Annotated in this window: 50 protein-coding genes, 1 tRNA gene and 1 pseudogene (1 of these 52 running past the window's edge); 36 read left to right on the plus strand and 16 right to left on the minus strand. The window is 69.2% G+C overall.

All coding sequences use genetic code 11. The annotated features are described in order from the left end of the window. Positions 1 to 377 precede the first annotated feature (377 nt). Positions 378 to 746: a hypothetical protein gene (locus KCH87_RS50610; protein WP_308299069.1), complete on the plus strand. Its 369-nt coding sequence runs from the start codon at positions 378 to 380 to the stop codon at positions 744 to 746. Positions 747 to 1,011: 265 nt separating this feature from the next. Here KCH87_RS50610 and KCH87_RS45115 read toward each other — a convergent pair whose 3' ends face one another. Continuing rightward, complete coding sequence (locus KCH87_RS45115; RefSeq protein WP_210593783.1) at positions 1,012 to 1,410, minus strand: hypothetical protein; 399 nt, start codon at positions 1,408 to 1,410, stop codon at positions 1,012 to 1,014. A 1,110-nt stretch (positions 1,411 to 2,520) separates the two neighbouring features. Next, positions 2,521 to 2,592 (minus strand) — tRNA-Arg (locus KCH87_RS45120). 151 nt (positions 2,593 to 2,743) lie between these two features. Here KCH87_RS45120 and KCH87_RS45125 point away from each other — a divergent pair. From KCH87_RS45125 to KCH87_RS45250, 26 genes are all read left to right on the plus strand, one after another. Continuing rightward, a complete protein-coding gene (locus KCH87_RS45125; RefSeq protein WP_308299070.1) occupies positions 2,744 to 3,211 on the plus strand; it encodes a response regulator in 468 nt (155 codons plus the stop codon). 215 nt (positions 3,212 to 3,426) lie between these two features. Continuing rightward, a complete protein-coding gene (gene nrtL, locus KCH87_RS45130) occupies positions 3,427 to 4,503 on the plus strand; it encodes an ArgS-related anticodon-binding protein NrtL (RefSeq protein ID WP_210593784.1) in 1,077 nt (358 codons plus the stop codon). Positions 4,504 to 4,516: 13 nt separating this feature from the next. Then, positions 4,517 to 5,908 carry a diaminopimelate decarboxylase gene (lysA, locus tag KCH87_RS45135; protein ID WP_210593785.1) on the plus strand — a complete coding sequence of 464 codons (1,392 nt, stop codon included), beginning with the start codon at positions 4,517 to 4,519 and terminating at the stop codon, positions 5,906 to 5,908. 167 nt (positions 5,909 to 6,075) lie between these two features. Further along, positions 6,076 to 7,377: a homoserine dehydrogenase gene (locus KCH87_RS45140; RefSeq protein ID WP_210593786.1), complete on the plus strand. Its 1,302-nt coding sequence runs from the start codon at positions 6,076 to 6,078 to the stop codon at positions 7,375 to 7,377. A 6-nt stretch (positions 7,378 to 7,383) separates the two neighbouring features. Next, positions 7,384 to 8,442 (plus strand): threonine synthase, encoded by a 1,059-nt coding sequence (gene thrC, locus KCH87_RS45145; RefSeq protein ID WP_210593787.1) that lies wholly within the window; start codon positions 7,384 to 7,386, stop codon positions 8,440 to 8,442. Positions 8,443 to 8,727: 285 nt separating this feature from the next. Then, positions 8,728 to 9,645 carry a homoserine kinase gene (thrB, locus tag KCH87_RS45150; RefSeq protein ID WP_210593788.1) on the plus strand — a complete coding sequence of 306 codons (918 nt, stop codon included), beginning with the start codon at positions 8,728 to 8,730 and terminating at the stop codon, positions 9,643 to 9,645. A 405-nt stretch (positions 9,646 to 10,050) separates the two neighbouring features. Next, positions 10,051 to 12,078 carry a transcription termination factor Rho gene (gene rho, locus KCH87_RS45155; protein ID WP_210593789.1) on the plus strand — a complete coding sequence of 676 codons (2,028 nt, stop codon included), beginning with the start codon at positions 10,051 to 10,053 and terminating at the stop codon, positions 12,076 to 12,078. A 243-nt stretch (positions 12,079 to 12,321) separates the two neighbouring features. Further along, positions 12,322 to 14,082, plus strand: coding sequence for a trypsin-like serine protease (locus tag KCH87_RS45160; RefSeq protein WP_210593790.1), 1,761 nt, complete (start codon positions 12,322 to 12,324; stop codon positions 14,080 to 14,082). Positions 14,083 to 14,287: 205 nt separating this feature from the next. Further along, the gene (locus tag KCH87_RS45165) at positions 14,288 to 15,427 is read left to right on the plus strand and encodes an LCP family protein (RefSeq protein WP_210593791.1); all 1,140 of its coding nucleotides are present in this window, start codon (positions 14,288 to 14,290) and stop codon (positions 15,425 to 15,427) included. A 172-nt stretch (positions 15,428 to 15,599) separates the two neighbouring features. Next, positions 15,600 to 15,821 (plus strand): 50S ribosomal protein L31, encoded by a 222-nt coding sequence (rpmE, locus tag KCH87_RS45170; RefSeq protein WP_016438250.1) that lies wholly within the window; start codon positions 15,600 to 15,602, stop codon positions 15,819 to 15,821. 106 nt (positions 15,822 to 15,927) lie between these two features. Next, complete coding sequence (gene prfA / locus KCH87_RS45175; RefSeq protein ID WP_210593792.1) at positions 15,928 to 17,004, plus strand: peptide chain release factor 1; 1,077 nt, start codon at positions 15,928 to 15,930, stop codon at positions 17,002 to 17,004. 78 nt (positions 17,005 to 17,082) lie between these two features. Beyond that, positions 17,083 to 17,922: a peptide chain release factor N(5)-glutamine methyltransferase gene (gene prmC / locus KCH87_RS45180; RefSeq protein ID WP_210593793.1), complete on the plus strand. Its 840-nt coding sequence runs from the start codon at positions 17,083 to 17,085 to the stop codon at positions 17,920 to 17,922. Positions 17,923 to 17,983: 61 nt separating this feature from the next. Continuing rightward, positions 17,984 to 18,631 (plus strand): L-threonylcarbamoyladenylate synthase, encoded by a 648-nt coding sequence (locus KCH87_RS45185; RefSeq protein WP_210593794.1) that lies wholly within the window; start codon positions 17,984 to 17,986, stop codon positions 18,629 to 18,631. After that, positions 18,628 to 19,296 carry a protein-tyrosine-phosphatase gene (locus tag KCH87_RS45190; protein WP_210593795.1) on the plus strand — a complete coding sequence of 223 codons (669 nt, stop codon included), beginning with the start codon at positions 18,628 to 18,630 and terminating at the stop codon, positions 19,294 to 19,296. Before KCH87_RS45185 ends, KCH87_RS45190 begins: the two co-directional genes overlap by 4 nt. A gap of 71 nt (positions 19,297 to 19,367) precedes the next feature. Continuing rightward, positions 19,368 to 20,606: a serine hydroxymethyltransferase gene (gene glyA / locus KCH87_RS45195; RefSeq protein WP_210593796.1), complete on the plus strand. Its 1,239-nt coding sequence runs from the start codon at positions 19,368 to 19,370 to the stop codon at positions 20,604 to 20,606. Between the two features lie 140 nt (positions 20,607 to 20,746). Then, positions 20,747 to 22,102, plus strand: a complete 1,356-nt coding sequence (locus KCH87_RS45200; RefSeq protein ID WP_210593797.1) for an MraY family glycosyltransferase — start codon at positions 20,747 to 20,749, stop codon at positions 22,100 to 22,102. Between the two features lie 299 nt (positions 22,103 to 22,401). Next, on the plus strand, positions 22,402 to 22,848 hold the full coding sequence (locus tag KCH87_RS45205) for a hypothetical protein (protein WP_210593836.1): 447 nt from the start codon (positions 22,402 to 22,404) through the stop codon (positions 22,846 to 22,848). Between the two features lie 225 nt (positions 22,849 to 23,073). Beyond that, a complete protein-coding gene (atpB, locus tag KCH87_RS45210; protein ID WP_210593798.1) occupies positions 23,074 to 23,898 on the plus strand; it encodes a F0F1 ATP synthase subunit A in 825 nt (274 codons plus the stop codon). Between the two features lie 75 nt (positions 23,899 to 23,973). After that, a complete protein-coding gene (gene atpE, locus KCH87_RS45215) occupies positions 23,974 to 24,195 on the plus strand; it encodes an ATP synthase F0 subunit C (RefSeq protein WP_004925497.1) in 222 nt (73 codons plus the stop codon). A gap of 42 nt (positions 24,196 to 24,237) precedes the next feature. Continuing rightward, positions 24,238 to 24,789, plus strand: a complete 552-nt coding sequence (locus KCH87_RS45220; protein ID WP_210593799.1) for a F0F1 ATP synthase subunit B — start codon at positions 24,238 to 24,240, stop codon at positions 24,787 to 24,789. Then, positions 24,786 to 25,601, plus strand: coding sequence for a F0F1 ATP synthase subunit delta (locus KCH87_RS45225; protein WP_210593800.1), 816 nt, complete (start codon positions 24,786 to 24,788; stop codon positions 25,599 to 25,601). The genes KCH87_RS45220 and KCH87_RS45225 overlap by 4 nt, the downstream gene beginning before the upstream one ends. A gap of 123 nt (positions 25,602 to 25,724) precedes the next feature. Continuing rightward, entirely contained in the window at positions 25,725 to 27,314 is a 1,590-nt protein-coding gene (atpA, locus tag KCH87_RS45230; protein ID WP_210593801.1) for a F0F1 ATP synthase subunit alpha, read from the plus strand. A gap of 21 nt (positions 27,315 to 27,335) precedes the next feature. Further along, positions 27,336 to 28,250, plus strand: a complete 915-nt coding sequence (locus KCH87_RS45235) for a F0F1 ATP synthase subunit gamma (RefSeq protein ID WP_210593802.1) — start codon at positions 27,336 to 27,338, stop codon at positions 28,248 to 28,250. Further along, a complete protein-coding gene (atpD, locus tag KCH87_RS45240; RefSeq protein WP_210593803.1) occupies positions 28,250 to 29,686 on the plus strand; it encodes a F0F1 ATP synthase subunit beta in 1,437 nt (478 codons plus the stop codon). The genes KCH87_RS45235 and atpD overlap by 1 nt, the downstream gene beginning before the upstream one ends. 110 nt (positions 29,687 to 29,796) lie before the next feature. Next, positions 29,797 to 30,171 (plus strand): F0F1 ATP synthase subunit epsilon, encoded by a 375-nt coding sequence (locus tag KCH87_RS45245; RefSeq protein ID WP_210593804.1) that lies wholly within the window; start codon positions 29,797 to 29,799, stop codon positions 30,169 to 30,171. A 129-nt stretch (positions 30,172 to 30,300) separates the two neighbouring features. Then, a complete protein-coding gene (locus tag KCH87_RS45250; protein ID WP_210593805.1) occupies positions 30,301 to 30,747 on the plus strand; it encodes a DUF2550 domain-containing protein in 447 nt (148 codons plus the stop codon). A 9-nt stretch (positions 30,748 to 30,756) separates the two neighbouring features. Here the strand turns inward: KCH87_RS45250 and KCH87_RS45255 are convergent, their stop codons facing one another. From KCH87_RS45255 to KCH87_RS45265, 3 genes are all read right to left on the minus strand, one after another. After that, positions 30,757 to 32,583, minus strand: coding sequence for a glycoside hydrolase family 18 chitinase (locus KCH87_RS45255; RefSeq protein WP_210593806.1), 1,827 nt, complete (start codon positions 32,581 to 32,583; stop codon positions 30,757 to 30,759). Between the two features lie 129 nt (positions 32,584 to 32,712). Next, entirely contained in the window at positions 32,713 to 33,354 is a 642-nt protein-coding gene (locus tag KCH87_RS45260) for a response regulator transcription factor (RefSeq protein ID WP_210593807.1), read from the minus strand. Beyond that, positions 33,351 to 34,556, minus strand: a complete 1,206-nt coding sequence (locus tag KCH87_RS45265) for a sensor histidine kinase (protein WP_210593837.1) — start codon at positions 34,554 to 34,556, stop codon at positions 33,351 to 33,353. The genes KCH87_RS45260 and KCH87_RS45265 overlap by 4 nt, the downstream gene beginning before the upstream one ends. 152 nt (positions 34,557 to 34,708) lie before the next feature. Here KCH87_RS45265 and KCH87_RS45270 point away from each other — a divergent pair. Then, positions 34,709 to 35,269 (plus strand): annotated as a pseudogene (locus tag KCH87_RS45270) (hypothetical protein); the annotation flags it as partial. Between the two features lie 99 nt (positions 35,270 to 35,368). Here the strand turns inward: KCH87_RS45270 and KCH87_RS45275 are convergent. Beyond that, positions 35,369 to 35,941, minus strand: a complete 573-nt coding sequence (locus KCH87_RS45275) for a cob(I)yrinic acid a,c-diamide adenosyltransferase (RefSeq protein ID WP_210593809.1) — start codon at positions 35,939 to 35,941, stop codon at positions 35,369 to 35,371. Between the two features lie 166 nt (positions 35,942 to 36,107). Between KCH87_RS45275 and KCH87_RS45280 the strand changes: the two genes are divergently transcribed. The 3 genes from KCH87_RS45280 to KCH87_RS45290 all read left to right on the plus strand — a co-directional run bounded on the left by KCH87_RS45280 (position 36,108) and on the right by KCH87_RS45290 (position 40,193). Continuing rightward, positions 36,108 to 36,956: a 3-hydroxyacyl-CoA dehydrogenase family protein gene (locus KCH87_RS45280; RefSeq protein ID WP_210593810.1), complete on the plus strand. Its 849-nt coding sequence runs from the start codon at positions 36,108 to 36,110 to the stop codon at positions 36,954 to 36,956. Between the two features lie 150 nt (positions 36,957 to 37,106). Then, positions 37,107 to 37,430 carry an STAS domain-containing protein gene (locus tag KCH87_RS45285; RefSeq protein ID WP_155060612.1) on the plus strand — a complete coding sequence of 108 codons (324 nt, stop codon included), beginning with the start codon at positions 37,107 to 37,109 and terminating at the stop codon, positions 37,428 to 37,430. 258 nt (positions 37,431 to 37,688) lie between these two features. After that, positions 37,689 to 40,193: an ATP-binding protein gene (locus tag KCH87_RS45290; RefSeq protein ID WP_210593811.1), complete on the plus strand. Its 2,505-nt coding sequence runs from the start codon at positions 37,689 to 37,691 to the stop codon at positions 40,191 to 40,193. Positions 40,194 to 40,271: 78 nt separating this feature from the next. On the opposite strand, the gene nucS is transcribed toward KCH87_RS45290, so the two are convergent. After that, positions 40,272 to 40,943, minus strand: a complete 672-nt coding sequence (nucS, locus tag KCH87_RS45295) for an endonuclease NucS (RefSeq protein ID WP_210593812.1) — start codon at positions 40,941 to 40,943, stop codon at positions 40,272 to 40,274. Positions 40,944 to 41,187: 244 nt separating this feature from the next. Between nucS and KCH87_RS45300 the strand changes: the two genes are divergently transcribed. Next, positions 41,188 to 41,580, plus strand: a complete 393-nt coding sequence (locus tag KCH87_RS45300; protein WP_210593813.1) for an SCO5389 family protein — start codon at positions 41,188 to 41,190, stop codon at positions 41,578 to 41,580. 81 nt (positions 41,581 to 41,661) lie between these two features. Here the strand turns inward: KCH87_RS45300 and KCH87_RS45305 are convergent, their stop codons facing one another. Further along, a complete protein-coding gene (locus KCH87_RS45305; protein WP_210593814.1) occupies positions 41,662 to 42,690 on the minus strand; it encodes an LLM class flavin-dependent oxidoreductase in 1,029 nt (342 codons plus the stop codon). 302 nt (positions 42,691 to 42,992) lie between these two features. Between KCH87_RS45305 and KCH87_RS45310 the strand changes: the two genes are divergently transcribed. Beyond that, a complete protein-coding gene (locus tag KCH87_RS45310; RefSeq protein WP_210593815.1) occupies positions 42,993 to 43,325 on the plus strand; it encodes an ATP/GTP-binding protein in 333 nt (110 codons plus the stop codon). Positions 43,326 to 43,331: 6 nt separating this feature from the next. On the opposite strand, the gene KCH87_RS45315 is transcribed toward KCH87_RS45310, so the two are convergent. From KCH87_RS45315 to KCH87_RS45335, 5 genes are all read right to left on the minus strand, one after another. Next, entirely contained in the window at positions 43,332 to 44,195 is an 864-nt protein-coding gene (locus KCH87_RS45315) for an ABC transporter permease (protein ID WP_210593816.1), read from the minus strand. Further along, positions 44,192 to 45,364, minus strand: coding sequence for an ABC transporter ATP-binding protein (locus KCH87_RS45320; RefSeq protein ID WP_210593817.1), 1,173 nt, complete (start codon positions 45,362 to 45,364; stop codon positions 44,192 to 44,194). The genes KCH87_RS45315 and KCH87_RS45320 overlap by 4 nt, the downstream gene beginning before the upstream one ends. Positions 45,365 to 45,474: 110 nt before the next feature. Next, entirely contained in the window at positions 45,475 to 46,245 is a 771-nt protein-coding gene (locus KCH87_RS45325; protein WP_210593818.1) for an ABC transporter permease, read from the minus strand. A gap of 2 nt (positions 46,246 to 46,247) precedes the next feature. Further along, positions 46,248 to 47,201 carry an ABC transporter ATP-binding protein gene (locus KCH87_RS45330; protein ID WP_210593819.1) on the minus strand — a complete coding sequence of 318 codons (954 nt, stop codon included), beginning with the start codon at positions 47,199 to 47,201 and terminating at the stop codon, positions 46,248 to 46,250. A gap of 9 nt (positions 47,202 to 47,210) precedes the next feature. Then, positions 47,211 to 48,554: an MDR family MFS transporter gene (locus tag KCH87_RS45335; protein WP_210593820.1), complete on the minus strand. Its 1,344-nt coding sequence runs from the start codon at positions 48,552 to 48,554 to the stop codon at positions 47,211 to 47,213. Positions 48,555 to 48,644: 90 nt separating this feature from the next. Here KCH87_RS45335 and KCH87_RS45340 point away from each other — a divergent pair, with 90 nt between their 5' ends. Further along, positions 48,645 to 49,202: a TetR/AcrR family transcriptional regulator gene (locus KCH87_RS45340; RefSeq protein ID WP_210593821.1), complete on the plus strand. Its 558-nt coding sequence runs from the start codon at positions 48,645 to 48,647 to the stop codon at positions 49,200 to 49,202. A gap of 363 nt (positions 49,203 to 49,565) precedes the next feature. Here KCH87_RS45340 and KCH87_RS45345 read toward each other — a convergent pair whose 3' ends face one another. The 3 genes from KCH87_RS45345 to mce all read right to left on the minus strand — a co-directional run bounded on the left by KCH87_RS45345 (position 49,566) and on the right by mce (position 55,356). Further along, complete coding sequence (locus tag KCH87_RS45345) at positions 49,566 to 50,501, minus strand: cellulose-binding protein (protein ID WP_210593822.1); 936 nt, start codon at positions 50,499 to 50,501, stop codon at positions 49,566 to 49,568. A gap of 183 nt (positions 50,502 to 50,684) precedes the next feature. Next, the gene (gene scy, locus KCH87_RS45350; protein ID WP_210593823.1) at positions 50,685 to 54,533 is read right to left on the minus strand and encodes a polarized growth protein Scy; all 3,849 of its coding nucleotides are present in this window, start codon (positions 54,531 to 54,533) and stop codon (positions 50,685 to 50,687) included. Positions 54,534 to 54,915: 382 nt separating this feature from the next. Beyond that, positions 54,916 to 55,356 carry a methylmalonyl-CoA epimerase gene (mce, locus tag KCH87_RS45355; protein ID WP_210593824.1) on the minus strand — a complete coding sequence of 147 codons (441 nt, stop codon included), beginning with the start codon at positions 55,354 to 55,356 and terminating at the stop codon, positions 54,916 to 54,918. A 147-nt stretch (positions 55,357 to 55,503) separates the two neighbouring features. Between mce and KCH87_RS45360 the strand changes: the two genes are divergently transcribed. After that, positions 55,504 to 56,706, plus strand: a complete 1,203-nt coding sequence (locus KCH87_RS45360) for an acetyl-CoA C-acetyltransferase (RefSeq protein WP_210593825.1) — start codon at positions 55,504 to 55,506, stop codon at positions 56,704 to 56,706. A gap of 39 nt (positions 56,707 to 56,745) precedes the next feature. Beyond that, on the plus strand, positions 56,746 to 57,671 hold the 5' portion of the coding sequence (gene meaB / locus KCH87_RS45365) for a methylmalonyl Co-A mutase-associated GTPase MeaB (RefSeq protein ID WP_210593826.1). It continues 31 nt past the right edge of the window; 926 of the gene's 957 nt are visible here — the first part of the coding sequence; the start codon lies at positions 56,746 to 56,748; its stop codon lies off the right edge, out of view.

The raw sequence follows: 57,671 nt of genomic DNA on the forward strand, positions 1-57,671 counted from the left end.
ACGAAAACCCGCTTACGGGATTGAAGCGGCCTACCTCTCAGAGAATCGACAGAGTAGACCGCAGGGTCCTGGTCAACGAGACACAGGGGAGGCGACTCCTCATAGCTGTCTCGTATGTCGGCTCAGTTCACCGCAATCGGGGGAGGCGCCTTGTCGCATTCTTCGGATGCATCCTGTACGCGGCGCTGCGTCCGGCGGAAGTGGTCGGGCTTAAGCTGGCTGACTGCCCTCTCCCCGAAAAGGGATGGGGGACTATGACTCTTCGCGAGACGCGTCCGATCTCGGGCAAGAGTTGGGTCGACGCAGGAGATCGTCACGATAGGCGGGGACTGAAATCACGGGAGCCTGGCACAGATCGGCCGGTACCGATTCCGCCCATGCTCGTGGCGATACTGCGGGCGCATCTGAAGGAATTCGGCACCGCCAAGGACGGGCGGCTCTTTTCGAATGAGCGAGGGGACTTGCTCGGCACATCCAGCTACTGGCGGGTGTGGCAGGAAGCCCGACCACTGGCACTCCCGCCGGACAAGGTGGACTCGCCCTTGGCTCGCAAGCCGTACCACCTGCGGGCCACGTGCATCACGAACTGGCTCCGCGCCGGGCTCCCGGTAGCCGAGGTGGCCCGCCGCGCGGGCAACTCCCCTGAGGTCATCCACCGTCGCTACGCGGGCGTCATCGACGACAGCGAGGAGGAGAACAACAAGAAGATTGAAAGAACGATGGGGTGGACCGTCGATCCTCATTAGTTCGGCCAGGGGCGCGGCAGTCACCGAGCATGTGAAGATCCGGAAAGTGCGCGGCACTCCCCACAGCAAAGGGAATCTCGTGCACGCGATCAATGTGCAGTTCAGCGGCTCCTCGAAATACTTGGCCGTGGCGCACCCGAACTGGGCACCATCACTGGCATCTGCGGTGTAAACGCGTGGACTCCCATGGGTTACAGGCAGAAGACCGGACGCACCGATTTCTGGCCATACCCCTTGATCTTCGGAAGAGTCTTTCGTCGGTGGATCAAGGGGGAGGCTGGCCGGTAGCATTTCCGAGAGAATCAAGCGCGGAACGAGAAAGTCGCAGGTCTGACTTCTCGGTCTTGCGTAGCACAAAGACTCGAATCATCACGAGGATGCTTGGGCCGGTAAGTACTGCAGTGCCCCAGAGCTGACCTCGCACGCCGAAATAGATCGCTCCACCTAGCGAACAGATAGCCAGAATAAAGCCAGAGATGAGCCCCATGATGTTCAGCACGTGCCTATTTTTGCGCTCCATTTTCGCAAGCTCGTGGTCCCTCTCCATCTGAGGCTCCAGTGCCCGCAAGGCTGCCCTGAGATGAGCGGGGGGAAGTTGCGCCCACTCCCTGGCAAATTGCAACGCCCTTGCATCCGCTGATTCATCCGGCCGCAGATCGGTCATGTCCGCCCCCCTGGCCGCGACCCAAGTCCCCCATCGTCGGGACCGCGATTGTCACGACGACCGTGTCCTGACATTTCGGGTGGACTGCCCAGACGCTCAAACAGAGAGCGAAGCCCGACAGAAACTTCAGCGGCCGCATTTATCAAAAGGGGATCCGGTCTCACTTCTGGTACTCCGCCAATACTTTCTTCGAGCTCCTCCATCGCCTCATCGATTATTTCCTCTTGAAGGTCGAGCTCTTCGGTCCGAATGCGTGGAGAATTGGAATCCGTGTGACTCTTCCTTGCGTGCTCTTCATGCTGCCTAATTGCGCGCCCTGCGGAAGTGAGTCCGGGAGCAACGAAAGTGAAAATGACGTAAAGAATAGCGTCGAACCCTATCCCCATTACGGCTGCATGCAGTGGGGGAATTGGGGGTGACCATTTTTCCAGAAGAGCCACAATGAGTCCAGCTAGGGTGATAAATGGCAGCGTTGCAAGCACATACAAAGATGTGTCCCGCAGCATGTCGCGCATCGAGGTGCGCTCCGAAGGGCCCGTCAGCCGAGTCCAAGCGAGAACTTGGGAGATGGTCATGATTAGCGCGGCACCGCTCGCCCATAGGCCTGAATATAGAACTGCCACGCCAGGCAGCTTAGCCGTCGAAACCTCTATCTGGGAAGCGATGCGAGTTTAATTACGACCATGTCAGGAGGGCGATGACCTATGTAAACAGGGGCGATCTTCGTTGTCTCTCAACTGGGTATTGCAAAAATCTACGACGTGTCGAGCGGCCGGAGGCTGGAGGGCTCGTGATCGGTATCGCCCCTGACTTTGACCTGTGGGGGAGGGGCGACAAGGTCTTCTGTGTGCAGGTTCTGAGCTGCCCAGACGTCAGACGCCATCAACTGCACCACGCTGCCAGGTGCTGATGGACTGCACGACGGTCGTGGGTGGTTCATCGCCACGCTTCGTCGATCATGCGGGAGTGCTGGGGCTTGGCCCACACGCTATTCACACACGATCAGTGCGCAGCAACGAGAAAGAGCGGGAGTCAGTGAGACTGACTCCCGCTCTTTCAAGTCGGCATCCGCACAGGTCAGAGCATGATTTCTGCTGTCTGACTGGCGAGTGCCCCCGGCAGGATTCGAACCTGCGCACACGGCTCCGGAGGCCGTTGCTCTATCCCCTGAGCTACGGGGGCGTGTCGGGCGCGTTGCGCGGCGACGGGTAGAACCCTACCAGCTCCTTCTGGGTGTTCATGAACGGTTTCCGTGGGGGTGGACGTCGCCCGGACGGGGGTGGAAGTGGGGAAAACCCGGACGCGGTGGCCGGTCCGGACCTACTCTCGAGTTGTGCCAGGCGCGTCGGGCCGGGTGCTTGTTGTCGACGACAACAAGGTCATCCGGCAGTTGATCAGGGTCAATCTCGAGCTGGAGGGTCTCGAGGTCGTGACCGCGGCCGACGGTGCCGAGTGTCTGGATGTCGTTCATCAGGTGCGGCCCGATGTGGTCACCCTGGATGTCGTCATGCCGCGGCTCGACGGGCTTCGGACCGCCGCCAGGCTGCGCGCCGATCCGCGGACCCGCGATCTGCCGCTCGCCATCGTCAGCGCCTGTACACAGTACGAGATCGACAGTGGCCTTGACGTCGGCGTCGACGCCTTCCTCGCCAAGCCCTTCGAGCCGGCCGAACTCGTGGCGCTCGTACGGCAGTTGATCGAGCGGAAACGGAGCGGGCGAGTGCAGGGGGAGGGCGGGCCCCTCTTCGGGCACGTCCTCGGCGTGGGGGAGACCGAGCGGGCCGGGCGGGCCGGCGGCTGATCCCGGAGGCGGCCGGCAACCAGCCGTACCCCCACCTCTGTGCCGTACCTCCCACCTCTGTGCTGTGCCTGCCACCTCTGTGCGTACCTCCTACGTCCGTACGCCCGTCCACGTCCCTACACCCCCCACCTCGGCCCCCCCCGCCCCCGTCCACATCCCGGCCCCCCGTCAAACCGACTCGCCTACCCACCCCCCTCCTCCCATACGCTTGTCCCGTGACCCCCGTCGAGCTCTCACGTACCGTGCTGCGCGCGGTGCGTCGTGCTGTTGATGAGGGGGAGCTGAGTGTGACCGTGCCGGAGCGGGCCGTTGTGACGGTGCCCGGTCCCGGTGGGAGTGGTGACTACGCCACCAACATCGCCCTTCAGCTCGCCCGGCCCGCCGGGCAGCCGCCCCTGCGGGTCGCCGAGATCCTCCGGCCGTACCTCATCGATACGGCCGCCGTCACCGATGTCGTCGTCACCGGGCCCGGATTCCTCAACATCAGCCTGCGGGGCACCGCGTCCGTGACCCTCGTGGAGGAGATCCTGCGGCGCGGTAAGCGGTATGGGTGTGGGCAAGTGGATGGGCATGTGGATGGGCCTCGGGATGCCGAGGGGGCCGGCGCGGGGGCACTTCTGCATCTGTACGCCCGGCACGAGGTCCGTGCCGTCGTCGTCATGGACGCCACCGCCCGCATTCTGCGCTCGCGGGGCGCCTTCGTCCGCACCGGTTGTGAGTCCCGCCCCGAGCCGGAGTGGACCGACGTCCTGGGCGTACGGGTCGACGCTCACGGCATCTCCGAAGCGCCGGCCTTCGTCGTACGCCCGGTCCCCGCCCGCACCGACCCCCTCCCGCTCGGCCGCGACGCCGCCCGCTGGGCGCTGCTCCACCCCGCCGCCCACGACCGGCCCCGGATCACCGACGAGCATCTCGTCCAGCGCGAGGGCAATCCCCTCTTCCGCGTCCGCTACGCGCACGCCCGCACCCGGGCCCTCAGCCGTAACGCCGCCGACCTCGGATTCACCGCCGAACCCGGGCCGACCCCCGACGGTGCCCCCCTCCTCGGCACCCTCGCGGACCACCTCCGTATCCTCACCGCGGCCGCCGACGACCGCGCCCCCGACCGTCTCGCCCGGCACCTCGTCACCGTCGCCGATGCCGCTCTCGCCTTTGTGCCCACCGTGCTGCCGATCGGCGAGGAGAAACCCTCGGCCGCCCATCGTGCCCGGCTCGCGCTCGCCGAAGCGGCCGGTGCGGTGCTGGCCGGCGGCCTGTCCCTGCTCGGTATCGACGCACCCGACCACCTCTGAAAGAACACGCGAAATGAGCCGTTCCGCACACCCCGCCGGGCCCCGTCACGCCGACGTCCTCCCCGAGGGCCACTACTCAGCGCCGCCCACCGACCTCAACGCCCTCGACTCCAAGGTGTGGGCGCAGACCGTCGGCCGCGATGCCGACGGCGTGGTCACCGTCGGCGGTATCGACGTGAAGACCCTCGCCGAGCAACACGGCACCCCCGCCTACATCCTCGACGAGGACGACTTCCGGGCCCGGGCCCGAGCCTGGCGCACCGCCTTCGGCCAGGACGCCGACGTCTTCTACGCCGGTAAGGCGTTCCTGTCCCGGGCGATCGTGCGCTGGCTGCACGAGGAGGGGCTCAACCTCGACGTCTGCTCCGGCGGCGAGCTCGCCACCGCCCTCTCCGCCGGCATGCCCGCCGACCGCATCGCCTTCCACGGCAACAACAAGTCCACCGATGAGATCCGCCGATCCGTGGAAGCCGGCGTCGGCCGAATCGTCCTCGACTCCTTCCAGGAGATCGTCCGCGTCGCCCACATCGCGCGGGAACTCGGCAAGCGGCAGCGCGTGCAGATCCGTATCACCGTCGGAGTCGAAGCACACACGCACGAGTTCATCGCCACCGCCCACGAGGACCAGAAGTTCGGCATTCCGCTCGCCGGCGGTCAGGCCGCCGAGGCCGTACGGCGTGCCCTCCAGCTCGATGGGCTCGAACTCATCGGGATCCACTCGCACATCGGGTCGCAGATCTTCGACATGTCCGGCTTCGAGGTCGCCGCGCACCGGGTCGTGGGACTCCTCAAGGACATCCGTGACGAGCACGGCGTCGAGCTGCCCGAGATCGATCTCGGCGGCGGCCTCGGCATCGCGTACACGAGTGACGACGATCCCCGTGAGCCGCACGAGATCGCCAAGGCCCTGACCGAGATCGTCACCCGAGAGTGCGAGGGAGCCAAGCTGCGTACGCCCCGCATCTCCGTCGAGCCCGGGCGCGCCATCGTCGGGCCCACCGCCTTCACGCTCTACGAGGTCGGCACCATCAAGCCCCTGGACGGCCTGCGGACCTACGTCTCCGTCGACGGCGGCATGTCCGACAACATCCGCACGGCCCTGTACGACGCCGAGTACAGCGTCGCTCTCGTCTCCCGCACGAGTGACGCCGAGCCCATGCTCGCCCGCGTCGTCGGCAAGCACTGCGAGAGCGGCGACATCGTCGTGAAGGACGCGTTCCTGCCGTCCGACCTGGCACCGGGTGACCTCATCGCGGTCCCGGCCACGGGCGCGTACTGCCGTTCCATGGCCAGCAACTACAACCACGTACTCCGCCCGCCGGTGGTCGCCGTGCACGACGGCGAGGCCCGGGTGATCGTCCGACGCGAGACGGAGGAGGACCTCCTGCGGCTCGACGTCGGCTGAGAGCTGACAGCAGAGAGCTGACAGCGCAGAAGCGCGGGCGGAAGATCTCCTGTCCTCCCGCCCTGTGAGAATGAAATAGACGTCTCACGATCCGGACCCTGGATAGAAACTCCAGTCCGGTGAGTGAGACTGGTCCAACCGAAGACGGTATGAGGAAACGAGGTCGGATGATGCGTACGCGTCCGCTGAAGGTGGCGCTGCTGGGCTGTGGAGTGGTCGGCTCAGAGGTGGCGCGCATCATGACGACGCACGCCGCCGACCTCGCCGCTCGCATCGGCGCCCCGGTGGAGCTGGCGGGCGTCGCGGTCCGCCGTCCCGACCGGGTCAGGGAAGGCATCGATCCCGCCCTCGTCACCACCGACGCCACCGCCCTCGTGAAGCGCGGGGACATCGACGTCGTCGTCGAGGTCATCGGCGGTATCGAACCTGCTCGTTCGCTCATCACCACGGCCTTCGAGTACGGCGCCTCCGTCGTCTCCGCCAACAAGGCACTCCTCGCCCAGGACGGGGCCGCGCTGCACGCCGCCGCCGAGGACCACGACGCCGACCTCTACTACGAGGCCGCCGTCGCCGGCGCCATCCCGCTGATCCGCCCGCTGCGCGAGTCCCTCGCCGGCGACAAGGTCAACCGCGTGCTCGGGATCGTCAACGGCACGACCAACTTCATCCTCGACAAGATGGACTCCACGGGCGCCGGCTACCAGGAAGCCCTGGACGAGGCCACCGCCCTGGGATACGCCGAGGCCGACCCAACCGCCGACGTCGAGGGCTTCGACGCCGCCGCCAAGGCCGCCATCCTCGCCGGAATCGCCTTCCACACGCGCGTGCGCCTCGACGACGTCCACCGCGAGGGCATGACCGAGGTCACCGCCGCCGACTTCGCCGCCGCCAAGCGGATCGGCTGCACCATCAAGCTGCTCGCCATCTGTGAGCGGGCCGCGGACGGCGGCTCCGTCACCGCGCGCGTGCACCCCGCGATGATTCCGCTGACCCACCCGCTCGCCTCCGTGCGCGGCGCGTACAACGCCGTGTTCGTCGAGTCGGACGCCGCCGGGCAGCTCATGTTCTACGGCCCCGGCGCCGGCGGCTCCCCGACCGCTTCCGCCGTTCTCGGCGACCTCGTCGCCGTCTGCCGCAACCGGCTCAACGGCGCCACCGGGCCCGGCGAGTCGGCGTACGCGGCACTGCCCGTGTCGCCCATGGGCGACGTCGTCACGCGCTACCACATCAGCCTTGACGTCGCCGACAAACCGGGTGTTCTCGCCCAGGTGGCCACCGTGTTCGCCGAGCACGGGGTGTCGATCGATACGGTGCGGCAGCAGGGGCGGCAAGAAGGAGACGGCGAGGCCTCTCTCGTCGTCGTCACCCATCGTGCGTCCGACGCCGCCCTCGGCGGGACGGTCGAGGCGTTGCGCAAGCTCGACACCGTGCGGGGTGTCGCCAGCATCATGCGGGTTGAAGGAGAGTAACCAGCAATGACCCACCAGTGGCGCGGAATCATCGAGGAGTACCGGGACCGTCTCCCGGTGTCCGACACCACGCCGGTCGTGACGCTCCGCGAGGGCGGCACGCCCCTCGTGCCCGCGCAGGTGCTCTCCGAGCGCACGGGCTGCGAGGTCCACCTGAAGGTGGAGGGCGCGAACCCCACCGGGTCCTTCAAGGACCGCGGTATGACCATGGCCATCACGCGGGCCAAGGAGGAGGGCGCGCAGGCCGTCATCTGCGCCTCCACCGGCAACACGTCCGCCTCCGCCGCCGCCTACGCCGTGCGCGCCGGGATGGTCTGTGCCGTCCTCGTCCCGCAGGGCAAGATCGCGCTCGGCAAGATGGGCCAGGCCCTGGTGCACGGCGCGAAGATCCTCCAGGTCGACGGCAACTTCGACGACTGCTTGACGCTCGCTCGGGCGCTGAGCGAGAACTACCCGGTGGCGCTGGTCAATTCGGTGAACCCGGTGCGGATCGAGGGCCAGAAGACGGCCTCGTTCGAGATCGTGGACATGCTGGGCGACGCCCCTGACATCCACGTCCTGCCGGTGGGCAACGCGGGCAACATCACCGCGTACTGGAAGGGCTACAAGGAGTACGCGGCCGACGGTGTGTCGAAGCAGACCCCGCGCATGTGGGGTTTCCAGGCTTCAGGTTCCGCGCCCATCGTGCGCGGCGAGGTGGTCAAGGACCCGTCGACCATCGCCACCGCGATCCGCATCGGCAACCCCGCGTCCTGGCAGTTCGCCCTGGCCGCGCGGGACGAGTCGGGCGGCTTCATCGACGAGGTGACGGACCGTGAAATCCTGCGCGCCTACCGGCTGTTGGCCGCTCAGGAGGGCGTTTTCGTCGAGCCCGCGTCCGCCGCGTCGGTGGCCGGTCTGCTGAAGGCCGCCGAGCAGGGCAAGGTCGACCCGGGCCAGCGGATCGTCTGCACGGTCACCGGCAACGGCCTCAAGGACCCGGACTGGGCCGTCGCCGGCGCCCCGCAGCCGGTCACCGTCCCGGTCGACGCGGCGACCGCGGCCCAGCGCCTCGGTCTCGCCTGATCAGCGGCCCGACGGAGTAACCGGACAGGGGGTGCACAAGGGGCTTACGACACGCATCGTGCGCCTCCTGTGCGCCCTATGTCGCCACGGAACCTTCCTTCGATAGGCTGTACCGAACCCGCCCGCCGCATATGCCTGCCACCGGCACGGTGCCGCGCCGTCTCCGTGGCCCGACAGCGCGGCGTCGGAAGCCTTCGGCCACCAGGCCGGGAGCAGCCCGCGGGGTTCCTCGTACGTCATCGAATGTCTTCGACAATCACGCAGCTCAAGGAGAGTCATCGATCGATGGCCGGTCCAGCCTTCCGCGCCGCCGCCGTCAGGGTGCGCGTTCCCGCCACCAGCGCCAACCTCGGCCCGGGCTTCGACGCCTTCGGCCTGTCGCTGGGGCTCTATGACGACGTCGTCGTCCGGGTGGCCGACTCCGGGCTGCACATCGACATCGCGGGTGAGGGCAGCGAGACCCTCCCGCGTGACGAAAGCCACCTTCTCGTACGGTCCCTGCGCACCGCCTTCGATCTGCTCGGCGGGCAGCCGCGGGGCCTCGAGATCGTCTGTGCCAACCGCATTCCGCACGGCCGCGGCCTCGGCTCCTCGTCGGCCGCCATCTGCGCCGGCATCGTTGCCGCACGCGCCGTGACCATAGGCGGGGACTCCAAGCTCGACGACCCGGCCCTCCTGGAACTCGCCACGGAGATCGAGGGCCATCCCGACAACGTGGCCGCCTGTCTGCTCGGCGGTTTCACGCTCTCCTGGATGGAGGCGGGGGCCGCGCGGGCGATCAGGATGGACCCTGCCGATTCCATCGTTCCGGTGGTTTTCGTGCCCGGTAGGCCGGTCCTCACCGAGACCGCGCGCGGCCTGCTCCCGCGCTCCGTGCCGCACGTCGACGCCGCCACCAACGCGGGCCGGGCGGCCCTGCTCGTCGAGGCCCTCACCAGGCGCCCCGAGCTGCTGCTGCCCGCCACCGAGGACCGCCTTCACCAGGAGTACCGCGCACCGGCCATGCCGGAGAGCGCGGCGCTGGTGGAGCGGCTGCGGGCCGACGGGATCCCTGCGGTGATCTCCGGAGCGGGCCCCACCGTACTGGCGCTGGCCGATGACGACAGCGCCGACAAGATCGCCGATCTGGCAGGCGAGGGCTGGGCCGCGAACCGGCTTGAGCTCGACGCCCAGGGAGCGAGCGTGCTGCCGCTTGCGCCCTGACACACGGTTGCCGGATTTCGAGAGGGGGAATGTTTGTTGGATCCGGTAGTGTTAACCTCAAGTCTGCACCCGACCCCACCATGGCGAGGTGCTTTGTGTCCCCGTCCGGGACAGACATTCTTCCGGGAGCCTCCCAAGCCGCACTGTGTTTCGTACGTCGTACGCGGGCAGTACGCCGTACGCCGACATTGAGCGGCTGGCCGGGCACGCTTCGGAATCGGTGCGACCAAGCTTCGTGACACCGACACTCAGTGCCACGGCTCCGGGAAGCGCCATCACCCATTTCCTCCGCCTCTTTGGCGGACCACCGCCCCGGCACGGTCCACACAGCAAGGACCGAAGCCGGACAGCACAACCGGTCGCCGAGCCAGACAGGCCGACGTCCGCTCCAGGGAAGGACCCTTCGTGAGCGACACCACCGATCTGATGGGCGCACGTGTCGAGGAGACCGCTGCCGCGCCCGCCACGGACGCCTCCGCGCCTGCCACCGGTGCAGGCTCCCGGCGGCGCCGCGGTACCGGCCTCGAGGGCATGGTGCTGGCCGAGCTTCAGCAGGTCGCATCCGGCCTCGGCATCAAGGGCACCGCGCGTATGCGCAAGAGCCAGCTGATCGAGGTCATCAAGGAGGCGCAGGCAGGTGGGGGTGCCCCGGCCAAGTCCGCCGAGGCAGCCACCGAGACCAAGCCCAAGCGCCGCGCCACCTCGAAGGCGCGTACCGGCGAGGAGTCCGCTCCCGCCGAGAAGGCCGAGAAGAAGGCCGTGGCTCCGGCCGAGCAGGCCGTGGCCCAGCAGCAGATCGAGATCCCCGGCCAGCCGGCCGGCGGCCCCTCGCGAGCGAGCGATGGCGAGCGTGGGGGCGACGACGCCCCTGAGCGCCGTCGTCGCCGCGCCACCGCCGAGGCGGGCAGCCCCGAGACGGTCACCGCCGAGGCGAAGAGCGAGCCGAAGGCCGAGACGCCCGCCCCGCAGGCGCAGGGCGATGCCAAGTCCGACGCCGACGGTGGCGAGGGCCGCCGCCGCGATCGCCGGGACCGCGGCCGTGACCGCGACCGCCGCGGCAAGGGCGACGACCAGCAGGGCCAGGGCGGCCAGCGGCAGCAGGGCCAGCAGCAGAGCGGCGGCCGTCAGGACCGCCAGCAGCGGGACCAGCGAGACCAGCGGGACAACGGCCCGCAGGACGACGACGACTTCGAGGGCGGCCGCCGTGGCCGTCGCGGCCGCTACCGGGACCGCCGTGGCCGTCGCGGGCGCGACGAGATGGGCGGCAGCAGCGAGCCGCAGATCAACGACGACGACGTCCTGATCCCGGTCGCCGGCATCCTGGACATCCTCGACAACTACGCCTTCATCCGTACGTCGGGCTATCTGCCGGGCCCGAACGACGTGTACGTCTCCCTCGCCCAGGTCCGCAAGAACGGCCTGCGCAAGGGCGACCACATCACCGGTGCCGTGCGTCAGCCCAAGGACGGCGAGCGCCGCGAGAAGTTCAACGCGCTGGTCCGCCTCGACTCGGCGAACGGCATGGCGGCCGAATCCGGGCGCGGGCGCCCGGAGTTCAACAAGCTGACGCCGCTGTACCCGCAGGACCGCCTCCGTCTGGAGACGGACCCGGGCATCCTCACCACCCGCATCATCGACCTCGTCGCGCCGATCGGTAAGGGCCAGCGCGGTCTGATCGTGGCCCCGCCGAAGACCGGCAAGACCATGATCCTTCAGGCGATCGCCAACGCGATCACCGTCAACAACCCCGAGTGCCACCTGATGGTCGTCCTGGTCGACGAGCGTCCGGAAGAAGTCACCGACATGCAGCGGTCGGTCAAGGGCGAGGTCATCTCCTCGACCTTCGACCGCCCGGCCGAGGACCACACCACGGTCGCCGAGCTCGCCATCGAGCGCGCCAAGCGTCTGGTGGAGCTGGGCCACGACGTGGTCGTGCTGCTCGACTCGATCACGCGTCTGGGCCGTGCGTACAACCTGGCCGCGCCCGCCTCCGGTCGCATTCTGTCCGGTGGTGTCGACTCCACGGCGCTCTACCCGCCGAAGCGCTTCTTCGGTGCGGCGCGGAACATCGAGGACGGTGGCTCGCTCACCATCCTGGCCACCGCTCTCGTCGACACCGGGTCCCGCATGGACGAGGTGATCTTCGAGGAGTTCAAGGGCACCGGCAACGCCGAGCTGAAGCTCGACCGGAAGCTCGCCGACAAGCGCATCTTCCCGGCGGTGGACGTCGACGCGTCCGGTACCCGTAAGGAAGAGATCCTGCTCGCGCCCGACGAGCTGGGCATCGTGTGGAAGCTGCGGCGGGTGCTGCACGCGCTTGATCAGCAGCAGGCGGTTGAGCTGCTGCTCGACAAGATGAAGCAGACGAAGTCGAATGCCGAGTTCCTGATGCAGATCCAGAAGACGACGCCGACGCCGGGTAATGGTGACTAAGCGCCGTTGAGCTTGCGGTTCGTGGTCGGCTGCCGGTAGTCCGTGGCTTGTCGCGCAGTTCCCCGCGCCCCTTAGGGCGTTTGGGCCGCCCCCCGTTTGTGGGGGGCGGCCCTTTTTGTGCTTGTGCCCGGTGTACGATCACGCGGCTCGGACTGCCTTTCGAATCGCGGTCCGAACTTCTGATCCCGAGGGGGGACTTCAGTGGGTACACCCATGCCTGGGGCCGGTCGGCACAGACGCCGGATGCGGATCGCCCTTCCGTTCACCGCGGCCGGTGTGGCCGCAGCCATTGCCGCCGCGTTGCTGACGAGCTCCGCCGATGCCGCCACGGCGCTTCCGCAGCCGACGGTCAAGCCTGCCGTGAGCTCGACCTCGCTCGTCGAGCTGGAGAAGCGGGTCGCGGGCGCTGTCGCCGGGGACGACATCGCGGGGCAGACGACCAACAAGTCGTCCCTGAGCGCCAGCTCCTCCGTCGACGCGAAGGTCATCGGCGGCACGACGACCGGCATCACCTCGGCGCCCTGGATGGCGCAGCTCTGGTACTACGACGACAAGGGCACCGCGAGTGAGGCCGACGACCTCGGCTTCTTCTGTGGCGGGGCCGTCGTCGCGCCGACGAAGATCCTCACGGCTGCGCACTGTGTCAAGAACTACAACTGGAAGGCGTACGGCGCCGTCGTCACCGGCACCGCCCAGCTGCCCACCACCGACAGCGCCGGCAACACCGATCTGCACGGCGGCACCGTCAGCGGCGCCTGGCGGCAGTGGAACCACCCGTCGTACAACGCGACGACGATCGACAACGACATCGCCGTCATCACGCTGCCGGTCGCGGTCAAGGCCACGCCGATCCGCATGACGACCTCCGGTGACACGGCCTCGTACGCCTCCGGCACCAGCGCCAAGGTCTACGGCTGGGGCCGTACCAGCTCCACCAGCCAGGACATCAGCGAGACGCTGAAGACGGCCACGCTGCCCATCAAGTCCGACAGCACCTGCGCCGGCTACTACGGCTCCGACTTCGTCAAGGGCCACATGGTCTGCGCGGGGAACCCCGCCACCGGCAGCGACACCGGCACCACCTCCGCCTGCAACGGAGACTCCGGTGGCCCGCTGGTGGTGAACAACCGCATCGTCGGCGTCGTCTCCTGGGGTGTGAAGGACTGCGTGGCCGAGGGTGCGTACAGCGTCTTCTCGAAGGTCAGCAGCTACGTCGGCGCCGCCTACCCGCGCGTTGACGACACCAACCTCAGCGGCGACCACAAGGCCGACCTGTGGGTGCGCAACTCGTCCACCAGGACCGGCTACGAGAAGGACTCCACCGGCTCCGCGTTCGGCGCCCGCGAGTCCTGGGGCGACTGGACCGGCGTCAATGTCGTCCTCCAGACCGACCTGAACCGGGACGGCTACGAGGACCTCGTGTACCGCGTCGCGAGCACCGGCGACGTGTACTGGACGCACTATGTGCAGGCCAGCGGCTCCTGGGCGACCAAGCAGATCGCCGACAACTGGAAGACCCGCACCCGCATCGTCGTCCCCGGTGATGTCACCGGCGACTACCTGCCCGACCTGCTCTCGGTGGACTCGGCCGGCGTGCTGTGGATCTACCCGGGCAAGGGCAACGGCACCTTCGCCGCCCGGGTGAAGGTCGGCTCCGGCTGGAACCAGTACAACTTCCTGCGCGGACAGGGCGACTTCACCGGCGACGGCAAGACGGACCTGATCGCGCGCGGCACGAGCAACAGCTACGTGTACCTGTACAAGGGGACCGGCAAGTCCGGCACGGGCGCCTTCGCCGGCCGGGTCAAGGTCCGCACCTGGAGCGGCTACAACGCCTTCGACGCGGTCGGTGACGTCAACGGCGACGGCAAGGCCGACTTCCTGGCCCGCACCCCGGGCGGCAAGCTCTACCTCTACAAGGGCACCGGAAAGGCGACGACGGAGATCTTTGCCACACCGGTCTCGGTCGGGACGGACTTCAAGCAGTACGACGTCTTCGGCTGAAACAGCAGGTGAACGGGGCGTGTCCAGCCCTGCCGGTCACACACTGTGCCCACCGTCCCACGCGGTGGGCACAGTGCGTTGTGCAACCCTTTCCCGGGTTTCCCCGTCTGACCGGTCGGAGCGAAGATGGAGCGATACATGTCGCTTCGACCGGGCCTGACCCTGAACGTGCGGGGTAACCGACCCGTCCAGAACCGAGGAGCACATGTCCGCCGAGAGCACACCGGAGCCCGGTATACCGGGTGAGACCGGCAGCACGGGCCCGCGCCACCGCGCCAAGGGCCGCCGCCGCAAGCCCCGTGGCAACCGCCGCAAGGGACTGCTCGTCACGGCCTGGGTGGCCGGCGGCATCCTGGTGCTGGGCGGAACGGGCGCCGGATACGTGTACTTCAAGCTCAACGGCAACCTCAAGAGCGTCGACATCGACCAGGCCCTCGGCACCGACCGGCCCACCAAGGCCGACAACGGCTCCGAGAACATCCTCGTCCTGGGCTCCGACACCCGCTCCGGCAGCAACCAGAAGCTCGGCGGCGGCGCCGACGACGGCAGCGCCCGCTCCGACACCGCGATGATCGTGCACGTGTACAAGGGCCACAAGAAGGCCAGCGTGGTGTCCATCCCGCGTGACACCCTCATCGACCGCCCCGAGTGCACCGACACCGACGGCGACACCCACGACGCCGCGACCGACGTCATGTTCAACTCGGCGTACACCACCGGCGGGGCGACCTGCGCGGTGAAGACCGTCGAGTCGATCACCGACCTCCGCATGGACCACTACCTCGAGGTCGACTTCAGCGGCTTCCAGAAGCTCATCGACGAGCTCGGCGGCGTCAAGGTCACCACCAGCCAGGCCATCAACGACCCCGACAGTCACCTGGACCTGACGGCCGGCACCCACAAGCTCACCGGCGAGCAGGCACTCGGCCTGGTCCGCACCCGGCACGGCGTCGGCGACGGCTCCGACCTCGGCCGTATCCAGCTCCAGCAGGCCTTCATCAAGGCGCTCGTCGAGCAGATCAAGGACGTCGGCGTCTTCACCAACCCGAAGAAGCTGTACGACCTCGCCGACACCGCCACCAAGGCCGTCACCACCGACTCCGACCTGGGCTCGGTGAACTCCCTCATGTCCTTCGCGAACGGCCTCAAGGGCATCGGCCCGAAGCACATGAACATGGTCACGATGCCGGTCCAGTACGACCAGGCCGACGCCAACCGAGTCCTGGTCGACGACACCAAGGCCCAGCAGGTGTGGACGGCCCTGAAGAACGACAACCCGATCCCGAAGTCGGCGACGACAGGCACGGCCACAGGCCAGGCCAACGGTGTCGTAAGCGCCCCATAGGGGCGCGGGGAACTGCGCGATCAGCCCCCACCGGCCCGCAGGGAATAGACGACAGCAACCCCCCGTTTTGGGGGATGGCCCCAGTCCCTGGCAGACTGGTACGTCGGCCCCGGTTCACGCGGCAGCAATAGGCGGCAGCGACCCGGCGCCCTCCCGAAACTAGGAGACCCCCTTGAAGCGCGACATCCACCCCGAGTACGTCGAGACGCAGGTCAGCTGCACCTGTGGCGCGTCGTTCACCACCCGCAGCACGATCTCCAGCGGCACCGTCCGTGCCGAGGTCTGCTCCGAGTGCCACCCGTTCTACACGGGCAAGCAGAAGATCCTCGACACCGGTGGCCGTGTGGCCCGCTTCGAGGCCCGCTTCGGCAAGGCTGCCGGCTCCAAGAAGTAGCGAGCCCCATTTCGCCGGTCCACGGCCGCGCCCTTCTTTCGGCGCGCCGGGACCGGCGTTTTTGGTCGCCCGCCCTTCCCTTCGTACGCAATTCAGGAGCCCCAAGATGTTCGAGGCCGTCGAGGAACTGGTCGTGGAGCACGCCGACCTGGAGACGAAGCTCGCCGACCCGTCGGTCCACGCCGACCAGGCCAACGCGCGCAAGCTGAACAAGCGCTACGCCGAGCTCACCCCGATCGTCGCCACGTACCGCTCCTGGAAGCAGACCGGCGACGACATCGAGACCGCGCGTGAACTCGGCGCCGACGACCCGGAGTTCGCGGCCGAGGTCAAGGAGCTGGAGAAGCAGCGCGAGGAGATCACGGAGAAGCTGCGGCTGCTGCTCGTGCCGCGCGACCCCAACGACGACAAGGACGTGATCCTTGAGGTCAAGGCGGGCGCGGGCGGCGACGAGTCGGCGCTGTTCGCCGGCGACCTGCTGCGCATGTACCTGCGGTACGCCGAGCGGGTCGGCTGGAAGACCGAGATCATCGACGCCACCGAGTCCGAGCTGGGCGGCTACAAGGACGTCCAGGTCGCCGTGAAGACCAAGGGCGGCCAGGGCGCCACCGAGCCCGGCCAGGGAGTCTGGGCGCGGCTGAAGTACGAGGGCGGTGTGCACCGCGTGCAGCGTGTGCCGGCGACCGAGTCCCAGGGGCGTATCCACACGTCGGCCGCCGGTGTCCTCGTGACGCCCGAGGCCGAGGAGGTCGACGTCGAGATCAATCCGAACGACCTCCGCATCGACGTCTACCGCTCCTCCGGTCCCGGCGGCCAGTCCGTCAACACGACCGACTCCGCCGTGCGCATCACGCACATTCCGACCGGAGTGGTCGCCTCCTGCCAGAACGAGAAGAGCCAGCTTCAGAACAAGGAGCAGGCACTGCGTATCCTGCGCTCCAGGCTGCTCGCCGCGGCGCAGGAGGAGGCGGAGAAGAATGCCGCCGACGCCCGCCGCAGCCAGGTCCGCACCGTCGACCGCTCCGAGAAGATCCGTACGTACAACTTCCCGGAGAATCGTCTCTCGGACCACCGCGTCGGCTTCAAGGCCTACAACCTGGACCAGGTCCTGGACGGCGACCTCGACGCGGTGATCCAAGCCTGCGTCGACGCGGACTCGGCCGCCAAGCTCGCGGCCGCGTAAGGGACGTACGAGAAAGACCAGTACCGGAGGACATGCGTGCAGCCATCATTTGGGGGGCGACCCTCAAGTCCCCGCAGCGTGCTGCTCGCTGAGGTAGCTCAGGCCACCCAGCGGCTGGCCGACGCCGGCGTGCCCTCGCCGCGCAACGACGCGGAGGAGCTCGCCGCGTTCGTGCACGGCGTGAAGCGGGGCGAGCTGCACTCCGTGAAGGACATCGACTTCGACGCCCGGTACTGGGAGGTCATCGCGCGCCGCGAGGCCCGTGAACCGCTCCAGCACATCACCGGCCGCGCCTTCTTCCGGTATCTGGAACTCCAGGTCGGTCCGGGGGTGTTCGTCCCGCGCCCCGAGACCGAGTCGGTGGTCGGCTGGGCCATAGACGCCGTGCGCGCCATGGACGTCGTGGAGCCCCTCATCGTCGACCTGTGCACCGGCTCCGGCGCCATCGCGCTCGCCCTCGCCCAGGAGGTCCCGCGCTCCCGTGTGCACGCCGTGGAGCTGTCCGAGGACGCGCTCCGGTGGACCCGCAAGAACATGCACGGGTCCAGGGTCGACCTGCGCCAGGGCGACGCCCTGACCGCCTTCACGGACCTCGACGGCCAGGTCGACCTGGTCATCTCCAACCCGCCCTACATCCCGCTCACCGAATGGGAGTACGTCGCTCCCGAGGCGCGGGACTACGATCCCGAACTCGCCCTGTTCTCAGGGGAGGACGGCCTGGACCTGATCCGGGGCATCGAGCGCACGGCCCACCGTCTGCTGCGTCCCGGTGGCGTCGTCGTCATCGAGCACGCGGACACCCAGGGCGGCCAGGTGCCGTGGATCTTCACCGAGGAGCGGGGCTGGGCCGACGCGGCCGACCACCCCGACCTCAACAACCGCCCCCGGTTCGCGACGGCCCGCAAGGCGATGCCGTGACCGCACCCCAGACTGTTGTCCCGAAGCACGTGAAGTACGTGTACGAGGAGGCCCGCTAGATATGGCACGGCGATACGACACCAACGACGCGACGGACCGTACGACCGGTCTGCGCGAAGCCGCGTCCGCCGTCCGCCGTGGCGAACTAGTGGTCCTCCCCACCGACACGGTGTACGGCATCGGCGCCGACGCGTTCACCTCGGAAGCCGTCATCGACCTGCTCGAAGCCAAGGGGCGGGGCCGCAACATGCCCACCCCTGTCCTCATCGGCTCCCCGAACACCCTGCACGGCCTTGTCACGGACTTCTCCGAGATGGCCTGGGAGCTGGTCGACGCCTTCTGGCCGGGCGCGCTGACGCTGGTCGCCAAGCACCAGCCGTCGCTCCAGTGGGACCTGGGGGACACCCGGGGCACGGTCGCCGTACGCATGCCGCTGCACCCGGTCGCCATCGAACTGCTCACCGAGGTCGGCCCCATGGCCGTGTCGTCGGCGAACCTCACCGGCCACCCGGCGCCGGAGGACTGTGACGCCGCGCAGGGCATGCTGGGCGACTCGGTGTCCGTCTACCTCGACGGCGGGCCCACCCCCGGCAACGTGCCCTCCTCCATCGTCGACGTCACCCGCGAGGTGCCGCTGCTGCTGCGTGCGGGCGCGATCTCGGCGGAGGAGCTGCGAAAGGTCGTACCCGACCTCGAGGTGGCCAATTGACAGCCCCTGACGCGGGGCGTGGCATATGGAACGGGGAAGAGACGGGGACCTTCGGGCTTCCACTGGACAGCTTCCGCATCCTCCACGTCAGCACCGGCAACGTGTGCCGCTCGCCGATCACCGAGCGGCTGACCCGTCATGCCCTGGCGGACCGGCTCGGCGATCCCCTGTGGGGCGGGCTGATCGTGGAGAGCGCGGGCACCTGGGGCCATGAGGGCGCGCCCATGGAGGCCAACGCGGAAGCGGTCCTGGCCGACTTCGGGGCGGACCCCTCCGGCTTCGTCGGCCGAGAACTGCTGGACGACCACGTCATCCGCGCCGACCTGGTGCTGACGGCCACCCGGGACCACCGGGCCCAGGTCATCTCCATGGGCCACTCCGCCGGCCTGCGGACCTTCACCCTCAAGGAGTTCACCCGCCTGGTGAAGGCGATCGACCCGGCGACACTGCCTCCCCTGGAGGACGGGATGGTCGCCCGGGCACGGGCGTTGGTACGGGCCGCGGCAGCTCTACGCGGGTGGCTCCTGGCCCCCACGGCCGAGGCGGACGAGGTCTACGACCCGTACGGGGCCCCGCTGACGTTCTTCCGGTCGATCGGGGACGAAATAAATCAGGCGCTGGATCCCGTCGTCACCGCGCTCACGGGTGTACCCGCCAGGATGTAACAAGCGAGCGCCTCAGGGGTCCCGGGCCTACATTGGTGCTTACGTCACCGTCGACGCCCCCGGAGCCCACCATGACGGTCGTCCATACCCTTGAGGCCGATGCCCTGCGCCGTCAGGACCCCGAGCTGGCCGGGGTTCTGCTCGGGGAGCTGGAGCGGCAGTCGACGACGTTGCAGTTGATCGCCGCCGAGAACTTCACGTCGGCGGCGGTGCTGGCCGCGCTGGGGTCGCCGCTCGCCAACAAGTACGCGGAGGGGTATCCGGGGGCCCGGCACCACGGCGGCTGCGAGATCGTCGACGTCGCCGAGCGGATCGCCGTGGACCGGGCCAGGGCGCTGTTCGGTGCGGAGCACGCCAACGTGCAGTCCCACTCCGGGTCCTCGGCCGTCCTCGCCGCGTACGCGGCCCTGCTGCGGCCCGGCGACACCGTCCTCGCGCTGGGCCTGCCGCACGGCGGCCATCTCACGCACGGCTCGCCCGCGAACTTCTCCGGCCGCTGGTTCGACTTCGTCGGCTACGGGGTGGATGCGGAGACCGGGCTCATCGACCACGACCAGGTGCGGGCGATGGCCCGTGCGCACCGGCCCAAGGCGATCGTGTGCGGGTCGATCGCCTACCCGCGCCACCTCGACTACGCCTTCTTCCGCGACGTCGCCGACGAGGTGGGCGCGTATCTGATCGCCGACGCCGCGCACCCGATCGGGTTGGTCGCCGGGGGAGCGGCGCCCAGCCCGGTGCCGTACGCCGATGTCGTGTGTGCCACCACGCACAAGGTGCTGCGGGGCCCGCGCGGCGGCATGATCCTTTGCGGGCGCGAGCTGGCCGAGCGGGTCGACCGGGCCGTGTTCCCCTTCACCCAGGGCGGCGCCCAGATGCACACCATCGCCGCCAAGGCGGTCGCCTTCGGCGAGGCGGCGACGCCCGCGTTCACCGTGTACGCCCATCAGGTGGTCGCCAATGCGCGGGTCCTCGCGGCCGCGCTGGCCGACGAGGGGCTCGTCGTCACCACGGGCGGTACGGACACGCATCTCATCACCGCCGACCCGGCGCCGCTCGGCGTCGACGGACGGACCGCCCGGGGCCGGCTCGCCGCCGCCGGGATGGTCCTGGACTGCTGCGCGCTGCCGCACGGCGACGCCCGAGGGCTCAGGCTGGGCACGGCGGCGGTGACCACCCAAGGCATGGGGGAGGAGGAGATGGGTCACATCGCCGCCCTGCTCGCGGGGGTGCTGCGCGGTGCGGTCGAGAGCCAGAAGGCACGTGAAGAAGTACGGGAGCTGGCCGGTAGATTTCCGCCGTATCCCGGCTGAGCGGGGGTACGCGCACTCGGGTACACAGCCAGCCGTGCAACCATCGTCGCTACCCGGAAGTCCTCACACATATGCGTCTCGTATGAGACGGTCGCTAGGGTGTGGGGCTGAGATGGCCAGCGAGACCTGTGGGGAAGCCCGTGCGTGAATACCTGCTGACGCTCTGCATCACGGCCGCGGTGACGTACCTGCTGACAGGGCCGGTACGGAAGTTCGCGATCGTGGCCGGAGCGATGCCGCAGATCCGGGCACGTGACGTGCACCGGGAACCCACTCCGCGGCTCGGCGGGATCGCGATGTTCTTCGGCCTGTGCGCGGGCCTGCTGGTCGCCGACCACCTCACCAATCTCAGCGAGGTCTTCGAGAAGTCCAACGAGCCGCGGGCGCTGCTCTCCGGCGCGGCCCTCATCTGGCTGATCGGCGTCCTGGACGACAAGTTCGAGATCGACGCCCTGATCAAGCTGGGCGGCCAGATGATCGCCGCCGGCGTGATGGTCATGCAGGGTCTGACGATCCTGTGGCTGCCCATCCCTGGCGTCGGGACGGTCGCGCTCACCCAGTGGCAGGGCACCCTGCTGACGGTGGCGCTCGTCGTCATCACCATCAACGCGGTCAACTTCGTCGACGGACTCGACGGCCTCGCGGCGGGCATGGTGTGCATCGCGTCCGCGGCCTTCTTCATGTACGCGTACCGGGTCTGGTACGGCTACGGCATCGAGGAGGCCGCCCCCGCGACGCTGTTCGCGACGATCCTGATCGGCATGTGCGTCGGCTTCCTGCCGCACAACATGCACCCGGCGCGGATCTTCATGGGCGACTCCGGCTCCATGCTCATCGGTCTGGTGCTGGCCGCCTCGGCCATCTCCATCACCGGCCAGATCGACCCGGACCGGATGAACCTGTTCTCCGGTTCGGAGCGCGCCACCGTGCACCAGATGGTGCCCGCCTATATTCCGCTCCTGATGCCGCTGACCATCATCGCGATCCCGGCCGCCGACCTGGTCCTGGCCATCGTGCGCCGTACCTGGGCCGGCCAGTCGCCGTTCGCCGCGGACCGGGGGCATCTGCACCACCGACTGCTGGAGATCGGGCACTCGCACAGCCGCGCGGTGCTGATCATGTACTTCTGGTCGGCGCTGATCGCGTTCGGTGCCCTCGCGTACTCGGTGAACTCGGCGTCGATGTGGATCGTGCTCGGCGTCGTCTTCCTCAGCGCCATCGGGCTGGCACTGCTCCTGCTGCCGCGGTTCACCCCGCGCGCCCCGCGCTGGGCCGAGGCCTTCGTGCCGCCGCGCTACCGCCGCAAGGCGGTCGGGGAGCCGGAACCGGCGGAGGCCGAGGAGGGTACGGAGGCCGAGCCGGCCGTCCCGGTCGTCGAGGAGCCCCGCACTCCGGTCGCCGCCGGAGTCTCCCGGGTCAACGGAGTCAACGGCGCGACCGCTCTCGGCGCCCGTTCGCGCTTCCTGGATCGGCGCAAAGCCGGAACGTCGCGCTGACGCTCAAGGTAAGAATCTGACTAGAGCATTGCCAAGTCGTGGGGGAGCGAAGCGCCCCAATACCAGACAAAGCGGCGCTGTTTCTGCACAGACGCGCACTGTCACTCTCATGTGTGACACCAGGCACACCATCTAGGTAAAGACCTCATCAAATAGTTTGTGATACGGTTCACGAGAACCCGGGGCAGAGCCGAAGGACCGTGGTGCGACGGTCCATTGGCGTGAGGATCACTCTCAACCCGGGACTACGCTCGTCCATGACGACACCCCTGCCCCCCTGCGAAAGCGGAGTTGCCGCCATGCCGTCCAATGACGTCCGGATCCTGCTCCAGGCCGCTGTGCCCACAGCTGCCGTCGGCGCTGTTGCCGCCGTCGTCGGTGCTGTGGTCGCCGGTGGCGACGGGGCGGTCGGGGCGGTCGTCGCGACGCTGGTGGTGATCCTCTTCATGGGGATCGGTCTCTACGTTCTGCAGCGCACTGCCAAATCGCTTCCGCACTTGTTCCAGGCGATGGGCCTGATGCTCTACGCGGCACAGATTCTTCTGTTGTTCATCTTCGTCGCCGCGTTCAAGAACACCACCCTGTTCGACCCCAAGGCCTTCGCTCTCACGCTCGTCGCCGGCACCCTCGCCTGGATCGCCGCGCAGACGCGTGCCCATATGAAGTCCAAGATTCTCTACGTCGAACCGGACTCGTCCGCCCCCAAGAACGGCGACAAGCCCGAAAAGACGGGGCACTCGTCGTGAGAGGTAGGGCCGGGATAAAAGCGCATGAGAGACCCTGCTATCGTCCGGTGCCAACTGCGGCATCGCGGGCGCGGGCATCTGAGCTGACGCCTGCTCACACGCAGGGCGTGATGCCCCACAGCCGCCCCCACATCCGTAACACCAGTCCCGTGCCGAACCGCGGCTGCATGCCGCGCCGACACAACGAGGTTGCCGTACCTATGCGCCACGACGAAGGAGCCCGCGGTGAGTGCTGACCCGACGCAGGTGCTCGCCTTCGAGACCGACTGCCACCTGTTCGACGGGTGTGGCTTCCCGGCTCCGGGCCTGCACTCGTTCCTGTTCGAGCCGCTCTTGGGTGACGCCGACGGCAACGGCATCTACTTCAACAAGCCGATGCTGCTGGCCCTTCTGGGCTCCATCATCGTGGTGGGCTTCTTCTGGGCCGCGTTCGCCAAGCCGAAGGTGATCCCCGGCAAGCTCCAGATGGTTGCCGAGGCCGGCTACGACTTCGTACGTCGCGGCATCGTCTACGAGACGATCGGCAAGAAGGAGGGCGAGAAGTACGTTCCGCTCGCCGTCTCCCTGTTCTTCTTCATCTGGATGATGAACCTCTGGTCGATCGTTCCGGTCGCCGCCTTCCCGGTGACGTCGATCATCGCCTACCCCGCAATCCTGGCCCTGATCGTCTACATCACCTGGGTCTCGCTCACGTTCAAGCGGCACGGCTTCGTCGGTGCCTTCAAGAACTTCACCGGCTACGACAAGTCGCTGGGGCCGGTGCTCCCGCTGGCCATGACCATCGAGTTCTTCTCGAACCTGCTGGTCCGCCCGTTCACGCACGCGGTACGACTCTTCGCGAACATGTTCGCCGGTCACACGCTGCTGCTGCTGTTCACCATCGCCAGCTGGTACATGCTGAACGGCATCGGTATCGCCTACTCCGGCGTCTCGTTCGTGATGGTCATCGTGATGACCGCCTTCGAGCTCTTCATCCAGGCAGTTCAGGCGTATGTCTTCGTCCTCCTGACCTGCACCTTCATCCAGGGCGCGCTCGCCGAGCACCACTGAGCACCCCCGCTTCAGAACACCACAGTCGTCCGGTGGCCAACCCCCACCGGTCCGTAAAGAGAAGGAAGAACTGGCATGTCCAACCTTGCTGCTGTCACCGGTGACCTCGGTTCCGTCGGTTACGGTCTTGCGGCCATCGGCCCCGGCGTCGGCGTTGGCATCATCTTCGGTAACGGCACCCAGGCCCTTGCCCGCCAGCCCGAGGCGGCCGGCCTGATCCGCGCCAACCAGATCCTCGGCTTCGCCTTCTGTGAGGCGCTCGCCCTGATCGGTCTCGTCATGCCGTTCGTCTACTAAGACGAGCCCTGACGACCGAACCTGTCGACGAAAGGCACTGATGTGAACTCCGCCCTGGTTTTGCTGGCGGCTGAGGGTGAGAAGGAGAACCCCCTCATCCCGCCGTGGCCGGAAGTTGTCATCGGCCTCATCGCTTTCGTCATCGTCTTCGGCTTCCTCGCCAAGAAGCTCCTCCCGACCATCAACAAGGTTCTGGAAGAGCGTCGCGAGGCCATCGAGGGCGGTATCGAGAAGGCCGAGGCCGCGCAGACCGAGGCCCAGAGCGTCCTTGAGCAGTACAAGGCCCAGCTCGCCGAGGCCCGGCACGAGGCCGCGCGTCTGCGCCAGGAGGCGCAGGAGCAGGGCGCCACGCTCATCGCCGAGATGCGCGCGGAAGGCCAGCGGCAGCGTGAGGAGATCATCGCCGCCGGTCACGCGCAGATCGAGGCCGATCGCAAGGCCGCGTCGTCCGCGCTGCGCCAGGACGTCGGCAAGCTCGCCACCGACCTGGCCGGCAAGCTCGTCGGTGAGTCCCTCGATGACCACGCCCGGCAGAGCCGTGTGATCGACCGCTTCCTCGGTGAGCTTGAGGAGAAGGCCGAGGCCACCCGATGAACGGAGCGAGCCGCGATGCCCTGGCAGCCGCGCGCGAGCGTCTCGACGCGCTGACGGACTCCACGTCCGTGGACGCCGGCTCGCTCGCCGACGAGCTGGCCTCCGTCACCGCGCTGCTCGACCGCGAGGTGTCGCTGCGTCGGGTCCTGACCGACCCGGCGCAGTCCGGCGAGGCCAAGGCCGACCTGGCCCAGCGCCTCATCGGCGGCCAGGTCAGCGGGGCCACCGCCGACCTGCTGTCCGGCATGGTGCGCTCCCGCTGGTCGCAGTCGCGCGACCTGGTGGACGCGCTGGAGGAGCTGGCCAACGTCGCCGACTTCACCGCCGCGCAGAAGTCGGGCACGCTCGACGACGTCGAGGACGAGCTGTTCCGGTTCGCTCGGATCGTCTCCTCGAACACCGAGCTGCGCGCCGCGCTGACCAACCGGTCCGCGACGGTGTCCGCCAAGGGCGAGCTGCTGCGCAGCCTGCTCGGCGGCCGGTCCGCCGCGACCACCGAGCGTCTGGTGACGCGCCTTGTGACCCGTCCCCGGGGACGTAGCCTGGAAGCGGGACTGGAGTCCCTGTCCAAGCTCGCCGCCGAGCGCCGGGATCGCATGGTGGCCGTGGTCACCTCGGCGGTACCGCTGAGCGACCCGCAGAAGCAGCGCCTGGGCGCAGTCCTGGCGAAGCTCTACGGCCGTCCGATGCACCTCAACCTGGACGTGGACCCCGAGGTCCTCGGCGGTATCCGGGTGCAGGTCGGCGACGAGGTCATCAACGGCTCGATCGCGGACCGTATCGAGGACGCCGCCCGCCGCATGGCGAGCTAGCAGAAACTTCATAAGCAGTACGTGTACCTACGGCCCGGTTGGGCCGTGCAGAGGATTCCTGGGGGTCGCCCCCAGACCCCCAAGTTGAAACTTCGGGCCCAACAAGGAGAGCAGGGAACCCAGATGGCGGAGCTCACGATCCGGCCGGAGGAGATCCGGGACGCGCTGGAGAACTTCGTCCAGTCGTACAAGCCGGACGCGGCCTCGCGCGAGGAGGTCGGTACGGTCACCCTTGCCGGCGACGGCATCGCGAAGGTCGAGGGCCTGCCCTCGGCCATGGCCAACGAACTGCTGAAGTTCGAGGACGGCACCCTCGGCCTCGCGCTCAACCTGGAAGAGCGCGAGATCGGCTGCGTCGTCCTCGGTGAGTTCAGCGGCATCGAGGAGGGTCAGCCGGTCTCCCGTACCGGCGAGGTCCTCTCCGTGGCCGTCGGCGAGGGCTACCTCGGCCGCGTCGTCGACCCGCTCGGCACCCCGATCGACGGCCTCGGCGAGATCGAGACCAGCGGTCGTCGCGCCCTTGAGCTGCAGGCTCCGGGCGTCATGGCCCGTAAGTCGGTGCACGAGCCGATGGAGACCGGCTACAAGGCCGTCGACACGATGACCCCGATCGGCCGTGGTCAGCGTCAGCTGATCATCGGCGACCGCCAGACCGGCAAGACCGCCCTGGCCGTCGACACGATCATCAACCAGCGTGACAACTGGCGCTCCGGCGACCCGAAGAAGCAGGTCCGCTGCATCTACGTCGCCATCGGCCAGAAGGGCTCGACCATCGCCTCCGTGCGTGGCGCCCTCGAAGAGGCCGGCGCGCTGGAGTACACGACCATCGTCGCCGCCCCGGCGTCCGACCCGGCCGGCTTCAAGTACCTGGCGCCGTACACCGGTTCGGCCATCGGCCAGCAGTGGATGTACGAGGGCAAGCACGTCCTCATCATCTTCGACGACCTCTCGAAGCAGGCCGACGCCTACCGCGCCGTGTCCCTGCTGCTGCGCCGCCCGCCGGGCCGTGAGGCCTACCCGGGTGACGTCTTCTACCTGCACTCCCGTCTGCTGGAGCGCTGCGCGAAGCTCTCCGACGAGATGGGCGCGGGCTCGATGACCGGTCTGCCGATCGTCGAGACCAAGGCCAACGACGTGTCGGCGTTCATCCCGACCAACGTCATCTCCATCACCGACGGCCAGTGCTTCCTGGAGTCGGACCTGTTCAACGCCGGTCAGCGCCCCGCGCTGAACGTCGGTATCTCCGTCTCCCGAGTCGGTGGTTCCGCGCAGCACAAGGCGATGCGCCAGGTCTCCGGCCGCCTCCGCCTCGACCTCGCCCAGTACCGTGAGCTGGAGGCGTTCGCCGCCTTCGGTTCCGACCTGGACGCCGCGTCGAAGTCCCAGCTGGAGCGTGGTTCGCGTCTGGTCGAGCTGCTCAAGCAGGCTCAGTACCAGCCGATGGCCACCGAGGACCAGGTCGTCTCCATCTGGGCCGGTACCAACGGCAAGATGGACGAGGTGCCCGTCGCCGACATCCGCCGCTTCGAGAAGGAGCTGCTGGAGTACCTGCACCGCAAGGAGCAGGGCCTCATGACCTCCATCAAGGAGGGCGCCAAGATGTCGAACGACACCATCCAGGCGATCGACGACGCCGTTGCCGAGTTCAAGAAGCAGTTCGAGACCTCGGACGGCAAGCTTCTCGGCGAGGACGCCCCGGCCGCCGCCAAGTGACGTAAGGAAGGGACCTGACTCATGGGAGCCCAGCTCCGGGTCTACAAGCGTCGCATCCGATCCGTCACCGCGACCAAGAAGATCACCAAGGCGATGGAGATGATCGCCGCCTCGCGCGTCGTCAAGGCGCAGCGCAAGGTGGCGGCCTCCGCACCGTACGCGACCGAGCTCACCCGCGCGGTCACGGCGGTCGGCACCGGCTCGAACACCAAGCACCCGCTGACCACGGAGGCGGAGACGGCGACCCGTTCCGCGGTACTGCTCCTCACGAGCGACCGCGGACTGGCCGGCGCCTTCAACGCCAACGCCATCAAGGCCGCCGAGCAGCTGACGGCGCGCCTTGAGGCGGAGGGCAAGGAGGTCGACACGTACATCGTCGGCCGCCGCGGTCTGGCCCACTACAACTTCCGCGAGCGCACGGTCGTGGAGTCGTGGTCGGGCTTCACCGACGGGCCCTCCTACGCGGACGCGAAGAAGGTCGCGGCTCCCCTGATCGAGGCCATCGAGAAGGACGCGGCTGAGGGCGGCGTGGACGAACTCCACATCGTCTACACCGAGTTCATCTCGATGATGACGCAGAACGCGGTCGACGGCCGTCTGCTGCCCCTCAGCCTCGAAGAGGTGGCGGAAGAGGCGCCCAAGGGCGAGATCCTGCCGCTGTACGACTTCGAGCCGTCGGCGGAGGACGTCCTCGACGCCCTCCTGCCGCGCTACGTCGAGAGCCGTATCTACAACGCGATGCTTCAGTCGGCTGCCTCCAAGCACGCCGCCACGCGCCGCGCGATGAAGTCGGCGACCGACAACGCGGGAGACCTGATCACCAGCCTCTCCCGACTTGCCAACGCGGCCCGCCAGGCCGAAATCACCCAGGAAATCAGCGAGATCGTCGGTGGCTCCGCAGCCCTGGCCGACGCGACCGCGGGGAGTGACAGGTAATGACGACGACAGTTGAGACGGCCGCTGCCACGGGCCGCGTCGCCCGGGTCATCGGCCCGGTCGTCGACGTGGAGTTCCCCGTCGACGCGATGCCCGACATCTACAACGCCCTTCACGTCGAGGTGGCCGACCCGGCCCAGGACGGCGAGAAGAAGACGCTGACCCTGGAGGTCGCCCAGCACCTGGGTGACGGCCTGGTCCGCACCATCTCCATGCAGCCCACCGACGGTCTGGTCCGCCAGGCCGCTGTCGTGGACACCGGCGCCTCCATCACCGTGCCGGTCGGCGACTTCACCAAGGGCAAGGTGTTCAACACCCTCGGTGAGGTGCTGAACTCCGACGAGACGTACGACGGCGAGCGCTGGGGCATCCACCGCAAGGCGCCGCGCTTCGACGAGCTCGAGTCGAAGACCGAGATGTTCGAGACCGGCGTCAAGGTCATCGACCTTCTCACCCCGTACGTCAAGGGTGGAAAGATCGGTCTGTTCGGCGGTGCCGGCGTCGGCAAGACGGTGCTCATCCAGGAGATGATCTACCGCGTCGCCAACAACCACGACGGTGTCTCCGTGTTCGCCGGTGTCGGTGAGCGCACTCGTGAGGGCAACGACCTCATCGAGGAGATGTCGGAGTCGGGCGTCATCGACAAGACCGCGCTGGTCTTCGGCCAGATGGACGAGCCCCCGGGCACCCGTCTCCGGGTCGCCCTGGCCGGTCTGACCATGGCGGAGTACTTCCGCGATGTGCAGAAGCAGGACGTGCTGTTCTTCATCGACAACATCTTCCGCTTCACCCAGGCCGGTTCCGAGGTCTCGACCCTGCTCGGCCGGATGCCCTCCGCGGTGGGCTACCAGCCGAACCTGGCCGACGAGATGGGTCTCCTCCAGGAGCGCATCACCTCGACCCGTGGTCACTCGATCACCTCGATGCAGGCGATCTACGTCCCCGCGGACGACCTGACCGACCCGGCCCCGGCCACCACCTTCGCCCACCTCGACGCGACGACGGTGCTCTCCCGTCCGATCTCCGAGAAGGGCATCTACCCGGCCGTGGACCCGCTGGACTCCACGTCCCGCATCCTGGACCCCCGCTACATCGCGGCGGACCACTACGCGGCCGCGATGCGCGTCAAGTCGGTTCTTCAGAAGTACAAGGACCTTCAGGACATCATCGCGATCCTCGGTATCGACGAGCTGGGCGAGGAGGACAAGCTCACCGTCCACCGTGCCCGTCGCGTGGAGCGCTTCCTGTCCCAGAACACCCACGTCGCCAAGCAGTTCACCGGCGTCGACGGTTCGGACGTCCCGCTGGAGGAGTCGATCGCGGCCTTCAACGCGATCATCGACGGCGAGTACGACCACTTCCCGGAGCAGGCGTTCTTCCTCTGCGGTGGCATCGAGGACCTCAAGGCCAACGCCAAGGAGCTGGGCGTCTCCTGAGCTCGTGCTCTTGACAGAGGGGGCGGGCGCGTCCCGCCCCCTCAGTCACGCCCACTAGACTTGTAACCAACACCCGGCAGAACCGCCGGGTGGTGACCCGAGGAGCCACCTTGGCTGCTGAGCTGCACGTCGCGCTGGTCGCGGCCGACCGAGAGGTCTGGTCCGGCGAGGCCACCCTGGTCGTCGCGCGCACCACGTCCGGCGATATCGGCGTCATGCCCGGTCACCAGCCGCTGCTCGGTGTGCTGGAGTCGGGCCCGGTGACCATCCGTACGAGTGATGGTGGAACGGTCGTCGCCGCGGTGCACGGCGGTTTCATCTCGTTCGCGGACAACAAGCTGTCGCTGCTGGCCGAGATCGCCGAGCTGTCGGACGAGATCGATGTCCAGCGCGCCGAGCGTGAGCTCGAGCGTGCGAAGGCGGAGGGTGATGCCTCCGCCGAGCGTCGCGCGGACGTACGACTGCGTGCGGCGGCGGCGAGCTGACACTGCTCACCGTGCGATGACGTCCCTCAGCCGCGGCTGGAACCGGAGCAATCCGGTACCGGTCGCGGCTGAGGCAGATATGGATGATTTTTCCGTTCCGTTACCTAGGAGACGAGGAGGTCGGTGTCGATGGTCCTCGCTCTGACTGTGTGCGGAATCGTCGTGGCGCTCGTGGTGCTGGGGCTGTTCGTCTTCGGCCTGCGCCGCAGGCTCATCCAGCGCTCCGGTGGCACCTTCGACTGCAGCCTGCGCTGGGGCGTGCCGGAGAAACCCGACACCAGCGGCAAAGGCTGGAGCTATGGCGTCGCCCGCTACAACGGCGACCGCATCGAGTGGTATCGCGTCTTCTCCTACGCCTATCGCCCTCGCCGCATCCTCGAACGCTCCGCGATCGAGGTGGCCGGCCGTCGCCTCCCCGACGGCGAGGAGGAGCTGGCACTGCTCTCCGACGCGGTGATCCTCACCTGTCTGCACCGGGGCACGCGTCTCGAACTCGCGATGAGCGACGACGCGCTGACCGGGTTTCTCGCGTGGCTTGAGGCAGCCCCGCCCGGTCAGCGCGTCAATGTTGCCTAGTCAAGGCTGCTAGTTGAGCCCGTTGTTGATGGCGGTCACCAGCTCACCGCCCGTGGTGTCGCCGCTGAACTCCCAGAAGAACGCGCCGCCCAGGCCCTGGTTCTTGGCCCAGGTCATCTTCGAACCGATGGTGGCCGGAGTGTCGTACGACCACCAGTTGTTGCCGCAGTACGCGTACGCCGTACCGGCGATGGTGCCGGTGGCCGGGCAGGAGTTCTTGAGCACCTTGTAGTCCTCGATGCCCGCCTCGTAGGTGCCGGGTGCCGCGCCGGTCGCCGTGCCGCCGGGGGCGGACTGGGTGACGCCGGTCCAGCCGCGGCCGTAGAAGCCGATGCCGAGCAGGAGCTTGGCGGACGGCACGCCCTTGGCCTTGAGCTTGGCGATCGCGTCGGCGGAGTTGAAGCCCGCGGCCGGGATGCCGGAGTACGAGGTCAGGGGCGAGTGCGGGGCGGTCGGACCGTCCGCGTCGAAGGCGCCGAAGTAGTCGTACGTCATCACGTTGTACCAGTTGAGGGAAGCCGCGGCGCCGCCGTAGTCGGCCACGTCGAGCTTGCCGCCGGAGGAGCCGTCGCCGGTGATGGCGGCGGTGACCAGGTAGTTGGAGCCGAACTCGGTGCGCAGCGCCGACATCAGGTTCTTGAAGGCCGCGGCGCCCGAGGTGTCGCAGGTCAGACCGCAGGCGTTCGGGTACTCCCAGTCGATGTCGATACCGTCGAAGACATCCGCCCAGCGCGGGTCCTCGACTACCGCCTTGCAGGAGGCGGCGAAGGCGGCCGGGTTGGCCGCTGCCTGGGCGAAGCCGCCGGAGTAGGTCCAGCCGCCGAAGGAGTACAGCACCTTGATGTGCGGGTACTTGGCCTTGAGCTGGCGGAGCTGGTTGAAGTTGCCGCGCAGCGGCTGGTCCCAGGTGTCGGCGGTGCCGCTGACGGACTGGTCGGCGGTGTAGGCCTTGTCGTAGGCGGCGTACGTATCGTCGACGGTGCACTGACCGTTCTTGACGTTGCCGAACGCGTAGTTGATGTGCGTGATCTTGGACGCGGAGCCCGAGGTCACCAGGTTCTTGACGTGGTAGTTGCGGCCGTAGACGCCCCACTCGGTGAAGTAGCCGAGCTTGACCTTGTCGCCGGTGGGCGGCGGGTCCGTGGTGCCGCCCGTGGTGCGCACGGCGACCGCTGAACTGACCGGTCCTGTCTGGTCGGCGGTGTCACGGGCCTGGACGGTGTACGAGTAGTCCGTGCCGGCGGTGAGACCGGTGTCGCTGTACGACGTCGAGGTCACCGTCGCGACCTTGGCGCCGCCGCGCAGGACGTCGTAGTTCTTGATGCCCTTGTCGTCGGTGGCCGCGCTCCAGCTCAGCTTCACCGAGGTGTTGGTGATGTCGGAGGCGGTCGGGGTGCCGGGGGCGCTCGGTGCGTTGTCGCCGGGGACCGTGGGGCCGCCGTCACAACTGCCGCTGTTCAGCTTGCAGTTGGCGGGGGCGCCGGAGCCGGTGCCGTTGAAGCCGAAGGAGAGGGTGGCACCGGGGGCGAGGCTGCCGTTCCAGGACTTGTTCTTGGCGGTCCAGTGGGTGCCGGAGGAGGTGACGTCGGCGTCCCAGGCCGAGGTGACGGCAGTACCGGAGGGGAAGTCCCACTCGACCGTCCAGGAGCTGATGGTGGTGTCGCCGGTGTTCTTGACGGTCCACTTGCCCTCGAAGCCGGTGCCCCAGTCCTGGGTCTTCGCGTAGGTGGCGGTGGCGGAGGTGGCTGCTTCGGCGGGGGCGGCAAGGCCGACCAGGCCGGCGAACGGGAGCAGCAGGGTCGCGAACCCTGCCATGGCTCTGTGTCTGAAGCGCATGATGCGCCTCCTCAGGGGGTGTTGGGGGCGGGACTGAGCCTTCACGCCCACGGTGCCGCGAGAATAGAAAGGTCTGGACCATAGGTCAATAGGTCCAGACCAGTTGCTCTTGGCGGCGACCGGGTCCCGCTAGATCCCCAACTCCTGCGCCAGCACCGCCGCTTGGACCCGGCTGCGCAGCTCCAGCTTCCCCAGCAGTCGGCTGACGTGCGTCTTCACGGTTGCCTCCGCCATGTCGAGGCGGCCGGCGATCTCGGCGTTCGACAGCCCCTCGCCGAGGCAGGACAGCACCTCGCGCTCGCGCCGGGTCAGTGCGTCCAGCACTGCTGGATCGGCCTTCGGCTCCCGTACGGGACCGGAGGCGAACTCGGCGATCAGGCGCCGGGTGACGGCCGGGGAGATGAGGCCCTCGCCGCGGGCGACCGTCCGTACGGCATCCAGCAGATCCCTGGCGTCGGTGTTCTTGAGCAGGAAGCCGGAGGCCCCGGCGCGCAGCGCCCCGAAGACGTACTCGTCGAGGTCGAACGTGGTGAGGACGAGTACGTCGGCGAGACCGTCCGCGACCACCTGCCGGGTCGCCGACACCCCGTCCAGGCGCGGCATCTGGATGTCCATCAGCACCAGGTCCGGCCGCAGTTCGCGGGCCAGTTCCACTGCCTGCTCGCCGTCCGCCGCCTCGCCGACCACCTCGATGTCGGGCGCGCTGCGCAGGATGAGGACGAGACCGGCGCGCACGGCGGACTGGTCCTCGGCGACGAGCACACGGATCATTCGGGGACTCCTTGCGGATTCTCGGTGACGGGGAGGGTGGCGCGTACGGCCCAGATCTTGCCGTCGGGGGAGGCGGGGTCCTCGACGGGGCCAGCCTCGAAAGTGCCGTCCAGGAGGGCCGTGCGCTCCCGCATGCCGACGAGCCCGGCGCCGGAGCCGGGGGCACGGGGGCCGTCCTGGCGGCCGTACGGGCTGATCACGGCGATGGTCAGTGAGCCGTCCCGCTGCTTCAGGGTGACCGTGACGCGGCCGGGTCCTGCGTGCTTGAGGGCGTTGGTCAGGCACTCCTGGACGATGCGGTACGCCGCCAGCTCCACCGGGGCGGGCAGTGCGTCGGCGTGGTCGGCGTCGAGGACGACATCGAGGCCGTTGGTGCGGGCGCCCTCGACCAGCGTGCCGAGGCCGTCGAGCGTGGGGGCCGCCGCCGGTTCCAGGTCGCCGCTGTCGTTGCGCAGGATGCCGATCAGCCGTCGCATCTCGGCGAGTCCCTCGACGCTGTTCTCGCGGATGACGGCCAGGGCGTCCTTGGAGGTCTTCGGGTCGTCGAGGGAGAGCGCGGCCGTGGAGTGGATGGCGATCGCGGAGAGATGGTTGGCGACCATGTCGTGCAGCTCGCGGGCCATCCTGGAGCGCTCGGCCGTGACGGCCTGGGTGCGGTCCATCTCGGCGAGCAGCGCGGTCTGCTCGGCACGCAGCCGGGCGGCCTCGGCGGCGTCACGGTGGTTGCGGACGATCCAGCCCGTGGCACCGGGCGTGAACGCCACCAGGCCCACGACCACGCCGATCAGCAGCGCCTCGGGCTTGCGCCAGGCGGCAAGGGGCACCACCGTCCAGACCACGGTCATCGCCCCGCTGATCCACAGCACGCGGCGGGCCGCGGTGAGCGGGCTGTACAGGACGGCCGCGTAGACCAGGTCCGTGAACATCAGGACGGTGACCAGGCTGCCCTGGGTGATCGTGTCGACGGTCAGCGCGGCGACGCCGATCAGCAGGCCCGTACGGGGACGGGTCCGGCGCAGCAGCTCGCAGCCGGCCATCACGACGAGCGGTAGCAGGATGGGCCAGCGTCCGTCCCAGAGGATGATCGGATCCCTGGGTCCCCGGACGCCGAGGCCCACTCCCCAGATGAGCAGCCCGCCGAGCAGCCCTGCGAGGGCGATGCGTACGTCGTCCGGGTGGGGGCGGGGGAGCAGGACGGCCATGACTCCATCCAACACGGCGCGGAGCTCTGCCGCCTTGTCCCCGGGGAGGGTCTGCGACTGCATCCTTCGATGTACGGCGAGTTCGTCACCGACGACGACGAAACGGCCCCGGGCCGCCGGGAGCCTTGAAGGGTGACCGAGAGGAGTGAGCCGTGGTCGTCGCGTTGATCATCGCCTGTGAGGTCGGGTTCTGGGTGCTTCTCGCCCTGGGCCTGGCAGTCCGCTATCTGCTGAAGTGGCGCCGCACGAGTGTGGTGCTGCTGTTGTGCGAGCCCGTGCTGGAGCTGGTCCTGTTCGTCGTGACGGCGATCGACCTGAAGAACGGCGCCGAGCCGAGCTGGGAACACGGCCTGGCGGCGCTCTACATCGGCTACACCGTCGCGTTCGGCCACTACACGATCCGCTGGCTCGACGGCCACGCCGCCCATCGCCTGGGCGGCGGCCCGCCCCCGCGGAAGCCCTCGCGCTATGGCCGCGCCCGCGCCCGCCACGAGGCGAAGCTGTGGCTACGGGCGGTCCTCGGCGGTGCGGTGGCGCTGGTGCTCCTCCAACTCGCCGTCTGGTACGTCGGCGACTCCGGCGATGTCAGCTCCCTGCGCACCTTCCAGTGGGTGGCCCTGCGGACGGTCGGCATCTACGGCGTGATCGCGCTGTCCTACACGGTCTTCCCACGCAAGGCCCCGGCCGACGAGTCGTCAGCGTTCTCCACCGGGAACCCACAGGACATCTCCGACGCCCGAGTTCGCGGTGCGGGCCAGAATGCTGCATCTCCCGGGGGCCAACCCCCGGACCCCCGGCCGGGACGCGATTCCTCAGCGTTCTCCGCCAGGAACCCACAGGACATCTCCGACGCCCGAGTTCGCGGTGCGGGCCAGAATGAAAAGCAGATCCGATAGCCGGTTGAGGTAAGTGGCGGTCAGTGGGTTCATCACTTCTCCGTGCACCTCCAGCGCGGCCCATGTCGACCGCTCCGCCCGCCGTACGACCGTGCAGGCCTGGTGGAGCAGGGCCGCGCCCGGAGTGCCGCCGGGGAGGATGAAGGACCGGAGCTTCTCGAGCCGCTCGTTGAAGCGGTCGCAGTCCGCCTCCAGCTTGTCGATATAGAACTGCTCGACACGCAGCGGTGGGAACTCCGGCTTCTCCACCACCGGCGTCGACAGGTCCGCGCCCACGTCGAACAGGTCGTTCTGCACCCGGGTGAGGACCTTGACGACCTCCTCGTCGAGCCCGCCCAGCGCGATCGCCGTGCCGAGCACCGCATTCGCCTCGTTGGCGTCCGCGTACGCCGAGATCCGCAGATCGGTCTTGGCGACCCGGCTCATGTCGCCGAGGGCGGTGGTGCCCTGGTCGCCGGTCCTGGTGTAAATGCGCGTCAGATTGACCATATGGCCAGCGTAGTTACAAGTCGGCGGTGCTCCACGGTGTGATGTGCGTCAGTTGACACGTGACGCGCGTTACTAACCGCTCACACAGCACCCTCACTGCCGCTAGGGTCCGCCGGAGAGGGCATAAGTAAAGACAGGCTGTGAGTATTCAAAGGGGAGTCGCACAGTGGCACGGAAGCTTGCCGTCATCGGCGCCGGCCTCATGGGTTCCGGTATCGCCCAGGTCTCCGCGCAGGCGGGCTGGGACGTCGTTCTGCGCGACGTCACCGACGAGGCGCTGAAGCGGGGCACCGACGGCATCAAGGCGTCGTACGACAAGTTCGTCGGCAAGGGCAAGCTCGAGGCGCACGACGCCGACGCCGCTCTCGGCCGGATCACCGCGACCACCGACCTGGACGCCGTCGCGGACGCGGACATCGTCGTCGAGGCCGTCTTCGAGAAGCTGGAAGTCAAGCACGAGATCTTCCGTGCGCTCGACAAGATCGTGCGCGACGACGCCGTGCTCGCCTCCAACACCTCCGCCATCCCGATCACGAAGATCGCGGCCGTGACGGAGCGTCCGGAGCGGGTCGTCGGCACACACTTCTTCTCGCCGGTGCCGATGATGCAGCTGTGCGAGCTGGTCCGCGGCTACAAGACGAGCGACGAAACCCTCGCCACCGCACGGGAGTTCGCCGAGTCCGTCGGCAAGACCTGCATTGTCGTCAACCGGGACGTGGCCGGGTTCGTGACGACCCGACTCATCTCCGCCCTCGTCGTCGAGGCCGCCAAGCTCTACGAGTCGGGCGTCGCGACCGCCGAGGACATCGACCTCGCCTGCAAGCTGGGCTTCGGCCATGCGATGGGACCGCTGGCCACCGCCGACCTGACGGGCGTCGACATCCTGCTGCACGCCACCGGCAACATCTACACCGAGTCCCAGGACGAGAAGTTCGCTCCGCCCGAGCTGATGCGCCGGATGGTTGACGCCGGTGACATCGGGCGCAAGAGCGGGCAGGGCTTCTACAAGCACTGAAACCGCACATGCCCCTGACGCATCACTCGCCGGGGTGAATTCGGTATCGGTTCGCTTACAGATGGCAACCTCTGACCGCTTCGCACAGTCAGAGGTTGCATCACCGGGCATCACAACGCGGAGCACAAAGACGCACCACGGGGAGCGCATATGTTCATCAGGGGCGACCACGCCGAGCTGGTCGTCGGGGGCCGCCTCGACGTCCGCAGCGCGGCGGACGCCCGTACGGTCCTGCACTCGGCCGTCGACGACGGAGTCGGCGATCTGGTGCTGGACCTGTCCGAGCTGGATTCCTGGGACGCCACCGGACTCGGTGTGATCATGGGAGCCCACCGACGGGCCGGCCGCTGCGGCCGGCGCCTGGTGCTGCGCGACGTACCGCCGCAGATGCAGCGCCTGCTGGTGGCCACCCGGCTGCACCGGATCCTGGCCATCGAGGGCGGCATCGGGGTGGAGTCGCTGCCCCGGGTGTGACGCCCGGCGTGGGCGGGACGCCGCGGGTCGGGCGTTCCGGTTGCGAAGCACACGACGCGCACAATCCTCACGAGACTGTGACGTCTCGGACGGCGCGGTACCCCGGGCTGTCGTAGATACTGTGCGAAGGTTTAGGGTTCGCTCGCCCGCTGCCTGACAACCCTTCGAGCGGGCCCGGACCAGAAGCGACAGCGCGGTGTGCAACAGGCCGGGAGGGGCCGGTGCCGGCACACGACGCTTTTGGGGGGCTTGGAACCTATGGACCCGAACAACCGGGGACCCGAGGGGTACGGCCATGACGGTGACGGCGACATGCCGCGCCAGCGCCAGCCCAGGGAATCCCTCGCATCCGACTTCGGACAACACACGCCAGCACTCGCCCGTACCGTGCAACTCGTCTCGGGCGACTTCCTGCTCACCGTCAATCCCGTCGACGGCAGCGAGATCGAGGCCTGCCCGCCGGGCGAGCGGCCGGGGCGGCCGGTCAAGTTCACCGCGGCCGAGCGCGCCGAGGTGGACCGTGCGGCCAAGCCGCCCGTACCACCCGGGCCCAGCCTGCCCGCACTGCCGCTCCTGGCCCGCCAGGAGGAGCGCGAGCGGCTGGTACGGCTGCTCGCCCGCGGCCGCTCCGTACGCCTCACCGGTGCCGCCGGCTCCGGCCGCACCGCCCTTCTCGACGTGGTCGCCGAGGACTGCGCGGACCTCGCGCCCGACGGCGTCGTCCGCCTGGGCGGCCACCACCGCACCGCGAGCGACCTGCTCCACGACCTCTTCTACGCCGTCTACAACGCGCCGCTGCACCGCCCGGAACGGGACGAACTGCACGAACTCGTCCGGGAGATCGGCGCGGTCGTCATCCTGGACGACATCGAGTTCGGCGGCGCCGCGCTCGACGAACTGCTGGACACGACTCCCGAGTGCGCCTTCCTGATCGCCGCCACCCCGGACGTACCCGCGCCGTCCGCCGACTCGGCCGTCGAGGAGGTCTTCCTCAGCGGTCTCGACCGCGCGCGCGGTGTGGAGCTGCTCGAGCGGGCCGTCGGCCGCGTCCTCACCGAGGACGAGGCGAACTGGGCCGGTGACCTCTGGTTCGAGTCCGAGGGACTGCCGCTGCGCTTCGTCCAGGCCGGTGCCCTGCTGCGGCAGCGCGACCGGTTGCGGGCCAGCGCCGACTCCTTCGACGAGTTCGGTGTCTACCAGGACGCCCCGGTCGACGCGCCCTTCGAGGCCGGCGACGGTCACGACGTACCGCTGCCGACGCTCGCCGAGGGAGCCGCGCCCGCCGCGCTACTCGCGTCCCGGATGACCGAATCGGCGCGGGACACCCTGCGGTTCGCCGTCGCGCTCGGCGGTGAGGTGCCGCACCAGGCACATCTGCCCGCGCTGGTCGGCGACACCCACGCGGACGCCGCCCTCGGCGAGCTGCTGAGCTGCGCGCTGGTCTCCCCGGTTGGCTCCCGCTACCGGCTGGCCGCCGGGGTGCAGACCCAGCTGGAGGCCGTCGGATACGGCGACGACGTGCAGGGCCGGGCACTCACCGCCGCCCAGCACTACGCCTGGTGGGCCGGACATCCCTCGGTCACCCCGGAGCGGGTGTGCGCCGAGGCGGACGCCGTGCTCGCCGCCCTCGGAGTCATCGCACCCGTGACGACGCCGCCGGGAGAGGGCGAGGAGAGCGTCACCGTGCAGCTGGCCCGCACGGCCGCGCCCGCGTTCGCCGCGGGGCTGCACTGGAGCGCCTGGGACCAGGCCCTGCGCTACGGCTCCGAAGCCTCCCGGCTCACCGGCGAGGTGTCCGAACAGGCCTATTTCCACCACGAGCTGGGCATACTCGCGCTCTGCGCGGGACAGCTCGACGGGGCCCGCGCCGAGCTGGAGGCCTCCATCGGCCTGCGCGGCGCACTCACCGACAAGCGCGGCACCGTCGCCGGCCGTCGCGCGCTCGCCCTGGTCGCGGACCGCTCCGGCACCCCTGTCGGCATCGGCGCCACCACGGGGGAGGAGGTGCCGGACGCCCGCTACGAGGAGTCGCAGTCGCCGCCCGGCGGTATCCCGGCGGCGTTCCCGCCCCTCCAGGCGCCTGCCGACCCCGCGACCCTCGTCACCCACCGGACCACACCCGGCCCGGCCGCCCACAAGGGCCGGGGCGGCCTCCGTGGCCTCGCCCGGCGCAACCTCGTGGCCGCGGGTGCGGGCGCGCTCCTCGCGGCCGTCCTCGGCACCGTGGTGACCCTCGGCGCCACGTCCAACAACGACCCGAAGACGCCGTCCAACGAGGTGGGTCCCAACCCGTCCGCCAGCCAGGGCCCCGGCGACGACAGCCTCGGCGCCGACAAGGCGGACGACGGCGACGACAGCGACAACTCCGGGGACGTCGGCGCGCCGACGAGCAGCCCGACCGACCCGGGCCCGGACGGCACCTACGGCACGTCCGACGACCCGACGCCCACGGACACCGACGAGCCTTCGGACGATCCGAGCGGGACGAAGAAGCCGAGCGATCCGTCGTCGCCCACGAAGTCGCCGACGAGCAAGCCGCCGACGACATCGAAGCCGCCCACGTCTTCGACGCCGACCCCGACGCCGACGCCGACATCTCCGTCACCGACGCCGACCCCGTCCGTGACGCCGTCCGGGACCCCGTCCAACTCCACCTCGGCCAGCGGCCCCGCCACCTCCAGCGCCCCCGCCACCAGCACCTCGGCAAGCGCCCCGGAGAGCAGCACGGCGGTCAGCCCCAGCAGCTCGGACGACGTGATCTGACGTTCCGCGCAGACGTCGCAGCACAAGAGGGCCGGGTCCGTTTCACGGACCCGGCCCTCTTCGTCGTAGAACTGCCCCTCAGAACAGCCGCAGCTTGTCGTCCTCGATGCCCCGCATCGCGTCGTAGTCCAGGACCTGGCAGCCGATGCCGCGGTCGGTGGCGAGGACGCGGGCCTGGGGTTTGATCTCCTGGGCAGCGAAGACGCCGCGGACCGGGGCGAGGTGGGGATCGCGGTTCAGCAGCTCCAGATAGCGGGTGAGCTGTTCCACGCCGTCGATCTCGCCGCGCCGCTTGATCTCGACCGCGACCGTCTGCCCGTCGGCGTCGCGGCACAGGATGTCGACGGGGCCGATGGCCGTCATGTACTCGCGGCGGATCAGCGAGTAGCCCTCGCCGAGCGTCTCGATGCGGTCGGCGAGGAGTTCCTGAAGGTGTGCTTCCACGCCGTCCTTGATCAGGCCAGGATCTACGCCCAGTTCGTGCGAGGAGTCATGGAGGACCTCCTCCATCGTGATGATGAGCTTCTCGCCCGCTTTGTTGATGACGGTCCAGACGTCCTTCTCGTCGCCCTCTCCCTCCTTCAAGGTGCAGGGCGGCGACATCCAGTTCAGAGGCTTGTAGGCCCGGTCGTCCGCATGGATCGAGACGCTCCCGTCCGCTTTCACCAGGATCAGGCGGGGTGCGGAAGGGAGATGGGCGGTGAGCCGGCCCGCGTAGTCGACGGAGCATCGGGCAATGACGAGACGCATGGTCGGCAACGCTACTCGACGGGCGCCCGTGAACGCGATTCGCCCTGGTTAACCCCTGTTCGTTTATGGCCGATTGTGAGCCTATTGAGAACGCTCCATGTACGCATTCTCCTGGTGCCGTCACCGTCCGTTGCTTACCGTATTAAACGGGAGGTCGCGATGTGTGTACGCAGCGTGCTCGGTATCGCGAACTCCTTTCCCTGTCCGGCAACCCCCGTGATCCGGGGGTGCGAGAGGAGAACCCATGTCGCTCGACGTCTCACCGGCCCTACTCGAACAGGCCGAGCGAGGCGAGGTCGACGAAGCTGCCTTCGTCGACTGCGTCCGGACCTCCCTGCCCTTTGCATGGGAGATGATCAGCTCCCTGGTGGCCCAGCTGAAGGTGGACGGCGGCCAGTTCGCCGACAACCAGACGCCCCCGCCGGACGAGCAGGCACGCGGCCAGCTGCTGCGTGCGCTTGCCAGTGACGCGATTCGCGGCGCGCTGCAACGGCACTTCGGTGTCCGGCTGGCCTTCCAGAACTGCCACCGGGTGGCGGTGTTCCCGCTCGACTCCTCGGTCGACGAGACGCTGGCCCGCTTCACCTCGGTCCGCAATCAGCTGCTCAACCAGTCCCCGGAACTCAGGGACTGCTGACGCAGTGAGCCGCCTGGCTTGCCGCTCCGTACGCGGGAGGTGCATTCAGTACTGGAGCGGCAAGCTCCCGGGCGGGCCCGTTCACCGCAGGTGCGGGAGCACTTCGGCGCCGAGCCGGCGGACGTTCTCCTCGGTGGCCGCGAGGTCACCCGAGCCCTCGATCAGCAGGGCGAAGCGGGTGATGCCGGTCCGCTCGCTGGTCGCCGCAAGGCGGTCGGCGCACAGCCGCGGGGTGCCCACCGGGTGCAGTCCGCAGAGGAGTTCGGTGTAGGCCAGCGGATCGCGCATCTGGCGCGCGCGGCCGTCGACCGTGACATGGGCGTCCAGGCCCTGCTTCAGCCAGCCCGGCATCGCCTTCAGCAGCGTCTCCACCGCTTCGGTACGCCGGTCGGCGATCTGGCAGACGCCGGCCGAGACATGGGCCGCGCCGAGGATCTGGTCCGCCGGATGCCCGCACGCGCGCGCGTGCTTGCGCCACAGAGAGACCATCTCCGCCTTCTCCTCGTCCCCCACATGCATCCCGAGCAGCATCGGCAGCCCGCGCTCGGCGGCCAGCCGTACGCTCGCCGGTGAGGTGCACGCGAGGACGACCTCGGGTCCCGGGACACCGGACAGTGACTCCGACGGCCTTGGTACGACGGCCACTTCACGAAAGCCGAAGCGGTCTCCGTCCGCCGCCACCGAGGGTTCGCGCAACCAGCGCAGCAGCAGATCGAGTGATTCCGGGTACGCCTTCTCGTAGGCCTCCAGGCCCGAGCCGAACACCTCCAGGTCGACCCACGGCCCGCCGCGCCCGACGCCCAGCGAGAAGCGCCCGCCGCTCGTCACATGCAGCAGCGCGGCCTGCTCGCCGAGGGCGACCGGGTGAACGGTGGGCAGTACGCTGACCGCCGTACCGACCCGGAGGCGGTGGGTGCGGCCGAGCAGTAACGCGGCCAGTGTGATGGCCGAGGGACAGGTGCCGTACGGCACGAAGTGGTGCTCGGCCAGCCAGACCGCGTCGAGCCCTGCCTCCTCAGCCACCTCCGCCGAGCGGACCGCGCGGTGCAGCGCCTCCCCCTGGCCCTGGCCCGGGAACTGGGCCGCCAACACGAAACTTCCTACGCGCATTGCCTATTCCTGCTTCCTTGGCTCCGACACGGAGCTCCCCCACCGGGCATAACCGTCTGACACGTGCCGAGGACACGGCTTGACGAAGAGATTTGCGGATTGTCTGGAGAACGGATCAAGAAACGGATCGAGAACCAGATCGGGTGCGGACCGGTAAAGGAACTGGAAGGGATCTGGAAGGGATCTGGAAGAGATCGGCCTGGAGGGGGACTTGCGGTGATTGGTGCCCTACGCGTACCCCTGACCGCGCCGCGTAGGCTGGATATGGCCCGTGCTTCCTGTATAGCCCCGTGAGGTGTTCCGTGTCCCCGCGTCGCAACCGACCCAAGGGCAGTGAGTCGTCCGGCCGGAGCGCCGAGGACGACCGGTCGGGCCGTTACGGCGGCTGGGAGTCGATGGAGAGCTGGCAGGGCGAGCGGTGGAACGTGCGGCACGTGGCCGGGGCCAGTGCGCAGGGCAAGACGTATCGCTGCCCCGGCTGCGACCAGCTGATCCCCTCCGGTGTCCCGCATGTCGTCGCCTGGCCGGAGCACTCGGGCGTCGACGAGCGCCGGCACTGGCACAAGGCGTGCTGGAACGCGAAGGACCGCCGCACCACGCGGGTGCAGCGGTCCAGGAACGCGCCGAAGTTCTGACCGGTCTCAGACGTCCCGCTGCTCCTGAAGGGCGTAGGCGCCGACGAAGGCCGCGGCCGTGATGCCGAGGACGATCCACAGCGGGTCCCAGCCGGAGGGGCCCGTCTCGGTGAGCGACTGGGAGTAGAAGACGCTCAGCTGGTTCGGGATCGAGTACTCGAACAGCGCCTGGCGCAGGTCCTCCAGCGAGGACGAGAACATGAACAGCGCGATCACCAGCGGGGCCAGGACGACGCCGATCATGATCGTGATGGCGCCCGCCGAGTGCCGGACGATCGCCCCGACGATCAGCGAGAGCAGCCCGATCAGCGCGATGTAGAGGGACACGCCGACCGTGCCCTTCAGCCACTCCCCGCCGGTCGGCTCCCGGGCGCCGTCCACCATGCCCACCTGCACGAAGGCCACGAACGAGGTCGCCACCAGCGTCACCACGAACGCCACGGTGAAGAAGACGATCGCCTTCGCCGCCAGCACCCGCCCCCGCGAGGGGCATGCGGTCATCGTCGTGCGGATCATGCCCGTGCCGTACTCCGAGGCGGTCGTCAGCACACCGAGGGTGATGATGCACATGACGCCGAGGAGCAGTCCGAAGAAGCCCAGGGCCAGCGGGTTCTCGTCGCCCAGATCGTCGTTCGAGTTGGCGACCAGCGCGCCGGCCGACAGCCCGATGCCGACGACGAGCAGCACGAACACGCCCAGTGTCCACATCGTGGAGCGCACCGACCGGATCTTCGTCCACTCGGAGGCGAGAGCGTGCCCGAGGTGCGTCCGGACGACCGGGATCGGCGAGGTGTACGTCGGGAACGGCGAACCGGGCGCCGCCTGCCACGCGGGCGCGGCCTGCTGCGTCGGGGGCTGGGGCGTGCTCATCGGGCGTCCTCGGGCTTGGTCGGGGCGGCGGGCGTCGGCTGCGCGGCGGGCGCGGGCTGGGCGTAGGGGTTGGGCTGCCCTGCGCCAGGAGCGCCGTACGGGCCCGGTCCCTGCGGAGCCGGCGGTGCGAACGGCTGCCCGCCCTGCTGGGGCGGCGGCGGGGCGTACCAGCCGGGCTGGCCCTGCCCCGGTACCGGCATCGGCGGCTGCATACCCGGCGGCAGGGGCTGCATGAGCCCCTCCTTCTGGTCGACCGTCGACCGGTAGTCGACGGCGCCCTGCGTCATCCGCATGTACGCCTCCTCCAGCGAGGCCTGGTGCGGCGACAGCTCCCACAGGCGTACGTCCGCCTCGTGCGCGATGTCGCTGAGGCGGGGGAGCGGCAGCCCCATCACCCGCAGCGCGCCGTCCTGCTCGGGCAGCACATGCCCGCCGGCCTCGGTGATCGCGGTGGTCAGCTTCTCGCGCTGCTGCGGCTCGGTGTCGGGGGTGCGGACGCGCGCGAAGTCGGCGGAGTTCGCCGAGATGAAGTCCGTGATGCGCATGTCGGCGAGCAGCTGCCCACGGCCGATGACGATGAGGTGGTCGGCGGTCACCGCCATCTCGCTCATGAGGTGGGACGACACGAAGACCGTACGGCCCTCCGCCGCGAGCGACTTCATCAGGTTGCGCACCCAGAGGATGCCCTCGGGGTCGAGGCCGTTGACCGGCTCGTCGAACAGCAGCACCTGGGGGTCGCCGAGCAGTGCGGCGGCGATGCCGAGCCGCTGGCCCATGCCGAGGGAGAAGCCCTTGGAGCGCCTTTTCGCGACGTCCTGGAGGCCGACCACGCCGAGCACCTCGTCCACCCGGCGGGCCGGGATACCGGACAGCTGGGCCAGGCACAGCAGGTGGTTGCGGGCGTGCCGGCCGCCGTGCACGGCCTTGGCGTCGAGCAGGGCGCCGACCTGGCGGGGGGCGTTGGGCAGCTTGCGGTACGGGTAGCCGCCGATCGTCACCTGACCCGACGTGGGGTTGTCCAGGCCGAGGATCATCCGCATCGTCGTCGACTTGCCCGAGCCGTTGGGCCCGAGGAAGCCGGTGACGGCACCGGGCCGCACCTGGAAGGAAAGGTTGTACACAGCGGTCTTGTCGCCGTAGCGCTTGGTCAGGCCGACTGCCTCGATCATGCTCCGCACCCATCAAAAGGTTCAGGACAGCAGGGCGCACGCCCCCGTAAGGGTTAGGAGGATATCCGGGCGCTGACGGTTCCGTTCAAAACGAAGCAAAATCGTAAGGCTCAGGCGTCCCGCTTCTTCAGCAGTACATATCCACCCACAAGCGCCGCGACGACCCACAGCACCATGATCGCGAGTCCGCCCCAGGGGCCGTACGGCGCGTCGTCGTCGATCGGCGTGACCACCTGCATGATCTTGCTGCCGGCCTGGTCGGGCAGGTACTGGCCGATCTTCTTCGTCGCCGAGACATTGCCGAGGATGTTGGAGATCAGGAAGAAGAACGGCATCAGGATGCCCAGCGACAGCATCGGTGAGCGCAGCATCGCGGCCACGCCCATCGAGAACATAGCGATGAGGGTCATGTAGACCCCGCCGCCGATGACCGCGCGCAGCACGCCCGGGTCGCCGATGGATGCCTTGAGGTCGCCGAGCATCGCCTGGCCCAGGAAGAACGTGACGAAGCTGGTGACGAGGCCCACGGCCAGACAGAGGCCGGTGGCGACCGCGATCTTGCTGAACATGAAGTTGCCGCGCTGCGGCACCGCGGCCAGCGAGGTGCGGATCATGCCGGTGCTGTACTCGTTCGAGACGACGAGCACGCCGAACACGATCATCGCCAGCTGGCCGAGGCTCATCCCCGCGAAGCTGATGAAGGTCGGGTCGAAGGAGAGCTGGTCCTGCCGGTCCATGTTGTCGAAATCGTTCTTCGACAGGGCCGAGATCAGAATGCCGAGGCCGATCGTGACGACGACGGCGAGGGAGAGCGTCCAGACCGTGGACGCGACGGAGCGGATCTTCGTCCACTCGGAGCGGATGACCTGGGTCGTCGCCATGTTCAGGCCCCCCTGTTCCAGCCGTTGCCCCACGGTTCTTCCTGGGGGGCGTCGGAATGTGCGTGGTATTCCACCGACTCGGCGGTCAGCTGCATGAACGCCTCCTCCAGCGAGGCCTGCTGAGGGCTCAGCTCGTGCAGCACGATCTGGTGCTGCGCGGCCAGCTCACCGATCCGCTCGGACTTGCTGCCGTCCACTTCGAGGACTCCGCTGCCGCTCTCCACGACCGTGACCCCGGCCCCGTACAGCACATCGAGCAGCCGCTCGCGCTGCGGGGTGCGGATCCGGACGTACGACCGTGAGTTCCGCGCGATGAAGTCGGCCATGGAGGTGTCGGCGAGCAGCCGGCCCTGGCCGATGACGACGAGGTGGTCGGCGGTGAGCGCCATCTCGCTCATGAGGTGGGACGACACGAAGATCGTACGGCCCTGCGCGGCCAGCGATTTCATGAGGTTGCGGATCCAGTGGATGCCCTCGGGGTCGAGGCCGTTGACGGGCTCGTCGAACATCAGGATCCGCGGGTCGCCGAGCAGGGCGCCCGCGATGCCGAGCCGCTGGCCCATGCCGAGCGAGAAGCCCTTGGCCTTCTTCTTGGCCACGGAGGTGAGCCCGACCGTGTCCAGTACCTCGTGCACCCGGCTCTTGGGGATGCCGTTGCTCTGCGCCAGGCACAGCAGGTGGTTGAAGGCGCTGCGGCCGCCGTGCATGGCCTTGGCGTCGAGGAGCGCGCCGATGTACTTCAGCGGGTCCTTGAGCTGGTCGTAGTGTGTGCCGTCGATCCGCACGTCACCGGCGGTGGGCCGGTCGAGGCCGAGCATCATGCGCATCGTCGTCGACTTGCCCGCGCCGTTCGGCCCGAGGAATCCCGTGACGATCCCCGGTCTGACGGTGAACGTGAGGTTGTTGACCGCGACTTTCTCGCCGTACCGCTTGGTCAGGCCCTCAAGCTCAATCATGCGGCAACGCTAAGACGGGCGTTCGGCAGATGCCACCCGGACAGGCAAACCGAGACCAACGGCTGCGGCAACAATTGTGAAAGCCGTCACCCACAGAAAGGCATGCGCGAAGTCCGAACCGCCGTGCCCCTGCGCCAGGATCGCCGCGAGGACGGCGGTGCCGAAGGAGCCGCCGAGTTGCTGCACGATCCGGATGCCGGTACTGGCGTCCGGGATGCGCACGGGGTCGAGGTCCCGGTAGGCGCCGACCATGGCGGCCATGTTGGCGGCGCTCATCCCCAGGCCGCGCACCACGAGGGCGACGGGCAGCAGCGTGGCGCCGGGGTGCCGGAAGGCGAACGGGAGCGTGCCCGCGGCCGACAGCAGCAGTCCGCCGACGGCGACCGGGCGGGGGCCGAGCCGGTCGGTGAGCGGTCCGGTCACCCGGGCCAGCAGGCTGCCGAGCCCTTGCGGTGCCAGCAGCAGTCCGGCGGCGATCGCGCCCTCGCCGCGCGCCTGCTGGTAGTACAGCGGCAGCAGGAACATCCCGCCGAACAGGCTCAGCCCGCCCAGGAACGTCAGCGCCGACGAGACGGCGAAGGCCCGGTCGCCGAACAGGCGTAGGTCGACGAGGGGTTCGGCGGTCCGCAGGGCGTGGAGGGCGAACGCGCCGACGAGGAGGGCCCCGAGCGGTGTCGCCGTCGCCCGGGTGGGACCGTCCGCGGAGAGGCCGTAGACGAGGGCGGCGAGGCCGGGGGAGAGGAGCAGTAGTCCGGTCAGGTCGAGGCGCTTGCCTGGCCGGCCGGTGTCCCGGGGGACGCCCCGCCACGCCAGGGCGAGGGCGAGCAGGCAGACGGGCAGGTTGACGTAGAAGATCCACCGCCAGCTGAGGTGACCCACGATCAGGCCGCCGAGGACGGGGCCGAGGATCGGCCCGAGCAGCGCGGGCAGCGTGATCACGGCCATCAGCCGGCCGAGGTTCCGCCCGCCCGCGGCTCGCATGACGAGCGTCTGGAGCACGGGCAGCAGCATCCCGCCACCGGCGCCCTGCACCACTCGGAAGACGACCAGTGACCCGATGTCCCAGGCGAGCCCGCACAGCACCGACCCGGCGAGGAAGAGGGTGAGCGAGCCCAGCCAGACGCGCCGGGCGCCGAATCGCTCCACCGCCCATCCGGACACCGGCACGACTACCGCCAGCGCCAGCAGATAGGCCGTACTCACCCACTGCACGGCGGCCGTCGAGGCGTCCAGGTCGTGGCCGAGGGTGTGGAGGGCGATGGACACGATCGTGCTGTCCAGGAGTGGGGCGAGGGCGCCGAGGACGAGGATGCCGGCGAGTTTGAGGACGGCGGGGTCTGGTCGCGTGGTCATGGCACTCCCATTGGAGACGTTGCGTCTCTTACGTCCACGATAGGCTCGCGCCAGTAAGAGACGCAAGGTCTCCTAATGGGAGGTGTGCGGATGCCTGGTGAGACCACGCGGCGCCGGGGTGCCGCTCTGGAGGCCGACCTCCTGGACGCGGCCTGGGCGGAACTGGAAGCGGTCGGATATGCCCGGCTGACCATGGAGGGCGTGGCGGCCCGGGCGAAGACCGGCAAGCAGGTCCTGTACCGCCGCTGGGGCAACCGCGCGGAACTCGTCATCGCCGCCCTGCGGCACCGCACCGGGTCGATCGCCGACCGGGTGCCCGACACGGGGACGCTGCGGGAGGACGTACTGGAGGTGCTGCGGGCGGGCGCGCGCCGGCAGCGGCAGATCGGGCCGGACACGGTCCACGGGCTGCTGGCGGAGGCCCGGGACGTGGACCCCGCGTTCTTCGGCATCATGCGGGACGTACTGCGGACCGTCGTGGCACGCGCCGCCGAGCGGGGCGAGATCCCGACGGCCGACCTCCCCCGACGGGTGCTCACACTCCCCGCGGACCTCCTTCGCCACGAAATCCTGCTGAGCCGTCAGCCGCTCACGGACCAGACGCTCGCCGAGATCGTGGACGACGTCTTCTTGCCGCTCGTGGGGTGACAGAGGCGCACCGCCTTGGGCGGGGGTGCGTGGCGGAGGCTCGTGCTCTTGGGTGGGGGTGCGTGGCGGAGGCTCGTGCCTTGGGCAGGGGATCCATGGCGGAGGCCCGCACCCCTTGGGCGGGGGGTGCGTGACGGAGAGCGCGCACCGCCTTGGGCGGGGATGCGTGGCGAAGGCTCGCGCTCTGGGCGGGGATACGTGGCGAAGGCCCCGCACCGCTTGGGCGCGGGGCCGTGACGGAGGTTCGCGCCCTCTCCGCGGGGCGCATGACGAAGGCCCGCGCCCTCTCCGCGGGGCGCATGACGGAGGCCCGCACCCCCTGGCAGGGGATGCGGGCCTCGGTCGTACTGCTACCTCACATGCTTACCGGGTCTGCTGCGCCGGGACTCCGCGGGAGATCGGCTCGTCCTCGGCCGGCGTGCCGGCGGCGGCCACCGCGGCGCCCGTGAGCGTGGCGAGCATCTCGCGCACGTTCGTCAGCTGGGCGTTGATGCTGTCGCGGCGGTTGGTGAGGGCGGCCAGCTCGCGCTCGGATTCCGAACGGATCCGGTCGGCCTTGGCGTTGGCGTCGGCCACGATGTCCTCGGCCTGGCGCTGAGCCGTCTCCACCGTCTGGCGGGCGCGGCGCTCGGCGTCCGTGCGCAGCTTCTCCGCCTCCAGGCGCAGCTGCTCCGCGCGGTGCTCGATCTCCGCGAGGCGCTTCTCCGCCTTGGCCTGACGGGACGCCAGGTCACGCTCGGACTGCTCGCGGCGCTTGGCGAGGTTCGTCTCGAAGTCGGCGGCGGCCTGCGCGGCCTTCGCACGGGTCTCCTCGAAGAGGGCGTCCGCCTCCTCACGCTTGGACTGCGCGTCCTTCTGCGCCTCGGCACGCAGCTGGGCGGAGTCGCTCTTGGCCTTCTCGACGATCCGGACGCCCTCGTCCTCGGCCTTGGACTTGCGCTCCGCAGCGAACGATTCTGCGTCGTTGCGTACCTGCTGGGCCGAGGACTCGGCGAGTTCACGGTGCTGCTCGGCTGCCCGGCGGGCCTCCTCGCGCAGATCCTTGGCCTCTTCTTCGGCGAGACGGAGGATCTTCTCGACACGCGCGCCGAGGCCGGCGTACGACGGCTCTGCGTCGTTCACCTGAGCCTGGGCGTTCTGCGTTTCGAGATGGAGTTCCTCGATGCGCTTTTCCAGAGCGGTGATGCGGGCGAGAGCGCTGTCACGGTCGGAGACGAGCTTGGAGATCCGTTCGTCCACCTGAGCGCGGTCGTACCCACGCCGCACTAGCTCGAAGCCGTAGGGGGAAGTGTCGCTCATGGGGTTCCTGTCGAATGAGACCGGTGAGGTGATAGGGGGAATCCTAGGGGCCGAAGCGGTCTGTCATCGAGCGGATACGTGTTTGATCTGGAGAATGACACCCCTTTTGAGTGGCTAACCGTCAGACGGCTTGCCAAAGACTTGGTCAAAGGCCCCAGAACGCATCGAAACTCGCCGACTCCGCTAGCTCTCAGAGGACTTGCCACCTGATCGGGGGGCGCCGACCGTCGCGCCCGCCTTGACGGCGCCGTCCTTGCCGGCCGTCGGGGCCTCGAAGGACTCCAACGCCTCCAGGACGTCCTGGACACGGGAGATCTCGGCGTTGATGTCCTCGCGGCGCCGCACCAGGGTCTCCAGCTCGCGCTTGCCCTCCTCGACAGTGCGCTTCGCCTCGCGGATCGCCTCGGCCTTGAGCTCCTCGGCCTCCCGGACCAGAGTGGACTTCTTCTGCTCGGCCTCCTTGAGGAGCCCCTCGGCCTTCTTGACGGCGGCGATACGGACCTTGCCCGCCTCGGAGTTGGCCTCCGAGACCAGCTCCTTGGCCTTCGCCTGCGCCTTGGCGAGCTGCTCCTCCGCGGCCTTGATGAGCGCGTCGCAGCGGTCGCCCGCCGACTTCATCGTCTCGGCCGACTCACGGCGGGCCCGCTCGTGCAGTTCCTCGATCTCGGCCGTGATGCGGTCGCGCAGCTCCTCGGCGCGCTCCCTGATCGAGGTGGCGTCCCGGCGGGCGCCGACGAGCAACTCGTCCGCGTCCGTACGGGCCTTCTCCACCCGTCCGTTGCCCTCGACCGTCGCCTCGGACACCAGCCGGTCGGCCTCGGTGCGGGCCACGCCGACCATCGTGTCGGCCTGCGCCTCGGCCTCGGCCGTCGTCTTGTGCGCCTGCTGCTGCGCCTCGGCGAGCAGCTTGTCCGCCTCGGCGGTGGTCTCCGTGATGAGCGTGTCGACCTGCTCGGCCGCCTCGGAACGCCGCTTGTTGGATTCCTTGCGGGCCTCGTCGAGGGCGCGCTCGGCCTCCTCGCGCGCGGACGACACCAGCCGCTCGGCCTCCGCCTCGGCCGCCGCCTTGACCCGTGCCGCCTCGCTGCGGACCCGCTCCGCGTGCTGCTGAGCCGAGCCGACCGTCTCGGCGGCCTCCGCGCGCAGCCGCTCCGCGTCGCTGGTCGCGTCCGACATCCGCTGCTCGGCCTGGGCGACCGACTCGGACCGAACCCGCTCGGCCTCCGCGGCCGTGTCCGTGGCCAACCGCTCTGCCTCGGACCGCGCTTCGGTGATGAGGGTGTCCGCCTGCGTGGCCGCGTCCGACCGGATCCGGTTGGCGTCGTCCCGGGCGTCCGCCCGGCTGCGTGCGGCGTCCTGCTCTGCCTGCGCGGTGAGGCCCGACGCCTCCGCGCGCACCCGCTGGGCATGCTCGGACGCGTCCGAACGCAGCCGCTCCGACTCGGCGATCGCCTCCGAAACGGTGCGCTCCGCAAGGGACTTGGCCGCCTCGGTCTCCTCGGCCGCCTCGCGCCGGATACGGCCCGAGTCCTCGCTGGCCCGCTCCCGCTCGGCGTAGGCGTCCGCGCGAACCCGGTCGGCCTCCTCCTGCGCCTCGCGCCGGGTACGGTCCGCCGCGTGCTCGGCGGCGGAGCGCAGCCCGGTGATCTCCTCCTGGGCCTGCTCGTGCAGTCCGACGACCGAGTCCCGTACCTGCTGGGCGTGTTGCTCGGCCGCCGACACCATCTCGGTGGCACGCCGGTCGGCCTCCTCGACCAGCCTGACCGCCTCGGCCTGCGCCTCCTCCACGCGGTTGCGCGCCGAGGCCAGCAGCTCCTCGCTCTGCTCGCGGGCCCGCTCACGCTCCTGGTCCGCCTCCTGGCGCGCGGAACCGAGGAGTTCCTCGGCCTCACGGCGGCGCCGGACGGCCTCTTCCTGGGCGGCGGCCAGCGTCTCCGTGGCCTCCGTGCCGAGCCGCTCGGCGGCGGCCTGCGCCTCCGCCCGTACCCGGTCGGCCGTCTCCTGGGCCTCCGACTTCAGCCGCTCGGCCTCCGCCGCGGCCTCGGACCGCAGGCGTACGGCGATGGCCTCGCCCTCCGCACGGGAGGCGGACGCGTCCGACGCGGCCTCGTTGCGCAGCCGTTCGGCCTCCGCCTCGGCCTGTGCCTGGAGCGTGCGGATCCGCTCGGCGGACTCGGCGCGCAGCCGCTCGGTCTCCTCGGCGGCCTCGCGGCGGATCCGCGCGGCCTCCTCGCGGGCGTCGGTCAGCGCCTGCTCGGCCGCGGCGAGCCGCTCCTCGGCCTCCGTGTGCAGCCGGGTCAGCCCCTCGGCGGCCTCCTCGCGGCGGGCCTCTATGGCGCGCTCGGTCTCCTCGTGCAGTTCGCGCGCGGCCCGCTCGGCGTCGGCCTTGATGCCCTCGGACTGCTCGACGACCTCCTCACGGTGCCGCTCGGCCTCCTGACGGGTGCGCTGAAGAGTCTCCTCGGCCTGGCGGCGCAATGTCGTCGCCCGCTCGATGGCCTCCGTACGGACCTTCTCGCTGTCCCCCTGGGCGGTCTGGCGCAGCTCGTCCGCGTCGGCCCTGGCCTTGGCGAGCAGCTCCTCGGCGGTCTTGGCCGCCTCCTCGATCTGCTGGACGGCCTCCTTGCGGGCCTCCGCGCGGATCTTCTCGCCCTCGGCGACCGCGTCGCCGCGCAGCTGCTCGGCCTCGCCCCGCAGCCGGCGGGCCTCCTCCTGGAGCTCGACCGTCTTGGCGCGGTACTCCTTGGTGTCGTCCTTCGCCGCGCCCTTGAGCCCCTCGGCGATGTCGTGTGCCTGGGCGCGCAGCCGGTCCGCCTCGGTCTCCGCCTCGGAGCGGATCCGCTCGGCCTCCTCGGTGGCGGCCTTGGTGGTGTTCTTGGCCTCCTCGGACGCCTTGTTGAGGACGTCCTCGGCGGTCCGGGCCGCTTTGGCGAGCTGGGAGGCGGTCTCCTCGGCGGTGAGGCTGCGGGCGTTCTCCTCGGCCTCCGCGACGATCTTCTCGGCCTTGGCGCGGGCCTCCTCGACGACCTGCTCGGCGTCCGACTTGGTGGTCTCGGCCTCCTTGGTGGCCTCGCTGACCAGCCGGGCGACCTGCTCCTTCGCCGTACGCGTGCGCTGCTCGTTGGCCGCCTCGGCGCTGGAGAGGGCCTTGGCGGCGGCCTCCTTGGCCTCGGTGAGCACCTTCTCGGCCTCGGACTGCGCCGTCCGCAGCGCCTCCCCGGCCTCCGTCATGCGCTGCTCGGCGGCCCGGCTCAGCTCGGTCGCCTCGCGGCGGGCGCTGTCGGACTCGGTCGCCGTGGAGGTGCGCAGCTGCTCGGCGTGGTCGGTGGCCTCCTGGGCCTGGGTGGAGGCCGCGTTCAGCAGGCGCTCGGCGTCCGTGCGGGCGCGGCGCAGGAGCTGCTCGGCCTCCGCGCGGGCCGTCTCGGCGTCTTTCAGCAGCCGCTGCCGGGCCTCGGCGGTGACCCGCTCGGCCTCGGTACGGGCCGCCGCCAGAGCCTGCTCGGCCTCCGTACGGGACTCCTCGAGCAGCCGGCGTGCCTGCGACTCGCTGCGGGCGCGCAGCTGCTCGGCCCACGCCACGTTCTCGTTGACGTGCGACTCGACGGTCTGCCGGCGCTCGGCCAGCTCCTGGTCGAGCTGCTGGCGACGGGTGACCGCCTCCTGATGCAGCTCCGCCTGGAGCCGGGCCGCCTGCTCGGCGTGCTCCTGGAGGATCCGCTGGGTCTGCGCCCGGGCCTGGCTCATCTCCCGCTCGGCGTCCAGCCGCAGCTGGTCGGCCTGCATCTGGGCATTACGCAGCAACTGCTCGGCCTGATAGCCGATGTCGCCGCCCTCATAGGCCGGTCGGGACATGAGGGTGCGCCGCGCCTCGTGCAGCTTGGCGCGCAGCACCTCGACCTGGTAGCCGAGGTCCTCGGCGTGCTGAATCGCCTTTTCCCGCTCGGTCTTCAGCCGCTCCATCTCGGCCTCGAACCGAGAGAGGTGGTCGACGTCAGCCGCCGGCTCTCGCTCCTGGCGTTCGTAGCCCCGCACTGCGCGGTCCCATCCGTCCCCTGGTCGCAAGTCTCTCCAAACGAGCACCGTCCATCCGCCGAACGGGGCCCCCGGGGAATGGTGTCAGATCAACGACGGAGCATGGGCTTCCGCCCCGACGCTCGCCCCCCGAAACCCGGACCCCGGCGGTCCCTCCGTCAAAGGTGGTGTCGTCCGCCCGAAGGGCGGGCCTCGCGGCGTCTGGTGCGTACGATCGCAAGGCGCCGAAAGGGCCTCGTAGCGGAGCTACTAGGGCCTTTCGGCAACGCGGCGAGCGTGCGTGCCAGGCGTCGCGAGGCAGGCACCACCTTTGACGGAGGGGCCAGGCCGCCCCCCTTGAGGCGCGACCGCCCCCAACCCTACCGGCCCATATGTACGAGGGTCAGTGCTCAGGTGACTCAACAGGCGCCGAAGTGACCAGTTCTGTCAGGACACCATGGCAATCCTTTGGATGCAGGAAGGTGATCCGTGACCCCATGGAGCCGCGTCGGGGCTCCTCGTACAGGACGCGTACGCCCTTGTCCTTGATGTCCGCGGCATCGGTGTCGACATCCGCCGTACCGAAGGCGATGTGGTGGACGCCCTCACCGTTCTTGGCGAGCCACTTCGCCACGGTGGAGTCCTCACGGACGGGCTCCAGGAGCTGGAGGTAGGAAGCCCCGCCGTCGGACGTATCGTTGATCTTGAGCATGGCCTCACGCACGCCCTGCTCCTCGTTGACCTCGGTGTGGAACACCTCGAAGCCGTACGTGGCCCGATAGAACTCGACGGTCTTGTCGAGGTCGAAACAGGCGATCCCGATGTGGTCGATTCTCGTCAGCATGTACGTAGTGGAGCGCTCCCCATGCGGTTGCGCAACGTGCGGGCGATCACACCGACAGCCGGATGACGGGGTGGACTACCGCTCAGTACATTCGAAGTAAACCCTCGTTCACTCCTCAGCTGTGCAGCTGAAAGGGGATCGCACCTCATGTCTGGAACGAACACCACGACATCCGTCATCGTCGCGGGTGCCCGAACTCCGATGGGCCGGTTGCTCGGCTCCCTCAAGTCGTTCTCCGGCGCCGATCTGGGCGGCGTCGCGATCAAGGCCGCCCTCGACCGTGCGGGAATCGGTGGCGACCAGGTGCAGTACGTGATCATGGGCCAGGTGCTCCAGGCCGGGACAGGGCAGATCCCGGCACGCCAGGCCGCGGTCAAGGCGGGCATCCCGATGTCCGTCCCGGCGCTGACGGTCAACAAGGTCTGTCTGTCGGGCCTCGACGCCATCGCGCTGGCCGACCAGCTGATCCGGGCCGGTGAGTTCGATGTGATCGTCGCGGGCGGCCAGGAGTCCATGACCAACGCGCCCCACCTGCTGCCGAAGTCCCGCGAGGGCTTCAAGTACGGCGCCATCGAGATGCTCGACGCCATGGCCTACGACGGCCTGACCGACGCCTTCGAGAACATTGCCATGGGCGAGTCGACCGAGAAGCACAACACGAAGCTGGGCATCGCGCGCCCCGAGCAGGACGAGATCGCCGCCCTGTCCCACCAGCGCGCCGCGGCCGCCCAGAAGAACGGCATCTTCGAGGCCGAGATCACCCCGGTGGAGATTCCGCAGCGCAAGGGCGAGCCCGTCGTCTTCAGCAAGGACGAGGGCATCCGCGCGGAGACGACGGCCGAGTCCCTGGGCAAGCTGCGTCCGGCGTTCACCAAGGACGGCACGATCACCGCCGGTTCCGCCTCGCAGATCTCCGACGGTGCGGCGGCCGTGGTCGTGATGAGCAAGGCGAAGGCGCAGGAGCTCGGCCTGGAGTGGATCGCCGAGATCGGCGCCCACGGCAATGTGGCCGGTCCCGACAACTCGCTCCAGTCCCAGCCGTCGAACGCGATCCTGCACGCCCTCAAGAAGGAGGGCCTGGACGTCTCCGACCTCGACCTCATCGAGATCAACGAGGCGTTCGCGGCGGTTGCCGTCCAGTCAATGAAGGACCTCGGAGTGTCCACCGAAACGGTGAACGTCAATGGGGGTGCGATTGCCCTCGGTCACCCGATCGGCATGTCGGGCGCCCGCCTCGTCCTCCACCTGGCGCTGGAGCTGAAGCGCCGGGGCGGCGGCGTCGGCGCGGCCGCGCTGTGCGGTGGCGGCGGCCAGGGTGACGCGCTCATCGTGCGGGTACCCAAGGGCTGAGCAGTCTGTTTGTACGTCGGTGAGCTGAACGGAGCTGTGATGCAGGACGTCTCCACGCTGGTGGCCCAGGCCAGGGAGGGCAGGCCGCGTGCCGTGGCCCGGCTGATCTCCCTGGTGGAGGGGGCGTCCCCGCAGCTCCGCGAGGTCATGACGGCGCTGGCCCCGCTGACGGGCAACGCGTACGTCGTCGGCCTCACCGGCTCGCCCGGTGTCGGCAAGTCGACATCGACGTCGGCGCTGGTCACGGCGTACCGCAAGCAGGGCAGGCGGGTCGGCGTCCTGGCCGTCGACCCGTCCTCGCCCTTCTCCGGCGGCGCCCTGCTCGGCGACCGCGTGCGCATGTCGGAGCACGCGTCCGACCCCGGCGTCTACATCCGCTCGATGGCGACGCGCGGCCACCTGGGCGGCCTCGCCTGGTCCGCGCCACAGGCGATCCGCGTGCTGGACGCGGCGGGCTGCGAGGTGATCCTGGTCGAGACGGTCGGGGTCGGCCAGTCGGAGGTCGAGATCGCGTCCCAGGCGGACACTTCGGTGGTCCTCCTGGCCCCCGGCATGGGCGACGGCATCCAGGCGGCCAAGGCCGGAATCCTGGAGATCGGCGATGTGTATGTCGTCAACAAGGCCGACCGCGACGGCGCCGACGCGACCGCCCGCGAGCTGAACCACATGCTGGGCCTCGGCGAATCCCGCGGCCCCGGCGACTGGCGCCCCCCGATCGTCAAGACGGTCGCCGCCCGCGCCGAGGGCATCGACGAGGTCGTCGAAGCCCTGGAGAAGCACCGCGCCTGGATGGAGGAGCGGGGCGTCCTGGCCGAGCGCCGACTGGCCCGCGCCTCCCGCGAGGTCGAGACGATCGCTGTCACCGCCCTGCGCGAGCGGATCGGGGATCTGCACGGGGACCGCCGGCTGAGCGCGCTGGCGGAGCGGATCGTGTCGGGGGAGCTGGACCCGTACCGGGCGGCGGA

Origin of the sequence: Streptomyces sp. GESEQ-35 (assembly GCF_017948485.1) — a bacterium.
GTDB lineage: Bacteria > Actinomycetota > Actinomycetes > Streptomycetales > Streptomycetaceae > Streptomyces.

Coding starts and splice junctions, on each gene's coding strand:
- KCH87_RS45345 (WP_210593822.1), bottom strand. CDS start 50,501: ATGAGCGACACTTCCCCCTACGGCTTCGAGCTAGTGCGGCGTGGGTAC.
- KCH87_RS45165 (WP_210593791.1), top strand. CDS start 14,288: ATGTCCGCCGAGAGCACACCGGAGCCCGGTATACCGGGTGAGACCGGC.
- KCH87_RS45185 (WP_210593794.1), top strand. CDS start 17,984: ATGGCACGGCGATACGACACCAACGACGCGACGGACCGTACGACCGGT.
- lysA (WP_210593785.1), top strand. CDS start 4,517: ATGAGCCGTTCCGCACACCCCGCCGGGCCCCGTCACGCCGACGTCCTC.
- KCH87_RS45160 (WP_210593790.1), top strand. CDS start 12,322: ATGCGGATCGCCCTTCCGTTCACCGCGGCCGGTGTGGCCGCAGCCATT.
- KCH87_RS45235 (WP_210593802.1), top strand. CDS start 27,336: ATGGGAGCCCAGCTCCGGGTCTACAAGCGTCGCATCCGATCCGTCACC.
- mce (WP_210593824.1), bottom strand. CDS start 55,356: ATGCTGACGAGAATCGACCACATCGGGATCGCCTGTTTCGACCTCGAC.
- KCH87_RS45325 (WP_210593818.1), bottom strand. CDS start 46,245: ATGGCGACGACCCAGGTCATCCGCTCCGAGTGGACGAAGATCCGCTCC.
- KCH87_RS45285 (WP_155060612.1), top strand. CDS start 37,107: ATGTTCATCAGGGGCGACCACGCCGAGCTGGTCGTCGGGGGCCGCCTC.
- KCH87_RS45300 (WP_210593813.1), top strand. CDS start 41,188: ATGTCGCTCGACGTCTCACCGGCCCTACTCGAACAGGCCGAGCGAGGC.
- KCH87_RS45320 (WP_210593817.1), bottom strand. CDS start 45,364: ATGATCGAGGCAGTCGGCCTGACCAAGCGCTACGGCGACAAGACCGCT.
- thrB (WP_210593788.1), top strand. CDS start 8,728: ATGGCCGGTCCAGCCTTCCGCGCCGCCGCCGTCAGGGTGCGCGTTCCC.
- prfA (WP_210593792.1), top strand. CDS start 15,928: ATGTTCGAGGCCGTCGAGGAACTGGTCGTGGAGCACGCCGACCTGGAG.
- KCH87_RS45340 (WP_210593821.1), top strand. CDS start 48,645: ATGCCTGGTGAGACCACGCGGCGCCGGGGTGCCGCTCTGGAGGCCGAC.
- KCH87_RS45315 (WP_210593816.1), bottom strand. CDS start 44,195: ATGAGCACGCCCCAGCCCCCGACGCAGCAGGCCGCGCCCGCGTGGCAG.
- KCH87_RS45115 (WP_210593783.1), bottom strand. CDS start 1,410: ATGACCGATCTGCGGCCGGATGAATCAGCGGATGCAAGGGCGTTGCAA.
- KCH87_RS45330 (WP_210593819.1), bottom strand. CDS start 47,201: ATGATTGAGCTTGAGGGCCTGACCAAGCGGTACGGCGAGAAAGTCGCG.
- KCH87_RS50610 (WP_308299069.1), top strand. CDS start 378: ATGCTCGTGGCGATACTGCGGGCGCATCTGAAGGAATTCGGCACCGCC.
- KCH87_RS45225 (WP_210593800.1), top strand. CDS start 24,786: ATGAACGGAGCGAGCCGCGATGCCCTGGCAGCCGCGCGCGAGCGTCTC.
- KCH87_RS45140 (WP_210593786.1), top strand. CDS start 6,076: ATGATGCGTACGCGTCCGCTGAAGGTGGCGCTGCTGGGCTGTGGAGTG.
- glyA (WP_210593796.1), top strand. CDS start 19,368: ATGACGGTCGTCCATACCCTTGAGGCCGATGCCCTGCGCCGTCAGGAC.
- thrC (WP_210593787.1), top strand. CDS start 7,384: ATGACCCACCAGTGGCGCGGAATCATCGAGGAGTACCGGGACCGTCTC.
- KCH87_RS45305 (WP_210593814.1), bottom strand. CDS start 42,690: ATGCGCGTAGGAAGTTTCGTGTTGGCGGCCCAGTTCCCGGGCCAGGGC.
- KCH87_RS45290 (WP_210593811.1), top strand. CDS start 37,689: ATGGACCCGAACAACCGGGGACCCGAGGGGTACGGCCATGACGGTGAC.
- KCH87_RS45205 (WP_210593836.1), top strand. CDS start 22,402: ATGCCGTCCAATGACGTCCGGATCCTGCTCCAGGCCGCTGTGCCCACA.
- KCH87_RS45335 (WP_210593820.1), bottom strand. CDS start 48,554: ATGACCACGCGACCAGACCCCGCCGTCCTCAAACTCGCCGGCATCCTC.
- KCH87_RS45255 (WP_210593806.1), bottom strand. CDS start 32,583: ATGCGCTTCAGACACAGAGCCATGGCAGGGTTCGCGACCCTGCTGCTC.
- atpE (WP_004925497.1), top strand. CDS start 23,974: ATGTCCAACCTTGCTGCTGTCACCGGTGACCTCGGTTCCGTCGGTTAC.
- KCH87_RS45360 (WP_210593825.1), top strand. CDS start 55,504: ATGTCTGGAACGAACACCACGACATCCGTCATCGTCGCGGGTGCCCGA.
- KCH87_RS45260 (WP_210593807.1), bottom strand. CDS start 33,354: ATGATCCGTGTGCTCGTCGCCGAGGACCAGTCCGCCGTGCGCGCCGGT.
- atpD (WP_210593803.1), top strand. CDS start 28,250: ATGACGACGACAGTTGAGACGGCCGCTGCCACGGGCCGCGTCGCCCGG.
- atpA (WP_210593801.1), top strand. CDS start 25,725: ATGGCGGAGCTCACGATCCGGCCGGAGGAGATCCGGGACGCGCTGGAG.
- KCH87_RS45265 (WP_210593837.1), bottom strand. CDS start 34,556: ATGGCCGTCCTGCTCCCCCGCCCCCACCCGGACGACGTACGCATCGCC.
- KCH87_RS45275 (WP_210593809.1), bottom strand. CDS start 35,941: ATGGTCAATCTGACGCGCATTTACACCAGGACCGGCGACCAGGGCACC.
- nucS (WP_210593812.1), bottom strand. CDS start 40,943: ATGCGTCTCGTCATTGCCCGATGCTCCGTCGACTACGCGGGCCGGCTC.
- KCH87_RS45250 (WP_210593805.1), top strand. CDS start 30,301: ATGGTCCTCGCTCTGACTGTGTGCGGAATCGTCGTGGCGCTCGTGGTG.